The sequence below is a fragment of the Herbaspirillum camelliae genome, assembly GCF_001929405.1.
GTDB classification, from domain to species: domain Bacteria; phylum Pseudomonadota; class Gammaproteobacteria; order Burkholderiales; family Burkholderiaceae_D; genus Herbaspirillum; species Herbaspirillum seropedicae.
This window is the reverse complement of record NZ_KV880769.1, coordinates 2,380,778-2,438,448: the sequence shown is the minus strand read 5'-3', so window position 1 is coordinate 2,438,448 and position 57,671 is coordinate 2,380,778. Positions and strand designations below refer to the sequence as shown.

At 60.6% G+C, this 57,671-nt stretch carries 50 protein-coding genes and 2 pseudogenes (2 of these 52 running past the window's edge); 15 read left to right on the top strand and 37 right to left on the bottom strand.

Annotated elements, in window-relative coordinates; all coding sequences use genetic code 11:
• From BGK68_RS10870 to glpD, 7 genes are all read right to left on the bottom strand, one after another.
• Positions 1 to 1,645 carry the 5' portion of an ABC transporter substrate-binding protein gene (locus tag BGK68_RS10870; RefSeq protein ID WP_013233003.1) on the bottom strand. The gene continues 104 nt to the left of window position 1, outside the view, so only the first 1,645 of its 1,749 coding nucleotides appear in the window; it begins with the start codon at positions 1,643 to 1,645; the stop codon falls past the left edge of the window.
• Positions 1,646 to 1,901: 256 nt separating this feature from the next.
• Complete coding sequence (locus tag BGK68_RS10865) at positions 1,902 to 2,186, bottom strand: DUF2160 domain-containing protein (protein WP_075257112.1); 285 nt, start codon at positions 2,184 to 2,186, stop codon at positions 1,902 to 1,904.
• Positions 2,187 to 2,188: 2 nt separating this feature from the next.
• Positions 2,189 to 3,007 (bottom strand): carbohydrate ABC transporter permease, encoded by an 819-nt coding sequence (locus tag BGK68_RS10860; protein ID WP_075259781.1) that lies wholly within the window; start codon positions 3,005 to 3,007, stop codon positions 2,189 to 2,191.
• Positions 3,000 to 3,890, bottom strand: coding sequence for a carbohydrate ABC transporter permease (locus BGK68_RS10855; protein ID WP_075257111.1), 891 nt, complete (start codon positions 3,888 to 3,890; stop codon positions 3,000 to 3,002). Before BGK68_RS10855 ends, BGK68_RS10860 begins: the two co-directional genes overlap by 8 nt.
• A 3-nt stretch (positions 3,891 to 3,893) precedes the next feature.
• Entirely contained in the window at positions 3,894 to 4,982 is a 1,089-nt protein-coding gene (locus BGK68_RS10850) for an ABC transporter ATP-binding protein (RefSeq protein WP_075257110.1), read from the bottom strand.
• 1 nt (position 4,983) lies between these two features.
• A complete protein-coding gene (locus BGK68_RS10845; protein WP_075257109.1) occupies positions 4,984 to 6,084 on the bottom strand; it encodes an ABC transporter ATP-binding protein in 1,101 nt (366 codons plus the stop codon).
• A 49-nt stretch (positions 6,085 to 6,133) separates the two neighbouring features.
• Entirely contained in the window at positions 6,134 to 7,666 is a 1,533-nt protein-coding gene (gene glpD, locus BGK68_RS10840) for a glycerol-3-phosphate dehydrogenase (RefSeq protein ID WP_075257108.1), read from the bottom strand.
• Positions 7,667 to 7,844: 178 nt separating this feature from the next.
• Here glpD and BGK68_RS10835 point away from each other — a divergent pair, with 178 nt between their 5' ends.
• Both BGK68_RS10835 and adhP read left to right on the top strand, forming a co-directional pair.
• Positions 7,845 to 8,603 (top strand): DeoR/GlpR family DNA-binding transcription regulator, encoded by a 759-nt coding sequence (locus tag BGK68_RS10835; protein WP_041311549.1) that lies wholly within the window; start codon positions 7,845 to 7,847, stop codon positions 8,601 to 8,603.
• A gap of 243 nt (positions 8,604 to 8,846) precedes the next feature.
• Entirely contained in the window at positions 8,847 to 9,872 is a 1,026-nt protein-coding gene (gene adhP / locus BGK68_RS10830; protein ID WP_075257107.1) for an alcohol dehydrogenase AdhP, read from the top strand.
• Positions 9,873 to 10,008: 136 nt separating this feature from the next.
• Here adhP and BGK68_RS10825 read toward each other — a convergent pair whose 3' ends face one another.
• The 14 genes from BGK68_RS10825 to msuE all read right to left on the bottom strand — a co-directional run bounded on the left by BGK68_RS10825 (position 10,009) and on the right by msuE (position 26,222).
• Positions 10,009 to 10,641: a LysE family translocator gene (locus BGK68_RS10825; RefSeq protein ID WP_075257106.1), complete on the bottom strand. Its 633-nt coding sequence runs from the start codon at positions 10,639 to 10,641 to the stop codon at positions 10,009 to 10,011.
• A gap of 81 nt (positions 10,642 to 10,722) precedes the next feature.
• On the bottom strand, positions 10,723 to 11,826 hold the full coding sequence (locus BGK68_RS10820) for a hypothetical protein (RefSeq protein ID WP_143433020.1): 1,104 nt from the start codon (positions 11,824 to 11,826) through the stop codon (positions 10,723 to 10,725).
• Between the two features lie 448 nt (positions 11,827 to 12,274).
• Positions 12,275 to 13,378 (bottom strand): hypothetical protein, encoded by a 1,104-nt coding sequence (locus BGK68_RS10815; RefSeq protein WP_075257104.1) that lies wholly within the window; start codon positions 13,376 to 13,378, stop codon positions 12,275 to 12,277.
• A 478-nt stretch (positions 13,379 to 13,856) separates the two neighbouring features.
• Positions 13,857 to 14,924 (bottom strand): hypothetical protein, encoded by a 1,068-nt coding sequence (locus BGK68_RS10810; protein ID WP_075257103.1) that lies wholly within the window; start codon positions 14,922 to 14,924, stop codon positions 13,857 to 13,859.
• Positions 14,921 to 16,024, bottom strand: coding sequence for a hypothetical protein (locus tag BGK68_RS10805; protein WP_075257102.1), 1,104 nt, complete (start codon positions 16,022 to 16,024; stop codon positions 14,921 to 14,923). The genes BGK68_RS10810 and BGK68_RS10805 overlap by 4 nt, the downstream gene beginning before the upstream one ends.
• Positions 16,025 to 16,464: 440 nt before the next feature.
• Positions 16,465 to 17,970 carry a DASS family sodium-coupled anion symporter gene (locus BGK68_RS10800; protein ID WP_069373158.1) on the bottom strand — a complete coding sequence of 502 codons (1,506 nt, stop codon included), beginning with the start codon at positions 17,968 to 17,970 and terminating at the stop codon, positions 16,465 to 16,467.
• Between the two features lie 173 nt (positions 17,971 to 18,143).
• Positions 18,144 to 18,908 (bottom strand): ABC transporter ATP-binding protein, encoded by a 765-nt coding sequence (locus BGK68_RS10795; RefSeq protein ID WP_075257101.1) that lies wholly within the window; start codon positions 18,906 to 18,908, stop codon positions 18,144 to 18,146.
• A 1-nt stretch (position 18,909) separates the two neighbouring features.
• On the bottom strand, positions 18,910 to 20,169 hold the full coding sequence (locus tag BGK68_RS10790; protein ID WP_075259780.1) for an SfnB family sulfur acquisition oxidoreductase: 1,260 nt from the start codon (positions 20,167 to 20,169) through the stop codon (positions 18,910 to 18,912).
• A gap of 47 nt (positions 20,170 to 20,216) precedes the next feature.
• Entirely contained in the window at positions 20,217 to 21,533 is a 1,317-nt protein-coding gene (locus BGK68_RS10785) for an ABC transporter substrate-binding protein (RefSeq protein WP_075257100.1), read from the bottom strand.
• A gap of 77 nt (positions 21,534 to 21,610) precedes the next feature.
• The gene (locus tag BGK68_RS10780; protein WP_075257099.1) at positions 21,611 to 22,654 is read right to left on the bottom strand and encodes a branched-chain amino acid ABC transporter permease; all 1,044 of its coding nucleotides are present in this window, start codon (positions 22,652 to 22,654) and stop codon (positions 21,611 to 21,613) included.
• 1 nt (position 22,655) lies between these two features.
• Positions 22,656 to 23,552 (bottom strand): branched-chain amino acid ABC transporter permease, encoded by an 897-nt coding sequence (locus BGK68_RS10775; protein ID WP_075257098.1) that lies wholly within the window; start codon positions 23,550 to 23,552, stop codon positions 22,656 to 22,658.
• A complete protein-coding gene (locus tag BGK68_RS10770; RefSeq protein ID WP_075257097.1) occupies positions 23,552 to 24,433 on the bottom strand; it encodes an ABC transporter ATP-binding protein in 882 nt (293 codons plus the stop codon). The genes BGK68_RS10775 and BGK68_RS10770 overlap by 1 nt, the downstream gene beginning before the upstream one ends.
• Positions 24,430 to 25,587, bottom strand: a complete 1,158-nt coding sequence (gene sfnG / locus BGK68_RS10765; protein WP_075257096.1) for a dimethylsulfone monooxygenase SfnG — start codon at positions 25,585 to 25,587, stop codon at positions 24,430 to 24,432. The genes BGK68_RS10770 and sfnG overlap by 4 nt, the downstream gene beginning before the upstream one ends.
• 62 nt (positions 25,588 to 25,649) lie before the next feature.
• Positions 25,650 to 26,222 (bottom strand): FMN reductase, encoded by a 573-nt coding sequence (gene msuE, locus BGK68_RS10760; RefSeq protein WP_075257095.1) that lies wholly within the window; start codon positions 26,220 to 26,222, stop codon positions 25,650 to 25,652.
• Positions 26,223 to 26,642: 420 nt separating this feature from the next.
• Between msuE and BGK68_RS10755 the strand changes: the two genes are divergently transcribed.
• Both BGK68_RS10755 and BGK68_RS10750 read left to right on the top strand, forming a co-directional pair.
• Entirely contained in the window at positions 26,643 to 27,785 is a 1,143-nt protein-coding gene (locus BGK68_RS10755; RefSeq protein ID WP_075257094.1) for a sigma-54 interaction domain-containing protein, read from the top strand.
• A 126-nt stretch (positions 27,786 to 27,911) separates the two neighbouring features.
• Positions 27,912 to 30,059, top strand: a complete 2,148-nt coding sequence (locus BGK68_RS10750; RefSeq protein WP_075257093.1) for a TonB-dependent siderophore receptor — start codon at positions 27,912 to 27,914, stop codon at positions 30,057 to 30,059.
• 83 nt (positions 30,060 to 30,142) lie between these two features.
• On the opposite strand, the gene BGK68_RS10745 is transcribed toward BGK68_RS10750, so the two are convergent.
• Positions 30,143 to 31,063, bottom strand: a complete 921-nt coding sequence (locus tag BGK68_RS10745) for a dienelactone hydrolase family protein (protein ID WP_075257092.1) — start codon at positions 31,061 to 31,063, stop codon at positions 30,143 to 30,145.
• 560 nt (positions 31,064 to 31,623) lie between these two features.
• Between BGK68_RS10745 and BGK68_RS10740 the strand changes: the two genes are divergently transcribed.
• Positions 31,624 to 32,850, top strand: a complete 1,227-nt coding sequence (locus tag BGK68_RS10740) for an HD-GYP domain-containing protein (protein WP_075257091.1) — start codon at positions 31,624 to 31,626, stop codon at positions 32,848 to 32,850.
• 41 nt (positions 32,851 to 32,891) lie between these two features.
• Here BGK68_RS10740 and BGK68_RS10735 read toward each other — a convergent pair whose 3' ends face one another.
• The 5 genes from BGK68_RS10735 to BGK68_RS10715 all read right to left on the bottom strand — a co-directional run bounded on the left by BGK68_RS10735 (position 32,892) and on the right by BGK68_RS10715 (position 39,405).
• A complete protein-coding gene (locus BGK68_RS10735; protein WP_198937187.1) occupies positions 32,892 to 33,827 on the bottom strand; it encodes a LysR family transcriptional regulator in 936 nt (311 codons plus the stop codon).
• A gap of 197 nt (positions 33,828 to 34,024) precedes the next feature.
• A complete protein-coding gene (locus tag BGK68_RS10730) occupies positions 34,025 to 34,291 on the bottom strand; it encodes a PAAR domain-containing protein (protein ID WP_075257089.1) in 267 nt (88 codons plus the stop codon).
• Positions 34,292 to 34,331: 40 nt separating this feature from the next.
• Positions 34,332 to 34,940: a hypothetical protein gene (locus BGK68_RS10725; protein WP_075257088.1), complete on the bottom strand. Its 609-nt coding sequence runs from the start codon at positions 34,938 to 34,940 to the stop codon at positions 34,332 to 34,334.
• Complete coding sequence (locus BGK68_RS10720; protein WP_075257087.1) at positions 34,937 to 36,658, bottom strand: hypothetical protein; 1,722 nt, start codon at positions 36,656 to 36,658, stop codon at positions 34,937 to 34,939. Before BGK68_RS10720 ends, BGK68_RS10725 begins: the two co-directional genes overlap by 4 nt.
• Entirely contained in the window at positions 36,655 to 39,405 is a 2,751-nt protein-coding gene (locus BGK68_RS10715) for a type VI secretion system Vgr family protein (protein ID WP_075257086.1), read from the bottom strand. Before BGK68_RS10715 ends, BGK68_RS10720 begins: the two co-directional genes overlap by 4 nt.
• Positions 39,406 to 39,986: 581 nt before the next feature.
• On the opposite strand from BGK68_RS10715, the gene BGK68_RS10710 reads away from it, so the two are divergent.
• Entirely contained in the window at positions 39,987 to 40,469 is a 483-nt protein-coding gene (locus BGK68_RS10710) for a group I truncated hemoglobin (protein WP_075259779.1), read from the top strand.
• Between the two features lie 77 nt (positions 40,470 to 40,546).
• On the opposite strand, the gene BGK68_RS27810 is transcribed toward BGK68_RS10710, so the two are convergent.
• From BGK68_RS27810 to BGK68_RS28295, 3 genes are all read right to left on the bottom strand, one after another.
• Positions 40,547 to 40,699 (bottom strand): hypothetical protein, encoded by a 153-nt coding sequence (locus BGK68_RS27810; RefSeq protein ID WP_158035440.1) that lies wholly within the window; start codon positions 40,697 to 40,699, stop codon positions 40,547 to 40,549.
• Between the two features lie 113 nt (positions 40,700 to 40,812).
• The gene (locus tag BGK68_RS28300; RefSeq protein WP_233149291.1) at positions 40,813 to 41,328 is read right to left on the bottom strand and encodes a transporter; all 516 of its coding nucleotides are present in this window, start codon (positions 41,326 to 41,328) and stop codon (positions 40,813 to 40,815) included.
• Between the two features lie 14 nt (positions 41,329 to 41,342).
• Entirely contained in the window at positions 41,343 to 41,717 is a 375-nt protein-coding gene (locus tag BGK68_RS28295) for a transporter family protein (RefSeq protein WP_233149290.1), read from the bottom strand.
• Between the two features lie 458 nt (positions 41,718 to 42,175).
• On the opposite strand from BGK68_RS28295, the gene BGK68_RS10695 reads away from it, so the two are divergent.
• The 6 genes from BGK68_RS10695 to BGK68_RS10670 all read left to right on the top strand — a co-directional run bounded on the left by BGK68_RS10695 (position 42,176) and on the right by BGK68_RS10670 (position 48,784).
• A complete protein-coding gene (locus BGK68_RS10695) occupies positions 42,176 to 43,690 on the top strand; it encodes an amidase (protein WP_075257084.1) in 1,515 nt (504 codons plus the stop codon).
• A 70-nt stretch (positions 43,691 to 43,760) separates the two neighbouring features.
• The gene (gene nthA / locus BGK68_RS10690; RefSeq protein ID WP_075257083.1) at positions 43,761 to 44,360 is read left to right on the top strand and encodes a nitrile hydratase subunit alpha; all 600 of its coding nucleotides are present in this window, start codon (positions 43,761 to 43,763) and stop codon (positions 44,358 to 44,360) included.
• A 61-nt stretch (positions 44,361 to 44,421) separates the two neighbouring features.
• Positions 44,422 to 45,081 carry a nitrile hydratase subunit beta gene (nthB, locus tag BGK68_RS10685; RefSeq protein ID WP_075257082.1) on the top strand — a complete coding sequence of 220 codons (660 nt, stop codon included), beginning with the start codon at positions 44,422 to 44,424 and terminating at the stop codon, positions 45,079 to 45,081.
• Positions 45,078 to 46,319, top strand: a complete 1,242-nt coding sequence (locus BGK68_RS10680; RefSeq protein WP_075257081.1) for a GTP-binding protein — start codon at positions 45,078 to 45,080, stop codon at positions 46,317 to 46,319. The genes nthB and BGK68_RS10680 overlap by 4 nt, the downstream gene beginning before the upstream one ends.
• Before the next feature lie 25 nt (positions 46,320 to 46,344).
• Positions 46,345 to 47,394, top strand: a complete 1,050-nt coding sequence (gene oxdA / locus BGK68_RS10675; protein WP_075257080.1) for an aliphatic aldoxime dehydratase — start codon at positions 46,345 to 46,347, stop codon at positions 47,392 to 47,394.
• Between the two features lie 466 nt (positions 47,395 to 47,860).
• Positions 47,861 to 48,784, top strand: coding sequence for a helix-turn-helix domain-containing protein (locus tag BGK68_RS10670; RefSeq protein WP_075257079.1), 924 nt, complete (start codon positions 47,861 to 47,863; stop codon positions 48,782 to 48,784).
• Positions 48,785 to 48,869: 85 nt separating this feature from the next.
• On the opposite strand, the gene BGK68_RS10665 is transcribed toward BGK68_RS10670, so the two are convergent.
• From BGK68_RS10665 to BGK68_RS10650, 4 genes are all read right to left on the bottom strand, one after another.
• Positions 48,870 to 50,018 (bottom strand): acyl-CoA dehydrogenase, encoded by a 1,149-nt coding sequence (locus BGK68_RS10665; RefSeq protein WP_075257078.1) that lies wholly within the window; start codon positions 50,016 to 50,018, stop codon positions 48,870 to 48,872.
• Positions 50,019 to 50,054: 36 nt separating this feature from the next.
• On the bottom strand, positions 50,055 to 51,257 hold the full coding sequence (locus BGK68_RS10660) for an acetyl-CoA C-acyltransferase (RefSeq protein ID WP_075257077.1): 1,203 nt from the start codon (positions 51,255 to 51,257) through the stop codon (positions 50,055 to 50,057).
• A gap of 69 nt (positions 51,258 to 51,326) precedes the next feature.
• Complete coding sequence (locus tag BGK68_RS10655; protein WP_075257076.1) at positions 51,327 to 52,091, bottom strand: SDR family NAD(P)-dependent oxidoreductase; 765 nt, start codon at positions 52,089 to 52,091, stop codon at positions 51,327 to 51,329.
• Between the two features lie 48 nt (positions 52,092 to 52,139).
• The gene (locus tag BGK68_RS10650) at positions 52,140 to 53,810 is read right to left on the bottom strand and encodes an AMP-binding protein (RefSeq protein ID WP_075257075.1); all 1,671 of its coding nucleotides are present in this window, start codon (positions 53,808 to 53,810) and stop codon (positions 52,140 to 52,142) included.
• Positions 53,811 to 53,938: 128 nt separating this feature from the next.
• Here BGK68_RS10650 and BGK68_RS10645 point away from each other — a divergent pair, with 128 nt between their 5' ends.
• Positions 53,939 to 54,982 carry an AraC family transcriptional regulator gene (locus BGK68_RS10645; RefSeq protein ID WP_075257074.1) on the top strand — a complete coding sequence of 348 codons (1,044 nt, stop codon included), beginning with the start codon at positions 53,939 to 53,941 and terminating at the stop codon, positions 54,980 to 54,982.
• A 325-nt stretch (positions 54,983 to 55,307) separates the two neighbouring features.
• On the opposite strand, the gene BGK68_RS10640 is transcribed toward BGK68_RS10645, so the two are convergent.
• Together BGK68_RS10640 and BGK68_RS27445 are read right to left on the bottom strand one after the other, a co-directional pair.
• Complete coding sequence (locus BGK68_RS10640) at positions 55,308 to 56,027, bottom strand: amino acid permease (RefSeq protein WP_075257073.1); 720 nt, start codon at positions 56,025 to 56,027, stop codon at positions 55,308 to 55,310.
• Positions 55,937 to 56,386 carry a permease gene (locus BGK68_RS27445; protein WP_143433018.1) on the bottom strand — a complete coding sequence of 150 codons (450 nt, stop codon included), beginning with the start codon at positions 56,384 to 56,386 and terminating at the stop codon, positions 55,937 to 55,939. The genes BGK68_RS10640 and BGK68_RS27445 overlap by 91 nt, the downstream gene beginning before the upstream one ends.
• Before the next feature lie 249 nt (positions 56,387 to 56,635).
• On the opposite strand from BGK68_RS27445, the pseudogene BGK68_RS28675 reads away from it, so the two are divergent.
• Positions 56,636 to 56,812, top strand: a pseudogene (locus tag BGK68_RS28675) (IS3 family transposase); the annotation flags it as partial.
• 65 nt (positions 56,813 to 56,877) lie between these two features.
• Positions 56,878 to 57,132: pseudogene (locus BGK68_RS28670) on the top strand (IS3 family transposase); the annotation flags it as partial.
• 380 nt (positions 57,133 to 57,512) lie between these two features.
• On the opposite strand, the gene BGK68_RS27440 reads toward BGK68_RS28670, so the two are convergent.
• Positions 57,513 to 57,671: the 3' portion of a hypothetical protein gene (locus BGK68_RS27440; RefSeq protein WP_143433017.1), read on the bottom strand. Its footprint extends 48 nt past the window's final position; the window shows 159 of its 207 coding nt (coding positions 49–207); its start codon lies off the right edge, out of view; the stop codon is at positions 57,513 to 57,515.

Here is a 57,671-nt window from a genome sequence, read left to right as displayed (position 1 = left end):
CGGACAGCCAGGTGGCCGGATCCTTCTTCGGGTTCAGCTTGGGCGCGCACTGCTTCATGCCAGCGCGCTGCAGGCGGGCCATGATACCGTCCATCTCGTCGGCCAGGTTGTCCATCGCGCCTTGCGGGGTCTTCTCGCCGGAGATGGCCGAGGAGATGTTCTTCCACCAGATCTGCGCCATCTTCGGATAGTCAGGCACGTTGGTGCCCGTCGGGGTCCACGCCACCCGCGCCGGGCTGCGGTAGAACTCGATCAGGCCACCGTACTTGGCCGCATTCTTGGTGAAGTAGTCGGAACGGATGTCGGAGTCACGGATGAAGGTCACGCCGACGATGGACTTCTTCAGCGAGACGGTCTTGGAGGTCGTGAACTGCGCATACAGCCAGGCCGCCGCCATCTGGTCCGGCGGCGTGCTCTTCAGGAAAGTCCACGAACCAACGTCCTGGTAGCCGTTCTGCATGCCATCCTTCCAGTACGGGCCGTGCGGGCCAGGGGCCATGCGCCACTTGGGCGAGCCGTCGGCGTTGACCACCGGCAGGCCTTGCTTGGTCATGCTGGCAGTGAAGGCGCTGTACCAGAAGATCTGTTGCGCGATGTGGCCTTGTGCAGGCACCGGGCCGGCTTCGGAGAAGGTCATGCCCAGCGCCTCAGGCGGCGCGTACTTCTTCATCCAGTCCAGGTACTTGGTCAGCGCATAGACCGCCGCCGGCGAGTTGGTGGCGCCGCCACGGGCGACCGAAGCGCCCACCGGGGTGCACTTGTCATCGGCGACGCGGATACCCCACTCGTCCACCGGCAAGCCATTGGGCAAGCCCTTGTCGGCCGCGCCGGCCATCGACAGCCAGGCATCGGTGAAGCGCCAGCCCAGCGACGGGTCCTTCTTGCCGTAGTCCATGTGGCCGTAGATCTTCTTGCCATCGAGTTCCTTCACGTCATTGGTGAAGAAGGCCGCGATGTCTTCGTAGGCCGACCAGTTCTGCGGCACGCCCAGTTCATAGCCATACTTGGCCTTGAACTTCTCTTGCAGGTCCTTGCGCGCGAACCAGTCGGCGCGGAACCAGTACAGGTTGGCGAACTGCTGGTCGGGCAGTTGGTAGAGCTTGCCATCGGGCGCGGTGGTGAAGCTGGTGCCGATGAAGTCCTTCAGGTCCAGGCCGGGGTTGGTGTATTCCTTGCCGGGGCCGGCCATGTAGTCGGTCAGCACCACGGTCTGGCCGTTGCGGTAGTGGGTGCCGATCAGGTCGGAGTCGTTGACCCAGCCGTCATAGATGGACTTGCCCGATTGCAGCGAGGTCTGCATCTTCTCGACCACGTCGCCTTCCTGGATCACATCGTGGATGACCTTGATGCCGGTGATTTCCTCAAAGGCCTTGGCCAGGGTCTTGGATTCATAGGCGTGGGTGTCCAGGGTCTCCGAGACCACGTGGATTTCCTTGACGCCCTTGGCCTTGAGCTTGGCGGCCGCGTCGATGAACCATTGCATCTCGCTGACCTGCTGTGGACGCGACAGCGTGCTGGGCTGGAATTCGGAATCCACCCACTTTTCGGCCGCCTTGATATCGGCCCAGGCATTGCCGGCCACGCCTGCCATCACCATGGCGGCGGCCAGCACGGTCAGTTTGATTTTCCGCATGTTCTGCATCATGTCTCCTCGTCACCTTCCCCTGAATTGGCGTGCCGGGTAGGGAAGGAGAATCCCCGGACGTCCATTGTGATTACAGATCTCTTGCCTGCTGCCATAAACCGCATTCCAACTCACCACGAACCGTTCGGACTGAGTAGGCCCGTAAGGGCCGTATCGAAGGCGCTCAGGCGCAGGTGAGCCCCTTCGACAGGCTCAGGACAGGCTTCGATACGCGGCTACGCCGCTACTCAGGACGAACGGTAGTCATGCCATCCAATCAGCCCTTGCGCATGATCAGCACCAGCGCCACAAACCCCAGCGCTGCTGCGTACCACTGATCCATATCGGTCAATCCGACCCAGGCCAGGTTGATATAGGCCGCGGTCAGAAGACCGATGAACAAGCGGTCGCCCCGGGTCGTGCGCATGGGCAGGAAGCCCTTGCGCTCGATGGTCGGCGAGCGGATTTCCCACACCGTCATGCCCACCAGCATCAATACCACGCACACGAAGAAGATCGCAACAGGCGGCGTCCACGACATCCACGACAATGCATTTCCCATGATCACACTCTCCCCATTGCGAAGCCCTTGGCGATGTGGTTGCGCACGAACCAGATCACCAGGGCGCCCGGAACAATCGTCAGCACACCGGCAGCAGCCAGGATGCCCCAGTCCATCCCCGCCGCCGAAGCGGTGCGGGTCATGATGGCGCTGATGGGCTTGGCGTTGACCGAGGTGAGCGTGCGCGCCAGCAGCAATTCCACCCAGCTGAACATGAAGCAGAAGAAGGCCGTCACGCCCACGCCCGACTTGATCAGCGGCAAGAAGATGCGCAGGAAGAAGCGCGGGAAGGAGAAGCCATCGATATAGGCCGTCTCATCGATCTCGCGCGGCACGCCCGACATGAAGCCTTCCAGGATCCACACCGCCAGCGGCACGTTGAAGAGCATGTGCGCCAGCGCCACCGCGATGTGCGTATCCGACAGCCCGATGGTGGAATAGAGCTGGAAGAACGGCAGCAGGAACACCGCCGGCGGCGTCATGCGGTTGGTCAGCAGCCAGAAGAACATGTGCTTGTCGCCCAGGAAGCGATAGCGCGAGAAGGCATAGGCCGCCGGCAGGGCCACCAGCAGCGACATGACCGTGTTCATGGCCACGTAGATGATGGAGTTGATATAACCCGAATACCACGAGGGATCGGTGAAGATCGTCTTGTAGTTGTTCAGCGTCGGTGCGTTCGGCCAGAGCGTGAAGACCGACAGGGTTTCCTCGTTGGTCTTGAGCGACGTGTTCAGCAGCCAGTACAGCGGCACCAGCGTGAAGGCGATGTAGACCAGCATCACCAGCAGGCGGGTGAGGGTCTTGTCTTGAGTCTTATTCATGTTGGCCACCCGAAGCATTGGCGTTGTTACCGGCGCTCTGCATCCAGTTGTAGAGCACGAAGGACAACAGCAGGATGATGAGGAAGTAGATCAGCGAGAAGGCTGCAGCCGGCCCGAGGTCGAACTGGCCCACGGCTTTCTGCGTGAGGTACTGGCTCAGGAAGGTGGTCGAGTTGCCGGGACCGCCACCGGTGAGCACGAAGGGCTCGGTGTAGATCATGAAGCTGTCCATGAAGCGCAGCAGCACGGCAATCACCAGCACGCCGCGCATCTTGGGCAGCTGGATGAAACGGAATACCGCCCAGCGGCTGGCGCCATCGATCTGTGCCGCCTGGTAGTAGGCGTCGGGAATGGAGCGCAAGCCAGCGAAGGCCAGCAGCGCCACCAGCGGAGTCCAGTGCCACACGTCCATCACCAGCACAGTCAGCCAGGCGTCCAGTGGATTGGAGGCATAGTTGTAGTCGATGCCCAGCAGATTGAGCACATAGCCGCCCAGGCCGATGTCAGCACGCCCGAAGATCTGCCAGATGGTGCCCACCACGTTCCAGGGAATCAGCAGCGGCATGGCCAGGATCACCAGCGTGGCCGAGGACTTCCAGCCCTTGTGCGGCATCGCCAGCGCCAGGCCGATGCCCAGCGGGATCTGCACCAGCAGCACGCAGAAGGAAAAGATCAGCTGGCGCAGCAGCGCCGCATGCAGCTCGCCATCGCGCATGACCTCGCGGAACCAGTCCAGGCCCACGAAGACCTTCTGCTCGGGGCTGATGATGTCCTGCACCGAATAGTTGACCACCGTCATCAGCGGAATGATGGCCGAGAAGGCCACCGTCAGGAAGACCGGGAGGATGAAGAACCAGGCCTTGTTGTTGTAGGGCTTGTTCATGGCTTAGCGTCCTATTCTCTCGTCGTTGCTGAAGTAGATCGTCTCGGGCTTGGCCAGTCGCAGCCATTGACTACCGGTGGCGATCTTCATCTCCGGCGACAGGCGCGCCTTCACGCTCATGCCCTCCAACTGCGCCGTCACCAGCTGGCTGGTGCCCAGGTGCTGGACCTGGGTGATCTCGGCGCTGACGGCGCCCGCCGTGCCCGGCGCGGCCAGTTCAACGAATTCGGGACGGATGCCCAGCTTCAGTTCACCGCTGCTGTTCTTCAGTGCCTGCAATTGCGCAGCCTCGATCTGCAGGCGCTGCTGGCCCAGCAGGACGGCGTCGCCTTCCAGGCGCACCGGGCAGAAGTTCATGCCGGGGCTGCCGATGAAATAACCGACGAAGGTGTGGTCGGGACGCAGGAACAAGGCCTCCGGCTTGCCCTGCTGCACTACCTTGCCCTCGGTCATCACCACCACTTCGTCAGCGAAGGTCAGGGCTTCGACCTGGTCGTGGGTGACGTAGATGAGGGTGAGCTTGAGTTGATGATGGATTTCCTTGAGCTTCTGGCGCAGCTCCCACTTCATGTGCGGATCGATCACCGTCAGCGGTTCATCGAAGAGGATCGCCGCCACGTCCTTGCGCACCAGGCCGCGACCCAGCGAGATCTTTTGCTTGGCGTCGGCCGACAGACCGGCCGCGCGCTGCTTGAGATCGCGGGTGAGGTCGAGCATCTCGGCGATCTCGCGCACGCGGGCCTGCACTTCGCGCTCGGCGATCTTGCGGTTGCGCAGGGGGAAAGCCAGGTTGTCGAACACGCTCATGGTGTCGTAGAGCACCGGGAACTGGAATACCTGCGCGATGTTGCGATCGCGGGTGGCCATGCGGGTCATGTCGCGGCCATCGAAGAGCACCTGCCCTTCCGACGGCTGCAGCAGGCCGGAAATGATGTTGAGCAGCGTGGACTTGCCGCAGCCCGAGGGGCCCAGCAGCGCATAGGCGCCGCCGTCTTCCCACACCATGTTCATGGGCTGCAGGGCGTAGTCCTTGAGGCTGGCCGGATTGCCACTGTAGGCGTGGCCCAGGTTCTTGAATTCGATGCGGGCCATGTCAGCGAGTCTCCATCGGGGCGCTCAACAGGCGACCCTGTGTATCGAACAGGAAAGCCTTGGCAGCGGCGATGCTCACCTGCACCGTGCTGCCGATGGCCACCTCATGCACGCCCGACAGCTGCGCCACCAGCGGGACATCGCCATGGCGCAGATGCAGGTAGGTTTCGGAGCCGGACAGTTCGGCCAGCGTCACACTGCAGCCCAGGCTCACGCCAGGCCCGGTGAGCGCTTCCAGGCGCACGTCATTGCTGCGGATGCCCAGCTTGCAGCTCTGCCCTTCGGAGAGAGCCAGATTGCGGCCGGCGATCTCGAGCACGCTGCCGTCGCTCATGCGGATCGCCGCCACGCCAGGGGCCGAGGCAATGGCCGTGGCTTCCAGCAGGTTCATGGGCGGATCATTGAAGATCGCCGCCACCTGCGTGGAGGCCGGGCTGTTGAACAGTTCCAGGGTCGGCGCGAACTGCAGCAGGCGGCCCTGGTGCATCACTGCAGTGTGTCCGCCCAGCAGCAGCGCTTCCTGCGGCTCGGTGGTGGCGTAGACCACGGTGGTGTCGCCGGTGGCGAAGAGCGAGATCAGTTCGCTGCGCAATTCCTCGCGCAGTTTGTAATCGAGGTTGACCAACGGTTCATCCAGAAGTACCAACGGCGCGCGCTTGATCAGCGCACGCGCCAGCGCGCAACGCTGCTGCTGGCCGCCGGAGAGCTCGCCCGGCAGGCGTTGCAAGAGATGCGCGATGTGCAGCTTGTCGGCGATCTCGTTGACGCGCTTGCTGATTTCTTGCTCGGGCTGCTTCTGCAGGCGCAGGGGCGCGGCGATGTTCTCGAACACCGTCAGGCCCGGATAGTTGATGAATTGCTGGTAGACCATCGCCAGGTTGCGCTCGCGCACGCCCACGCCGGTCACGTCCCGGCCATCGACCAGCACGCGGCCTGCGGTAGGCTTGTCGAGCCCGGCGATGATGCGCATCAGCGAAGTCTTGCCGGCCTGGGTCGGCCCCAGCAAGACATTGATGCCGCCTTTGGCAAGGTTCAGGTCAAGCGGGTACAGGTGCGTTTCGGCACCGACCGTCTTGGCCACTTGTTTCAGTTCCAGGGTCACGCTGTCTCCTCGCTACTTTTTTTAATTGATGGCTTGCGGCGACCTGGGATCAGAGGGAGGCATGATCAGGCAGACTCGCCAACCATGCCTCCAGCCGTCCTCTGTGCTGGGGTCCGCAATGCAGGCCCAGCTTGCTCCTGCGCCACAGGATATCGTCGGCGCTACGCGCCCATTCATGTTGCACCAGGTACCGCGCCTCGGCTTCGTAGAGGCCCGGGCTCAGTTCTTCACCGAGCGCGGCCAGGCTGTCGGCCTGGCCGATGATCTGCTCCACGCGCGAACCATAGCTGCGCGCATAGCGATGGGCAAGCTCGGCAGGCAGCCAGGGATGGCGCGCCTGGAACTTGCGCAGGTAGGCGTCGAAGTCATAGCGCGCCACCATCTTGCCGGGCTGCTCCAGGTCCCCGCCCGGCAGCGGCGCGCCCGCGGTCCACGACTGCGAGGATGCGCCCAGGTGCGGCGCCAGCATGGCCAGCGCTTCCTCGGCCAGCTTGCGGTAGGTGGTGATCTTGCCGCCCCAGACGTTCAACATGGGGGCACCGGCGTCATCGCATTCGAGCAGGTAGTCGCGGGTGATCGCCGAGGCATTCTCGGCGCTGTCGTCCAGCAGCGGACGCACGCCCGAGTAGGTCCAGACCACGTCTTCCTTGCCGATCTGGCGCTTGAAATAGCGGTTGGCCATGTCGCAGAGGTAGTCGATTTCCGCCGCATCGATCTCGACCTTGCCGGCGTCGCCGTGGTATTCGAGGTCAGTGGTGCCGATGAGGGTGAACTCTTCCTGATAGGGGATGGCGAAGATGATGCGCTTGTCCGGGTTCTGGAAGATGTAGGCGTAGGGATGGTCGAACATGCGCTTGACCACGATGTGGCTGCCCTTGATCAGGCGCAGGCTGCGCCCGCTCTTGGCCTGCGGCACGGCTTGCGCAAAGCGCGCGGCCCAGGGACCGGCGGCATTGACGATGGCGCGGGCGCGCACTTCTTCCTGCTGCACGCCGCCCTCGCGCTGGTGTTCCAGCACGGCATGCCAGATATCGCCTTCGCGGCGCGCACTGATGCACTTGGTGCGGGTGAGGATGCGGGCGCCGCGCTCTTGCGCGTCCATCGCATTCAACACCACCAGGCGCGCATCATCGACCCAGCCGTCGGAATAGACAAAGCCCTTGCGGTAATCGCCCTTGAGCGGCTGGCCGGCGTCATGGCGGGCCAGGTTGGCGCCCTCGGAGGGAGGCAGGATTTCGCGCTTGGCGAGGTGATCGTACATGAACAGGCCGGCGCGGATCATCCACGCCGGGCGCTGATTGGCATCATGCGGCATGACAAAGCGCAGCGGCCAGATGATGTGCGGCGCCGAGCGCAGCAGCACTTCACGCTCCTGCAGCGCCTTGCGCACCAGCTTGAATTCATAGTATTCCAGGTAGCGCAAGCCGCCATGGATGAGCTTGGTGCTGGCCGAGGACGTATGCTGGGCCAGGTCGTGCTGTTCACACAGCAGCACGCGCAGGCCACGGCCCGCCGCATCGCGTGCGATGCCGGCGCCATTGATGCCACCGCCTACTACCAAGAGATCGTATTCGAGCGTCATTCGCCTCTTCTCCACTTCGTTCACTGCGCGCAAGCCGGTTTCCCGGAGTTGCCGATGCACCGTAAGATAAGCGACATCCCGAAAGTAAATCAACAATTATTTGTTGTTTTAAGTTCGTTTATGTTTTTTAATGTTCATATTCGATCAGAATAATTATTCATCTATCAACTACCACACCATGCTCAACCCCAGGCAACAAACCCTGCTGGAATGTGTGCGCAAGCACGGCACGATCTCCGTGGAAGAGCTGGCCCAGCAGCTCAACGTCACCACCCAGACGGTACGGCGCGACGTCAAGGCCATGGTCGACGCCAGCCTGCTGGCGCGCTACCACGGCGGCGTGGGGCTGCTGTCCTCGACGGAAAACATTGCCTATCCGCAACGCCAGGTCATGCATGCCGAGGCCAAGCGCCGCATCGGCCGCACCGTGGCCGCGCGCGTGCCGGATGGCTGTTCGCTGATCCTCAACCTGGGCACCACCACCGAAGAGGTGGCGCTGGCCCTGCAGCAGCACAAGAATCTGCATGTGGTGACCAACAACCTGAACGTGGCCAATTCGCTGGCCAGCAACCCGGCGCTGGAGGTGATCATCGCCGGCGGCGTAGTGCGTGCGCGGGACCGTGGCATCGTGGGCGAAGCCACCATCGATTTCATCCGCCAGTTCAAGGTGGACATCGGCATCATCGGCATTTCCAGTATCGAAATGGATGGCGTCCTGCGTGACTTCGATGCACGCGAAGTCAAGGTCGCCCAGACCATCATCGAACAATCCCGCCAGGTCTGGCTGGTGGCCGACGCCAGCAAGTTTGGCCGGCAGGCGCTGGTAAAGATGGCGCACCTGTCCCAGATCGACGTGCTCTTCACCGATGCCCCGCCCCCGCCGGAACTGGCCAAGCTGCTGGCCGAGACGGATGTGGAAGTGGTGATCGCCAAGTGATCCGCCGCAAGTGATCTGCAACCGGAGCAAGATTCTTGTTGCGTTCCAGTTAAGCGGTATGGACAGAGGAAAATCAAGTTTTTGAACAATGGGCGACATGGATCAATCCATGCGCATTCATCGATTGTCGTCATGCCGGGCGCGGAGGATAGTGACATCTGCAGGCAGGCACAACAGGTCGCCAGTGCAGCACAAGGCCGCCGCCCTGCCCTTGCATCCCGTTGATCCCCCCGAGGAGTGCATATGACGCAAATGATGAAAGCGGCCGTCGTCCGCGAATTCGGCAAGCCCCTGTCCATCGAGCAAGTTCCCGTCCCCACGCCTGCGCCGGGACAGATCCTGGTCAAGTTCGAAGCCAGCGGCGTGTGCCATACCGACCTGCACGCAGCGCACGGCGACTGGCCCGTCAAGCCCACGCCCCCCTTCATTCCCGGCCACGAAGGCACCGGCTACGTCGCCGCCCTGGGTGCGGGCGTCAAGCATGTCAAGGAAGGCGACCGCGTCGGCGTGCCCTGGCTGCACACCGCCTGCGGCTGCTGCTCGCCCTGCCGCACCGGCTGGGAAACCCTGTGCGCCGAACAACAGAACACCGGCTATTCCGTCAACGGCAGCTTTGCCGAATACGGCCTGGCCGATCCCAAGTTCGTCGGCCACCTGCCCGCCAGCCTGGACTTCGGCCCCGCCGCCCCGGTGCTGTGCGCCGGCGTGACCGTCTACAAGGGCTTGAAGGAAACCGAGGTGCGTCCCGGTGAATGGGTCGTCATCTCCGGCATTGGCGGCCTGGGCCACATGGCCGTGCAATACGCCAAGGCCATGGGCATGCACGTAGTCGCCGCCGACATCCACGAAGACAAGCTGGCCCTGGCCAAGAAGCTGGGCGCCGACCTCACCGTCGATGGCCGCGACCACAATGCCGTGGCCGAGGTCCAGCGCATCATCGGCGGCGCGCATGGCGCGCTGGTCACAGCAGTCTCGCCCAAGGCGATGGAACAGGCCTTCGGCTTCCTGCGCGCACGCGGCACCATGGCCCTGGTCGGATTGCCGCCGGGCGACATCAGCCTGCCGGTGTTCAACACGGTCTTGAAGCGCATCACCGTGCGCGGCTCCATCGTCGGCACCCGCCAGGATCTGGAAGAATCGCTGGTCTTCGCCGCCGAAGGCAAGGTCGCGGCGCACTTCACCTGGGACAAGCTGGACAACATCAACGCCATCTTTGCGCGGATGGAAGAGGGCAAGATTGATGGGCGGATTGTGCTGGATCTGAAGTAAAACAGCGTCAGGATGTCATGCTTGGATGGCAGTTCATTTTCATGAACTGCCATTCAGTACGCCTACAGCAGCTATCGGCAGTTCGAACCGAATCTGCGCATCAAGCCATGGCACTCAGTACGCATCATCAATTCGCTCAGTGAAGCTCACTTCGCCGATAGAAGCTAAGTGCTATACCGATTCCTCCAAGCGCGCCAGCACATATACGATTGAGCCATAGAAGAGCTCGAGCGGATAAATATCGCATCGAGTGATATCCGCTCGCGGCATAGATATACATGAAGACGATGTCGATTAAAGCCGTTATCACTGCCAGAGCCGTATATTGAGCCAATACAGGACTCTTGGCATCAATGAACTGAGGTAGAAATGCGGAAAAAAACAATAGCCCCTTGGGATTGGACAGCGCTACAAATAACGAGCGTTTGAAAGCCGTTTTTCCGTCTAGAGGGATGGACGTTGAGGCGCGGACATCGATGGCCTGGTCTGTCGACCTCCACAATTTCCAAGCCAAATACAACAGGTAGATTGCCCCGCCCCATTTAACAACCGAGAATAGTTTTTCGGATGCCAGTAATATCCCTCCGAGACCCAAGGCTACGGTACCAATCAACAGCAAATCGGATAGTGCTGCTCCAGCAATACCGAATAGCGCAATTCTCATCCCCCCTTGGGCGCCATTGCTCAAGGCAAGCAGCATAGTCGGTCCTGGAATAATGGTGACCGCCGAAACGGAGATCGCATACAAAACAATAGTTGCCAATTCCATTGGTTACTGCCCTCACTGATCAGCTACACCAGATGGATAGGGATCCGGAATCTCTGCCGAACTTTTCCGATTTTTCCTTAGTCATTTCCTCTCATTCTTTCTGAAATTGAAGATGCAGCTATAGGCATAGCCATCTTCCAAAGATTGCAAGTCAATAGGCTGACCATATCCACCGAAGGTCTCTCCAGCGCTCATCACGGCCCAGTATCTCGAAAACTCCTTTTCCACCTCTTTCACAAGGACATATCCTTCCCCCGCGCGTCCGTTTAAGGACGAAACATCGCCAATAGACTTATGAGCGTACATATCGCGGAAGCCCGGAAATCTCTCCCCGCTATAGGTGCCAAACTCCAACGCGACAATGCGTCCCGCAACACGGGCTAAAAGAACTCTCTGCAGCGCAGATCTGTCAGCTGGATAACCTAGCGCGTGGAATCGATCAGCGGCATAGCATCCCTGGTCGGGTAAGTTCTCGGTAGCAGGATCTCGCCCATCATCCTTTTCCTGATATATCGAAAAACCATGCACCATGATCTTGGATTCAGGAACCGGCCCATCGAAGGCGTTCACATCGACGCGTCCAGTAGCATTCGGATTCAGCATTTCAACGTAGATATTCGCCCGATCCCGCATGCGCTCCGAATAAGCTCGAAAGGTGTAGCCCTCCCAACCCTTGGCATCTATGTTGGTACCAATAACATCATCCGGTTTGGAAGGCGTAAAACTGAAGGCGGCAGAAGACACCAGATCACTACAACGCCGGGGCGCCGCCGCAGCGTCAAGAATCTCCTTCAATTGCCGCGTGGTTCCACGCGTACTTCTGAAGATCGGCTCAGGGAAGGTAATGTCTTTCTTAACAAAAATCTCTGTGGACAACTTGCGACAGTATTTTTGCTGCGCAGGCCAATTGATGTCCCAATTAAATGCAGTCGCACTTTTTGCCACTCTGATATTGCGCACGCCGGCGATGTGTTCGAAGAACTCTTTTCGCCTGTTCAGTATCAGCGCTTCATCAGCGTTCTCACGGGACTCATCCACAGCGTACTTGTTTGTCCCGAATTTTTCTGCATCCTTGGATTGAACCTCAGGTGCCCGCCTTCCTTCTTCGTCTGCCGAACTTGATATGGCTTGGACAGGAATAATCATGCCCACTAGCACAAGAATGTTTACCAAACGTTTTCTCATTTCCCCTCCATATAACGAACCAATTCGAGAAGCCATTTGATGGCACCAGATCGCACCGTGCGTCATCCCACTGACGATCAAACAGGCTCCAATGGGGAGAAGGGATAATCACGCATTTCACAGAGACGGTGAGCACATCCCATCCCTAAATTCAATTTCGATGGATCTTTTAAAAATCATTTGAAGACGCCATCGTCGTAGTTCTAGGCGCGAATATGGCTCGATCTCCCAGCTCTCTATATGCGGCGAAGGAGGCTTCCGTTATTGCGACCAAAGCACGTCATCACTGAGAAATGAGAACACAGGATGAAGTTAGGAAAGCGAAGCAATGTGCCAATCCCGATCGTCTTATTTTCTTTCCTATCAAGATAGACCATTGGACGGCTCCCCTCGCTCTTCTCCAAAAATTGGGTAAGGTCAACGGAGCACCTTTCCGATTTTTCCTTAGTCATTTTCTCTCGCTCTTTCTAAAATTGAAGATGCAGCTATAGGCATAACCATCTTCCATAGATTGCAAATCAATTGGCTGCTCATACCCACCGAAGGTCTCCCCGGCACTAATCACAGACCAGTATCTCGAGAACTCTTTCTCCACCTCCTTTACCAATACGTACCCTTCCCCCGCTCGCCCGTTCAAGGACGAAACGTCGCCGATACTCTTATGGATATTCATGTCATGGAAGCCCGGAAATCTCTCACGGCTATAGGTGCCAAACTCCAATGCCATCATCCTCCCTCCGACCCGAGCCAGAAGGACTTTCTGCAATACAGATCTATCCGATGGATAACCTAGCGCTTCGAAAGGATCATCGCCATAACATCCTCGTGCAGGTGATCTCTCGGAAGCCGGATTCCCTCCATCATTCTTGTCCTGATATATCGAAAAGCCATTCACCCTGATCTTCGAATCCGGAACTGGACCATCGACACCATGTGGATCAATCTGATCTGTGGCATCAGGCTTCAAGAGTTCAACATAGATATTTGCGCGATCCCGCATCCTCTCGGAATAAACACGGAAGGTATAGCCATCCCAGCCCCTGGTGTTTATATTGGTTCCAATCACCACGTCAGGAGCCGATGGTGAAAAACTATAGGCGGCCCATGACACCAGATTGCCGCAACGCCGAGGCGCCACCGCAGCGTCAAGAATCTCCTTCAATTGTCGCGTGGTTCCACGCGTGCTTCTGAAGATCGGCTCAGGGAAGGTAATGTCTTTCTTCGCAAAAATCTCTGCGGACAACTTGCGACAGTATTTTTGCTGCGCAGGCCAATTGATGTCCCAATTAAATGCAGTCGCACTTTTTGCCACCCTGATATTCCTCGCGCCGGCGATGTGTTCGAAGAACTCTTTTCGCCTGTTCAATATCAGCGCTTCATCAGCGTTCTCCCGGGACTCATCCACCGCGTACTTGTTGGTCCCGATTTTTTCTTCATCCTCGGATTGAACCTCTGGTGTCCGCATTCCTTCTTCGTCTGCCGAACTTGATATGGCTTGGACAGGAATAATCATGCCCACTAGCACAAGAATGTTTACCAAACGTTTTCTCATTTCCTCTCCACGTAGCAAGCCAATTCACAAAGCCATTTGATGGCACCAGACTGCACCGTCTGTCATCCCACCGATGATCTGTCAGGCTTCAAGGCGGGAGGGAAGATGATCCGACATTTCAAAGACGCGTTGGACACCTTCCGTCTCTGAAATCAAATTCCAAAGGATTTTTTAAAAACATTTGAAGGCGCCATCGTCGCAGTTCGAGGCGCGCGAATAAGCGGCGATTTTCAACTTCTCTTTATGCGACGAAGCAGACTCCGCCATTGCGACTAAAGCACGTAGTCACTGAGGAATGAGAACACCGGATGAAGTTGGGGAAGCGAACAGAGATTCTCGCTGAAAGAGACCTGCTGCTTGTGCGCCATGCCATAACGCACTGGTTACTAGTGGCAATGAAAATCCTGCGCTGAAAACTGACTCGCAAATGCCGCAAGTTTGAAGTGCTCCCATACGCCAAGACCGGAACCGATGCATGCTATCGTTTCAGCTTTGCTTTGGGTGGAGAGATGTGGTGCGATTCACCCTCATCCGCTGGCATTGGTGAGTTCGCTGACACATCATTACGGGCGCTACCTCGTTCGGAATCGTCCGACATCTTCAACGAATCGTGCTGACTTTTCTTGCGCTGAGAATCAAGTACCGCGTTGTAGTCAACCGTCTGTTGATCGACAAAATCGGTTGCGCGTCTCATCTTTTTGGGCAGATCAATCTTAATTTGCGCTTGAATTCGTGTTCCGTCGCTGTTCTCCTTAATGGAGAAAGCAACTATCTCAGCAGCGTCTTGGTGAGCAGGCACCTTTCCTAAACTCCGGAATCCCACGAACATCTGATTTCCCTCGGAATCTGCGCCCAAGATGCCAGTGGCGTCGCCTCGTTTTACCAGAGGCTTACCGGTGAACATCGCCATTTCTTCGATAGTTCGTTTATAGTGCCCGGTATTGCCTTCACCACCACGACCCGCACTGAAGAATTCAGCGATCCTATCAAGGTCAGCACTCTTTAGCGCGGTCCAGAAATCATCTTTAGGCGTAGCATTGTAGATTCTCGAAAAGACAGCAATTCTCTGCCTGTCTGGGAACGAGAATTCCTTCTCCGGAGCAGAAAGGAATTTCTCTATTTTCTTAACCCTATCCTCATATTGGGGTGAAGCCACTTCCATCACCCTCAATGCCGCCGACTTTGGCAAGAGCTTTGAAACATCGGTTTCCACAACTTCGCCCTGGCTGTCCTGCTGCCTTAATTTCAGTAGGGTCCGGTTCCCTCCTTCTTTTCCCATCAAAAACAGCTTTTCCAGCTCTTTTTCATCTCCCTTCGTTTTGACAATCGCAGTCATTACCTTCTTGAACAGCTCCGGATCAGAAGATTCCTTTGCAACAATATCGACCGCTTTCTCCTGAACAAGCCCTTTCTTATAAAGCAATGTGCCGATCCCGATCGTCGGATGTCCATTCCTATCAAGATAGACCATTGGACGATTCCCCTCGCTCTTCTCCAAAAATTTAGTGAGGTCAGCGGAGTAATTCTCCGATTTATCCTTAGTCATTTCTTCTCATCCTTTCTGAAATTGAAGATGCAGCTATAGGCATAGCCATCTTCCATCGATTGCAAATCAATTGGCTGTGCGTACCCACCGAAGGTCTCTCCAGCACTGGTCACGGACCAGTATCTCGAGAACTCTTTCTCCACCTCCTTTACCAATACGTACCCTTCCCCCGCTCGCCCGTTCAAGGACGAAACGTCGCCGATACTCTTGTGGATATTCATGTCGTGGAAGCCCGAAAATCTCTCACGGCTATAGGTGCCAAACTCCAATGCCATCATCCTCCCTCCGACCCGAGCCAGAAGGACTTTCTGCAATACAGATCTATCCGATGGATAACCTAGCGCTTCGAAAGGATCCTCGTCGTAACACGGTCCTGCGGGCGAACTTTCGGAAGCCAGTCTTCCGGCCTCATTCTTTTCTGGATATATGGAAAATCCATTCACCCTGATCTTCGAATCCGGAACTGGACCATCGACACCATGGGGATCAATCTGATCTGTAGCACCGGGCTTCAGCAGTTCAACATAGATATTTGTACGATTCCGGATGCGCTCCGAATACACACGGAAGGTATAGCCATCCCAACCCTTGGTATCTATGTTGGTACCAATCACATCATCCGGTTTGGAAGGCGTAAAACTGAAGGCGGCAGAAGACACCAGATCACGACAACGCCGGGGCGCCACCGCAGCGTCAAGAATTTCCTTCAATTGCCGCGTGGTTCCACGCGTGCTCCTGAAGATCGGCTCAGGGAAGGTAATGTCTTTCTTCACAAAAATCTCTGCGGACAACTTGCGACAGTATTTTTGCTGCGCAGGCCAATTGATGTCCCAATTAAATGCAGTCGCACTTTTGGCCACCCTGATATTGCGCACGCCAGCGATGTGTTCAAAGAATTCTTTTCGCCTGTTCAGTATCAGCGCTTCATCAGCGTTCTCCCGGGACTCATCCACCGCGTACTTGTTGGTCCCGATTTTTTCTGCATCCTTGGATTGAACCTCTGGTATCCGTCTTCCGTCTTCGTGTACCGCACTTGATATGGCTTGGACAGGAATAGCCATACCCGCTAGCACAAGAATTTTTATCAAACGTTTTCTCATTTCCTCTCCGCATAACGAACCAATTCACGAACCACTTGATGGCACCAGATTGCACCGTCTGTCATCCCAGCGATGATCTGTCAGGCTTCGAGGCGGGAGGGAAGATGATCTGACATTTCAAAGACGTGTTGGACACCGTCCGTCTCTGAAATCAAATTCCAATGGATTTGTTAAAGAAATTTGAAGGCGCCATCGTCACACTTCTAGGCGCGCGAATATGGTTCGATTTCCCGCCCCGCTATATGCGACGCGGCAGGCTTGCGCCATTGCGGCTAAAGCACGTGCTCGTGGATGAATCAGGAAACCGGATGAATTGGGAGAAACGAGGGAGCGAACGGAGATTTCTGCTGGAAATCCGAAGCAACGGATATCTGAAATCTGAAGACGAAAAAAAATGGCGGCCCTTGATAGGACCGCCATTTTCATTTGCTACCTCATGCCTACCAATACCCCAACCCCTTCCACCACACCATCCCCACCGTCGCAAACACCAGCAGTTCCACCACCGCCATCACAAAGCCCACGCCCCACCACTTGCCCATGGAGACATAGCCGCTGCCGAAGATGATGGGCGAGGTGCCGGTGGCGTAATGGGTCAGCGTCATCATCACACCCGAACCCGCGGTCATCATCAGCATGAAGGGGACCACGTACTGCGGCGGCAGCAATTGCGCACCGACGGTCAGGAAGGCCAGCATCATCGCGCTGATGTGCGCGGTGGTGCTGGCAAAGAAGTAGTGCGACAGCACGAACACCAGCAGCAGCACGGCGGCCACGGCGATCCAGCCCATGCCGCTGGCGACGATGGCGGCCTTCATGCCCTCCGAGAACCAGGCCACCACGCCGGTCTTGTTCAACTGCTCGGCCAGCATCACCAGCGCGCCAAACCAGACCAGGGTGTCCCACGCGCTCTTCTCGGAGAGCACGTCATCCCAGTCGATGGTGCCGGTAATGATGAGCACGAACAAGCCCACGAACGCTACCACCGTGGGATCAAGCGTAAAGGCCGCACCCAGCAGCATGGCCGGGACGTTGGCCCACAACAGCAGCAACAGGGCGAAGGTGCCCAGCATGACCTTTTCGCTGGCGCCGAGCTTGCCCATCTTGTCCAGCTCGCTGCGGGCGTAATCGACGGCGTTGGGCGTGGACTTCAATTCCGGCGGCGAGAGCAGGTAGATCACCATCGGCATGATCAGCAGGCACACCAGGCCGGGCAACAGCATGCACAGCGCCCAGGTGGTCCAGGTCAGCTGCAGCGCATGGCCGGTGGCCTTGGCGACGTAGTTGACCACCAGCGGATTGGGCGCGGTGGCGGTGAGGAACATGGCCGAGGTGATCGGATTGGCGTGGTAGTTGACCAGCGCCAGATAGCTGCCGACCTTGTTCTGCGTCCCCTTGGCGGGATCGGAATCGAAGGCGTTGGCGATCGACTTCATGATGGGGTGGACGATGCCGCCGCCGCGCGCGGTATTGCTGGGCGTGAAGGGCGCCAGCACCAGTTCGCAGATGGCCAGCCCGTAACCGATGCCGATGGTGCGCTTGCCCAGCAGCGCAATGAACATCAGTCCCACGCGACGGCCCAGCCCGGTCTTCTTCAATCCGCGCGAAATCAGGATGGCCACCACGATGAGCCAGATCAGCGGATTGGAAAAACTGGCCAGTGCATCGGTGATCGCTCCCTTGGAAGAAGTCGAGGTGACCTGCGACAGCGAGACGATGACGATGGCCATCATCGCCATCACGCCGATGGGCATGACCTTGAGGATGATGGCGACGATGGTGGTGAGGAAGATCGCCACCAGCGCCCAGGCCTTGGGCTCCAGGCCGGTCGGACAGGGCGTGAGCAAGAGCACGATCAGGACCGCGGTGGCGATCAGCGCCGGGACCAGCTTGAAGGGAACGGCATCGTTGAAATACTTGAAGGCGGCTTTGAGTTGGGCAAGCATGAGGGCATCCTGGATGACTAAACACAAGATGGCCGCACAACCTGTTGCCGTACGGCCATCTTTCGCCAGTATAGTCAGGGCCCCGCTCGTGCTGGCGGACAGACTTAGGATGATTTGATCTGCGCCAGTGTTTGGCCAACTTAAAGCGCCAAGGCGGCGTCACGCCACCACTCTTACGCAGCGGCTTGCAACACCCTGCCCTCGCCAAAATAGAAGGACTGGATATCGGCGCGCTCGCGCAACGCCGGCGCCTGGTCGCTCAGCACACTGCGTCCATGCTCCAGCACCGTGGCGCGATGCGCATATTGCAGCGCCACCGCCGAGTTCTGCTCGGCCACCAGCAGGGCCACGCCTTCTTCGCGGTTGAGTCGGCTCAGTTGCGCAAAGATGTCCGCCACTACCTTCGGCGCCAAGCCCATCGAGGGTTCATCGAGCACCAGCAGGCGCGGCCGCGAGATCAGCGCCCGTCCAATGGCCAGCATCTGCTGCTCGCCGCCGGAGCACAGCCCGGCCAGGCTGCGGCGCCGTTGATGCAGTTGGGGGAAGAAGGCATAGATGCGCTCCAGCGCCGCGCGCAGCACGGCGCGCCGGGTGAAGTGCGCGGGCCAGCCGGTCAGCAGGTTCTCTTCCACCGTCAGCGAGGCAAAGCAATGCCGCCCCTCCAGCACCTGCGCCAATCCCTGCCGTACCAGCTCGGCGGGACTGCTGCGGGCCACCTCGCGGCCCTCGTAGAGGATGCGGCCGGCGCGCACCTGTCCGCGCTGCGCCGCCAGCAGATTGGAGACTGCCTTGAGCGTGGTCGACTTGCCCGCGCCATTGGCGCCCAGCAGCGCGTGGATCTCGCCGGCCTGCACCTCCAGGCTGACTTCCTCCAAGGCCAGCAGCGCGCCCTGGTAGCGCACCTCGATGGCTTCGATCTGCAACAGCGGCGCGCTCATCTCAGCTCCATGCGTGGAAGGGAGGCTTGACGCCATTGAGGTAGTAATTGCCGACGATGGCGTATTTCCAGCGCACCGGATCATGCAGGGTATGGGTGCGCGCATTGCGCCAATGACGGTCCAGGTTGTACTGGCCCAGGGTGGAGCGCGTCCCGGCCAATTCAAAGAGCTTGTTGGTGGCATGGATGGCGATCTCGGTGGAAAGCACCTTGGCTTCGGCCGTCAGGATCTGCGCACGCGCCACGCTGTCGGCGTCAGTCGCGGCGACTGCCGCATCGATGGCCCGGCCCGCACGCTCCAGCAGCGCTTCGCTGGCGTGCAGGCGGATCTGCAGGTCACCCACGGCCTGGATGGAATAGGGATCTTCCCAGGCATGGTCACGCTGGCTGTCGATCCACGGGCGCGACTTGGTGCGCACGAAGTCCTGGGTATCGGCAATGGCGGCGCGGGCGATGCCCACGTCCACCGCCGCTTGGATGATCTGGAAGATGGCCCCGTCGGCGGAGGGTTCCAGATACCCCTTGTAGGCCGGGATCAGATGCGTCTTGGGCACCTTCACCTGGTCGATGATGACGGTGCCGCTGAGGGTGGTGCGCTGGCCGAAGGCTGACCAGTCGTCGATCACGGTCAGGCCCGGCGCATTGCGCTCGGCCACCACGTACCAGGTGCGGTTCTCTTCATCGTTGGCGACGATGGGCACGTAATGCGCCAGCAGCGCGCCGGTGGAATAGAACTTCTTGCCGGTCACGATGACGTGGTCGCCGGCATCGACGAAGCGCGTCTCGAAGTCCGCTGCACGCTTGGAGCCTGACTCGGAAAACGCATTGCCCCAGCGCACGCCACGCAGGAAATCGGCAAAGAAACGTCGCTGCTGCTGCGGATCGGACACGGTGCGCACCGCCGCCACGAAGCCCAGGTGGTTCTGCGTGATCTGGCCCAGCGACGGATCGGCAGCGGAAATGATGGCGATCACCTCGGCCAGCGTGGCATAGGAGACTTCGGCCCCGCCGAAGGCACGCGGCACGTTGATGGCCCACAGGCCGCTTTGCGAATAGGCTTCGATCTCTTCCACCGGCCAGCGGCGCAGTTGGTCGCGTTCAGACGCGCCCTGCGCCAGGCGCTTGGCCAGCGCATGGGCCACGGCGATGGCTTCGGCGTCGTCACGGATCACGTGGGCCGGCTGGGAGGCGCGCGGCAGGCCGGGGACCGGGCCGGTGGCGGGAGAAGTGGAATGCAGGGAAGGAGCGAGCACAGCGGACATGATCAAGCCTTTCGAAAAAGTGGAGGGTTGTTGAAGCGGCAAAGGCATCAGTCATCGATGCTCTTGCGCACCTTGATGTTCTTTTCCTTGGCATAGGCCAGGGCGGACTTTTCGATGATGGGACGCAGCAGCTTCCAGTCCGGGGCGATCCAGTCCGAGACCACGTTCCACTGCTTGCCGTCCCATTGCTGGAAGGCCACCAGGCCATCGCCTTCGTGGTTGTCCCAGGTCACGTGGATGGAATGGAACAGGCCCTTGGCGCCCAGCGCTGCGGTGCGCGCCTGATCGATATTGAGGTTTTCCAGGCCCCAGCGGATTTCATCACCGGTCAACGTGCGCTTGCCGAATTTGGCCTGGGCGATGCGGATCGCTTCCACATTGAGAATGCCGTTGAGCACGCCCAGGTTGTGATAGACGCTGCCGATACGCTTGGGGTCCTGCAGATTGCCCTTGCCGGCGCCATAGACGGTCTTCTGGATCTCCTGCAGCACCGGATACTGCGCGCCCGCCGCCACGGTGGTGATGGCCACATAGCCCTTGGCGGCGTCCCCTGCCGGAATCACGTCTTCTTCCGAATTGGACCAGACGTTGCCGATGATGCGATCGGCCGGGAAGCCCGACTTCTGCGCCGTCTTCAAGGCCACCGGATTCATCACGCCCCAGCCACGCAGCACCACGTAATCCGGCTTGGTGCGGCGGATGGCCAGCCATTGCGCCTGCTGGTCATTGCCGGGATGCGGCACTTCGATCTGTTGCAGCGAGAAGCCGTATTTCTCCGACAGCAGCTTGTAGATGGGGATGGTTTCCTTGCCATAGGGCGAACCGTGATAGAGCACCACGATCTTCTTGCCCTTGAGCTTGTCGGTCCCGCCTTCCTTGCTGGCGATGTAGTTGACGATGCCCGAGGTCTCGCTGTAGGGATTGAGCAGCAGCGGGAAGATGTACTTGAACACGCGGCCATCGGTGGTATCGGTGCGGCCATGGTTGATGGTCAGCAGCGGCACCTTGTCGGCGGTCACGCGGTCCAGCAGGGCGTAGGCGATGCCCACCGAGAGCGGATTCCAGGTGGCGATGTTGGGACGCTGCTTGAGGCGCTCGTAGACTTCCACGCCGCGCTCCACTTCGTACTGGGTCTCGCCCTCTTCCCAGGTCAGCTTGACGCCGCCCACGCCGCCATCGCGCAGGTTGACCAGGTTCAGGTAATCGATGAAGCCGCCGAAGAAGCCGGTCCCGCCGGCGGCATAGGGGCCGACGCGGTAGCTCTGCAGGGGAAAGAACTGTTCATCGGCGCGCGCCTGTTGCAGGCCAGCCGTCAGAAGGACTGTGGTGAGGGTAATCGCTTTTAGTATTTTTGAGTGCAGCATGGTGACGTAACTTCTCCGTGGTGAGAGTAAAGAGTGAAGAGTGAGGTGGAAGCAAGAGCAAACGATATAAATAATTATCAAGAAATCCAAATACGCCGGCGCGCACGCTGCCATAGCGCAGCCAGTCCCTGCGGTTCGACGATGAGGAAGAAGATGATCAGTGCGCCCAGCACGATGCGCTGGCTCATCTCCAGCACGCCCGAATCAAACCACTGCCCCAGCAGCAGGCTGCCCAGGCGCGACAGCAGCAGCGGAAACACCACGATCAGCGCCGCGCCGAAGAAGGCCCCGCGTATCGTGGCCAGGCCGCCGATGATGACGATGAAGAGGATCTGCAGAGAGCGGTCCAGATTGAAGCCCGCCGGCTCCACCGTGCGCAGGTAGACGAAGCCCCACAGCACCCCGGCCACGCCGATGACGAAGGATGAGATGGCAAAGGCCAGCAGCTTGGTGCGCAGCACCGGCACGCCGATCACGCGGGCGGCCTGCTCGTTGTCGCGCACGGCGATGAAGTGATGGCCGGTCTGGCTCTGCACCAGCCGCCAGCACAGCAAGGTCAGCACAGTGACGATGGCCAGCGCGAACAGGTAGCGCCCGGCCGGCGTATCGAAAGCGAGGCCGCCCACCACCAGCGGCGGGGCATCGATCACGCCGGAGGGATTGTCATTGCTGAACCAGCTGAACTTGACCAGCACCCACTGCACGAAGAACTGCGCCGCCAGCGTCGAGACGGCCAGGTAGAAGCCGCGCAGGCGCAAGCTGGGCAAGCCGAACACCAGTCCGATGGTGGTGGCAGCCAGTCCTGCCAGGACGATGGAGACCAGCAGCGGCAGGCCGTCCACGCGCAGGTTGAGGTTGTAGGCGGCGAAGGCGCCCACGGCCATGAAGGCGGCGCTGCCCAGCGAGAGCTGGCCGGCATAACCGGTCAACAGGTTCAGCCCGACCGCCGCCAGCGAGAGCGCCAGGAAGGGAATCAACAAGGCGTCGATGAGGTAGGCCGATGCCGCCCACGGCACCACACCGTAGGCCGCCACCAGCAACAATAGCCAGGGCCATGCATCGCGCAGCAATGCGCCACGCACGCTGAACCTGCGGGAAGAGAAAGCAAGAGAGATCGTCATGTCAGGCCCTTTGCCATGCCCGCTGGCCAAACAGGCCACTGGGCCTGACCAGCAGGAAGGCCAGCGCCGCCACATAGGCGAACCAGCCTTCGATGCCGCCGCCCACCAGCGGGCCGAGATAGACTTCCGCCAGTTTTTCCAGCGCACCGATCAACAGGCCGCCGACGATGGCGCCCAGCACCGAATCGAAACCGCCCAGCACCAGCACCGGCAGCGCCTTGAGCACCACCAGCGAGAGCGAGAACTGCACACCCAGACGCGCGCCCCACAGCAGTCCTGCGATCAAGGCAATCAGGCCGGCGGTGGCCCACACTGCCGCCAGGATGCGCGGCAGGCGCAATCCCACGGCCAGCGCCGCAAAGCCATCATCGGCCAGGGCCCTGAATTCCAGCCCCAGCCGGGTGTAGCGGAAGAACAGCGAGAGCAGCGTCACCATCAATGCTGCGGTAGCGGCGGCAAAGAGGTCGAAGGAAGAGATCATCATCCCGCCCAGTTGCAGTGGCGTATCGGCAATGCCCAGCTCCAGCGCATGCACCTGCGTGCCCCACAGCAATTGGGCTGCGCCCTCGATCACGTAGGACAGGCCCAGCGTGGCCATGAACAAGCTCATCGGCGATTGATTCTGCAGCGGCCGCAAGACCACCCGCTCGATCGCCAGGCCCAGCAGGATCATCGCCGCCAGCGTCAGCAGCAAGGCCAGCACGAAGGCAATGCCACGCTCCACCAGGCTCACGAAGGTCAATGCGGCAAACAGCAGCTGTGCGCCCTGGGCAAAATTGAGCACGCCCGAGGTCTTGTAGATCAGCACGAAACCGATGGCCACCAGCGCATACATCACCCCGGAGAGCAGGCCGCCGGTCAGCACTTCGGCAAAGAACACCCAATCGAAGTCGGACATCACGCGGCCTCCTGCTGGGTCACGCCCAGGTAGGCCTCGATCACGGCGGCATCCTGGCGCACGGCGGCTGGCGCGCCGTCGGCGATCTTGCTGCCGTGATGGAGCACCACCACGCGGTCGGACAATCCGAAGACCAGGCCGATGTCATGTTCGATCAGCAGGATGGCGGTAGCGAACTGATCCCGTGCGGCGCGCACGAAATCGGCCATCTCGCTCTTTTCGGTAACGGTCATGCCGGCCATCGGTTCATCCAGCAACAGCAGCCGGGGTCGCGCCACCAGCGCGCGCGCCAGCTCCACGCGCTTCTGCAGGCCATAGGGCAAGCCGCCGACCTGGCGCTCGGCATAGGCGCGCAGGTCGAGGAAATCCATCATCTGCTCGGCCTGTGCGCGGGCGTCGATCCGCTCGCGGCGAGCGCGCCCGAGACCGATGATCTGTTCCACGAAGCTGGCCCGCATGGCGTTGACGCGGCCCAGCACGATGTTGTCGCGCACGCTCAGGCTCTTGAACAAGGCCAGGTTCTGGAAGGTGCGCGCCACGCCCAGTCGTCCCAGACGCGCCGTCGGCACCTGCCGCAAGCGCCGCCCGCCCAAGCTGACCGCGCCTTGCGTGGGCCGATACAGCCCAGTCATGACATTGACCAGCGAACTCTTGCCCGCGCCATTGGGACCGATCACGGCCAGGATTTCGCGTTCGTGCAAGGCCAGGTCAACGTGGCGCAGCGCCTGCACGCCGCCGAAGGACAGGCTGACGCCCTCCAGCTGCAGGACGGGCGCAGCACTGGCCCGCACCAGCGGCGCCGCTGCCGGGCTGCTGTGCGCAGAGGGTGCTGCCTCGGCCAGGCCGGGCAGCGTCGCGCCGAGCGTGCCGCCCATGCTCACGCCACCGCTTCCAGGGCGGGAGCAGCGGCCGGGCTGGCCGCTGTGGCTACCTGGCGTGCTTCCAGCTCGCGCACCAGCGGCAGCACCTTCTGGCCGAAGTATTCGACTTCCTCGATGAAGTGCAGGAAGCCGGTCAGCACCAGATCCACGCCGATGGCCTTGAGCGCGACAATGCGCTCGGCGATCTGTTGCGGGGTGCCGATCAGGTTGGTCTTGAATCCATCGTTGTATTGCACCAGATCCTCGAAGGTGGACTTGGCCCAGTTGCCCTCGCCTTCCGGCGAGGCCTTGCCGGCTTGCTTGACGGCGTCGCCAAAGGCATGCACGGCTTCCACGTGGGCGTGGTCGATGATGTCTTGCAGCACGGCCTGCGCTTCTTCTTCGGTATCGCGGGCGATCACGAAGGCATTCACGCCAATGCGCACCTTGTGGCCGTTCTGGGCGGCCTTGGCCTGGATGTCATCGATCTGCGCCTTGAGGCCCTCGAGCGTATTGCCGTTGGTGAAGTACCAGTCCGAGACGCTGGCCGCGTTGTCGCGCGCGGCACGGGAGCTGCCGCCCTGGAAGATTTCCGGATGGGGCTTCTGCACGGGCTTGGGACTGAGGGTGTAATTGTTGAACCGATAGAAATCGCCCTTGAAGGTGAAATCATCCTGGGTCCAGATACCCTTGAGCGCGCGGATGAATTCATTGGAGCGGCGATAGCGTTCATCATGTTCCAGCCAGGGTTCGCCGATGGCCTGGAACTCGCCCTTGAACCAGCCGCTGACCACGTTGATGGCGATGCGGCCATTGGAGATGTGATCGATGGTGGCGATCTGCTTGGCCACCACGGCCGGATGCCACGGCCCCGGCAAGATGGCGGCCAGCACCTTGAGCTTGGTGGTGGCGTGCAACAGGGCCTGGCTGAAGGAAACCGACTCGTGCTGGTATTCAGCGCCATAGCCGGCGGTGAAACGGATCTGGCTCAGGGCGTATTCGAAACCGGCTTTCTCGGCGGTCACGGCCAGGCGCTGGTTGTAGTCCAGGCTCCAGTCGGTGCGCTGCGGGATCGTGCTCACGACCAGGCCGCCACTGACATTGGGAACCCAGTAGGCGAACTTGACGGCGTCGGTGCGGGTGGCGGCTGCGGTAGTGGATGGTGCTTGGCTCATGGAAAATCTCCTGGGGGAAGGGCGTTCATCGGGGATGGAAAGACGGCAATGGACACCGGCCGTTACGCGTGGACGTGTGCCTGGCTCGGCGTAGCAGCGACCGCCTGCAACACCGGCAATGCCCGCTGCACGGTCAGCGCAATGCGCTCCTGCAGGGCCGGGCTGATGATGGTTTCGTTATCGAATTCCAGGGCATTGGCGTACACGCCCAAGGGCAGGGTCAGCGCCTGGAAGAAGGCGAACAGCGGGCGCAGCTGGTGATCGATGGCCAGCGCATGGCGGTCGCTGCCACCGGTGGCGGCCAGCAGCACGGGCTTGCCGATCAGCGACTCTTGCGGCACCAGGTCGAACAGATGCTTGAACAAACCCGAATAGGAGCCGCGATAGACAGGACTGCCGGCGATGAGCACATCGGCCGATTCGATGGCGGCGATCTTCTGGCGTACGGGGTCGGGCAACTGCGCCAGTTCGGTGGCGCTGAGCAACTGACCGCCCAGATCGGACAGCGCCACGACCTCAGTGTGGATGGCAAGGTGCTGGCCCAGTTGCGCGGCGATGGCATTGAGCAGGCCCAGGGTGCGGGAGGGACGGCGGCCGCTTCCGGCGACGATGACGACTTGCAGGGGACGGCTCATGAAGAAGGCTCTCCTTGGATGGCTAGAGGGAACGCGGTCGTTTGCGTCCTGTTCCTTCAGCGAAGAACGTGCCAGCCCGCGAAGCCTTGCAAATCAAGGACTTGCGAAAAACGGTGCTACTGCCACAGCAGCAATGTGCTCGTGGACTGCTGCTGGAGCAGCACTCGCTGTTTTCCTTGAACACTTAGTTTTCAGCACGCCAACAGGCACGCGGCGGTCTGCTTCTGTCTATCGGTACAGCACGACGGAAGATCACCAGCACCCTGTCAGTCAAGCGTTTGCGCCCGGTGATCCAACGTATACCGAGCATGCTTATGCTGAATCGGTCGTTAATCGGCATCGTGCATATTGTTAGAATCGATTGGCGTCTTCTTCCTGCGCCCTCCCCGCGCTGCAGGAACCCTCAGTCCGGAGCCTGACATGCACGCCAGCCATCGCTCTGCCCATCTGTATGCGCTGCCCTCCTCGCCGGAGGGTCACGGCGATCTTGCAGCGCGCACGTCGCCGCCGCTGCTGACCTTGCCCCATGCGCGCAAGCTGGGCACGTCCATCCGCGCCACCGCGCAGGTATTCCATGATCCGGTGTCGCTGGCCTTGCTCGAACGCGTGCAGCGCGTGGCGCCAAGCGACGCCAACGTGGTCATCATCGGCGCTACCGGCACCGGCAAGGAATTGATTGCGCGCCACGTGCACGAGCTGAGCCAGCGGCGGGATGCGCCTTTCGTGGCGGTGAACTGCGGCGCGTTTTCGGAGAGCCTGGTCGAGAGTGAGTTGTTCGGCCATGAGAAAGGCGCTTTCACCGGCGCCATCGCCCACAAGCCGGGCTGGTTCGAGGCCGCCAATGGCGGCACCCTGTTCCTCGATGAAATCGGCGACCTGCCGCTGGCCATCCAGGTCAAGTTGTTGCGGGTGCTGCAGGAACGCGAAGTGGTGCGCCTGGGCTCACGGCGCAGCATTCCCATCGATGTGCGCATCATCGCGGCCACCAATGTGCGCCTGCAGGATGCGGTGGCGGCCGGGCATTTCCGCCAGGACCTGTACTATCGGCTGCAGGTGGTGCAGCTGGCCATTCCGCGCTTGCGAGAGCGGCCTCTGGACATCCTGCCGCTGGCCTATCACTTCCTGCATGAATATCGCCAGCGCCTGGGCTATGGCGCGGCCCGCATCGATGTCGAGGGCGAACGCAAGCTGCGCCAGCATGACTGGCCGGGCAATATCCGCGAACTGGAAAACGCCATCCACCATGCGCTGCTGATCTGCCAGGATGACTGCCTGCGCGCCGAACACTTCCATCTCTCGCATGTGGAGCGGCGGCTGGACTACGCAGTTGCCGCCGCCGACGAGCGCGGCAATGATCCCCTGCACGCCCTGGAACAAGCCTTGCAAAGTCTGTTCAACCAGTCGCAGGAGGGCCTGTTCGAGAAGATCGAGGACACCGTCTTTCGCACCGCCTTCGAATTCTGCGAACGCAACCAGGTGCAGGCCGCGCGCCTGCTCGACATCAGCCGCAACGTGCTGCGGGCGCGGCTGATCCGTAACGGTCAGATCTCGGCGCTGAAATAGGCCGCATTGCAAGATGACAAGTTTTCCTGACGTTTTTTCACAAAAAACTTACAACTAGCCAACAATTAGTAACGATTATCATTTATATTCTGACTCCCGATTATTTGCATGGCAGCTTGAATACTGATGATGATGTCCCGAGGATTCCCCGCCCCCAGCGCCGCCGGCTGGCTGCTGGCGGGTCTGTTCGCCGTAACGCCGCTGGCCTGGGCCGACACCGCCGCCGCCACCGCCACGACCAATGCCCAGGAAGGCGGCACTGCAGCGGCCCTGCCCGAGATCAGCGTATCGGCTGGCCGCGAAAAGAACAGCTACAACGCGCCCTCCACCAGTGGCGCCACCCGCACCGATACGCCGCTGCTGGAGCTGCCGCAATCCGTACGGGTCATGACCACGCAGCAGATCGACGACCTGGGCGCCGTGCGTCTGGCCGACACGGTCGACTACGTCAGCGGCATCAGCCGTCTCAATGACTTCGGCGGCACCTGGGACAACTTCGCCATCCGTGGCTTCAGCAGCACCGACATGGGTTTCCTGGTCAATGGCTTCCCTGGTTCGCGCGGCTACAATCCGCGCCGCGACACCGCCACCATCGAGCGCATCGAATTCCTCAAGGGGCCGGCCTCGGCGCTGTATGGCAGCAGCGAGCCCGGCGGCACCATCAACATCGTCACCAAGAAACCGCAGTTCAGCGCCAAGAACAGCGCCGAAGTCAGCGCCGGCACCGGCGGTCTGCGCCGCGCCACGGTGGACAGCACCGGCCCGCTGAGCCAGAACCTGGCCTATCGCCTCATCGCCATGACCGAAGAGGGCGATAGCCGCTCCAGCCTGCTCAGCAACCGCCGCTCGCTGGTGGCGCCCTCGCTGGCCTGGGTCATCGACAAGAACACCCTGCTGAACTACGAGGGTGAATTCCTCCAGGCCAGCACACCGCTGGATCGCGGCATCATCAATGTGAGAGGCGTGCTGGGCGGCCTGCCGCGTGACCGCGTCCTGAGCGAACCCTCGGACGGCAACATGACCATGCGCAGCAATACCCACCAGCTCACGCTGGAACACAGCCTGTCGGAGCAATGGCGTATGCGCCTGGGCGCCAGCTACAAGGAAAGCAGCTTCGATGGGTTCTACACCGAAGCACAGCTGGGCAACGGCGCATTGCAGGCTGACCAGCGCACCCTGAACCGCACCCGCACCTGGCGTCAGCTGCCCTCGCGCGACATGTCCTTCCAGGGCGAGCTGCATGGCCAATTCAAGACCGGCGACATCGCGCACACCTTCCTCATTGGCGCGGAAGCCTCCAAGCTATGGATGAACACCGAGATCCTGCGCTCGGCCAACACGCCCATCGATATCTACAATCCAGTCTATGGCAGCCCCCTGCTGCCGTTGACCAACCGCACCAGCAGCTCGGACGAGAACCAGCGCGTCAAGGCCCTGTTCGTGCAGGACCAGCTGTCGCTGTCGCCGCAATGGAAGCTGCTGGGCGGCCTGCGCTGGGACCAGTACAACCAGAGCGTGGTCAGCCGCGTCGCTCCCGTCGGGACCACTTCGCAACGCCAGAGCGCCGTCTCGCCGCGCGCCGGCGTCAGCTACCTGCCCAATGCCTGGAGTTCGGTCTACCTGAGCGCGGGCAAGTCCTTCCGTGGCAACAGCGGCGTGGACGTCAACGGCCGCCCCTTCGATCCGCAGCGCTCGACCTCGTATGAAGCCGGCCTGAAACTGCAAAGCACCGACGAACGCCTGGGCGCGAACTTCGCGGTCTATGACATCACCAAGACCAATGTCCTGACCGCCAGCGACAATCCCAACTTCATGGTCGCGGCAGGCGAAGTCAAGAGCACCGGTTTCGAAGCCGATGCCTATGGCCAGCTCAACGCCAACTGGCGTCTCTCGGCCAACTTCTCCTGGGACGACGCCCGCGTGAGCAAGGACCGCACCCTGCCCACCGGCACGCGCCTGGCCAACATCCCGGCCTATAGCGCGGGCCTCTTGGTCATGCGTGAAGACGCCATGGCCAATGGGACGCGCTATGGCGTGGGCGGCGGTGTCAACTATGTGGGCAACCGCTCCGGCAATGCCGCCGACACCTATTCGCTGCCGGCCTATACGCTGGTGAAGCTGCTCAGCTATTGGCAGGTCAGCAAGAACGTGCGCCTGTCGCTGGACGTGCATAACCTGTTCAACCGCAACTACTATCCAGGTTCGTGGAACAACCTCTACGTCATGCCGGGTGCAGAACGTACGGTGGTGGCGCGCATGAAGATCGATCTCTGATCTTTCCGCGCCCAAATTGACATGCCCCCTGCCGCGAGGTCGGGGGCATTTTCTTTGGCGCGTGCGTCAGTACTGCGTCGGCATCAGTGGTGCGCGGTAAAGCCCTGCTGTTCGAGGAACTCGGCCACGCGAGGCTGCCACGATTGCGGGAAGCGCGCAAAGAGCAGGTGCCCATCCTCGCCGTGCGGCGGGAACAGCACGAACTCGCCCTTGCCGCCAGCGGCCTGGAAGGCATTGAACCATTGGCGCGGATAGGTCGGTCCCATCCACTGGTCATTCTCGGTATAGATCCACAGGGTCGGTACCTGGGAGGTCTTGCCGTAGTCGCCGAACATCTGCTCCAGCTTCTGCGGGCCGCAGGGTTGCTGCGGATGGGTCTTGGGATTGCCGCCACCGCCGCCGGCGAAATTGATCGCCGCCTTCAGGCCAGGCACCTGGTGCGAGGCCACCGTGATGGCCGTGGTACCGCCGAACGACTGGCCGACCACCACCACCCGCGCGCCATCGGTCCCCGGCAGCGCCTTGACGGCGTTGATGGTGGCGATGGTCTGCTGGGCGGCGGCCTCGTAGACCGGCGGATAGAAGCGGCTGTTGCAACCGCCGGCATCCTCCAGGTCATCGCCACCGGTCACGCCATAGCCCACGCGGGTAGGGACGGCGACCACGAAACCATAGCGGACGAAAAAGCGCGATGCCACCGTGAAGCGCGCCCGGCCCAGATTGGCCCGTCCGGCGGCCTCGGCTGCGCGGCCGTGGTTGAGCACCAGGATGGGGGCAGGGGCCGGATTGGCGTCATCGCGCCAGATCGTCACGCGCATATTCTGTTCGACCGGTTTGCCGTACATGTTCTTGAGGCTGACCGGCACGTCGATCTGTTGTTCGATCAGTGCCGCATACGCGCCGTTGGCGGCGCCAAGCCCTGCCCCGAGCGTGGCGGCCAGCAAGAGCGGCAGCGGCATGCGCCATGGGCGGCGTAGGCCGGGTCGATGTTCTCTGGTGTGCATGGAAGGCATTTCCTGTGCGGGTGATGCGCATGCAGGTGCACCCCCTGTGGCCCTGCATCGCTGCGATATTCTAAGAGTTTTGTCTTGCAACACCCTGACGGACATGTGCAGCATCGGAGCAAGAGAGAAAGGAAATCCTGGCCTGCGCCGGGCCCCGGGGAATGCCAATGTCGATCACGATGCCGAACGATGCCTGACCAGCCATTGACGCCTGCCGAATGTCAGAGTCCCGGTGCATCCAGCCGATGTCGGCATCGTTCCTTGACCCTGACATGCACGACACGCAAGAGAAACTCCCCCTCCGCTCCGGCGTGCCGCCTGCACGGCAGGCTAACGTGCCCCCCGACACGTTGCCGATCTGCATCGGCACGGCTACTCTATTACAGCCTTGCCAGTTTGATTAGCCCCCGTTTTGCGAATGCATTCATTAACGTTGATTAACAATCATCGTAAAGTCAACGCAGCGGAGAGATTGATCGCCATTCATCCAAATCATTTATTACACTTGTTAAGCCAAAACGACTAATCAATCCCAGCCAGATGTAATACATTCCGGATCTATGACGCGTCTAAAGAAAATCGAGGTTGGCCAGCTCAGCGTAGGGATGTATTTTTCCGGCTTCGATGGGCCGTGGATAGACACGCCCTTCTGGCGCACCAGCTTCCTGGTGCGCAAGGCTTCCGAAATCGCCCGCGCCCAGGCCGCCGGCTATACCTATTGCTGGATCGATACCGACCAGGGCATCGACCTGGCCAGTGCCGAGGCGGATCGCCTGCCAGAAACCGAAGAACCCAACGGCGCCAGCGGCACCTCCAGCCGCTCCGAGCTGGACGACGCCCTGCGGCTCTATGAAAACGCCAAGCAGACCACCCAGCAGATGTTCAAGCAGGCGCGCCTGGGCAAGACGCTGGATGTGGAGAACTGCAAGAACCTGGTCGAGGAAATCGCCACCTCGGTGGCGCGCGACTCCAATGCCTTGCTCAGCATCATCCGTCTCAAACGGGTGGACGAATACACCTATCTGCATTCCATCGCCGTCTGCACCCTGATGGTGGCGCTGGCGCGCACGCTGGGCATGGACGATATCGCCTGCAAGGAAGCCGGCCTGGCCGGTTATCTGCATGACGTGGGCAAAGCCTTCATTCCGCTGGAGATCCTCAACAAACCTGATCGCCTGAGCGAACAGGAATACAAGATCATCCAGCGCCACCCCGCCCTCGGCTACGACTACCTCAAGGGATTCTCGGGTGTGCCCGACTATGTGCTGGACGTCTGCCTGCATCACCACGAGAAGATCGACGGCTCGGGCTACCCCTCGCGTCACCAGGGCAACCAGATCAGCATGTATTCGCGCATGGCCGCGGTCTGTGACGTCTATGATGCCGTGACCTCGGAACGTTCCTACAAGAGCGGTTGGGATCCAGCCGAATCGCTCTCGCGCATGGCCTCCTGGCAGGGGCATTTCGACCGTCCCATTTTCCTGGCCTTCGTCAAGGCGCTGGGCATCTATCCGATCGGCTCCATCGTGAAGCTGCAGTCGGGGCGCACGGCGCTGGTGATCCGGCAAAACCATGTCGACCTCACCAAGCCGGTGGTCAAGGCCTTCGTCACTACGCCCTCCATCGAGGTGGTGGAAAGCGAGATCATCGATCTCTCCGCGCCCGGGCAGACCGATGCCATCGCCGAGCGCAGCGGTCAGGATTGGCTCAAGAGCAACGGGCTGGTGATCGATTCGCTCAAGGCCATGATGGAAGCGTCCGACCTTCCCATGCGCATTTCCGGTTGATCGTGGCGCTGGATCCTGCGGCTTGAGCCAGCGCCTGCCGCTCAGACCGGCGCATCGGGAGGACTGGCAGGCGCAGGATGGCGTCGGCGGAAATAGTCCTCCAGATGCTCGATGCATTTGACGATCTTCTGCGGTGGGCTCTCGCGGTACTTGGTCGTCAGGAACGCGCAATAGACATCCAGCTCCCAATCCGGGAGCACCACCTCGAGCCGGCCGGCATCCAGATCCTCCTGTACCTTGCACGCCAGCAGGCGCGCCACGCCGTGCCCCTGCAAGGCCAGCCGCCGTAGCGAGCGGGCGTGGTTGGCAGTGACGCGCGGCGTGAGGCGCAACTGGGCGCACTGGCCGCCACGGTTTTTCAAGCTCACCTCGACGCTGCTGCCGTGCGGGGTGAAGAACAGGAAATCGTGCTGCGGCAGATCTTCAGGCTGACGGATCGGCGCGTGCGCCCGCAAGTAGGCTGGCGAGGCGCACAGCACCGCCGGCAGCGACGCCAGGTAGACATCGTCCTCGCCGGGCATCTTGCCCACGCGCAGCGCCAGGTCCACGCTCTTGTCCATGAGGTCGATGTTGTGGTCGTTGACATCGATGCTGATGCGCAGCCTGGGATTGGCGCGGATGAAATCGTCCAGCGCCGGCACCAGGTATTCGGAGGCCATGAAGCTGGACGCGGCAATGCGCAGTTCTCCCAGCAACTCCTTGTGCAGGCTTTCGGTGAGCTGGCGCGCCTCGCTGGCCAGGTCCACGATGCGGCTGCAATTAGCGTAGAAACTATGCCCTGCCTCGGTCAGGCTGAGCTTGCGGGTGGTCCGGTGCAACAGGGTGGTGCCGAGCATGGCCTCCAGGGCGCTGATATGCTGGCTCACCGAAGAGGAGGTCAGCCCCAGTTCGCGGGCCGCCTTGGAAAAGGCGCCCAGCTCTACCACCCGGGAAAAGATCACCATGCGCGGCAGGTAATCCATCGCGTTGTTCTTCATCGTCGTGCGCTTTGGGATAGTCGATCACATGAGGCTCGACTATAACGGCATCGTCACGTAATAAAGCGACCAAGCTGCGCGTGAATTACGGTTTATTTTCTCTTAAGTCAGGAAGACGATCCCATTCTGCAAGAGCATCTGTGAGTTTTCTGCACTGCGCACACCGACGCCGGCCAGTCGCAGCAAGCGGCCTGGCTTCAGCCGTGGGTAGCCGTGGCCAGGGTGGAAACGAGAGTGCAGCCGCAGGCGGCGCGCTGCCCATGCAAGGCCACGCTGCGACCATCGATCTGGAAGCTCGGAGCGCCCTCGATAATGGCATTGACGCCATGCCCAGGCAGTGGACACATCACCTTGTCGCCCACCCGCGCCACACCCAGCCCACCGATGAGATGGGTGGTGGAGGCGGTGATGACCCGGCCGCCGTGGGAGGTCGGGTCGCCCAGTCGAATGACGGCTGCAGCCATGGCTTGATCTTTCGCTATGTTGGAAACGACGTCAGTACGCTCACGCATCCAGGCCGAAGAGGCGATCCAGATCCTTGAAGGTGGCTTCCTTGGTCTTGAGGTCGTCGCTGCGCAGTCCCCGATAGAGGCGCAGGTATTGCGCCTCCGGCAGGGACTCCTCGGTGATGCCGTAGCATTCCAGCAGCTTGTTGGTGGCATTGACCAGCGGCAAGGTCTCGGTCTCGGTGCGGATCATGCCGCGCAAGGCTTCCAGCAGCGCCTCGTTGGATTCATCGGCCGGCACGTAGAAGGCGGCGCGCGCGCGCAACGTGCGGTCGGTGCTGGACATGAGCCGCAGGAAGACGTCGATGAGCGCCGGATCGGGCTGGCGGCGATACAGCTCCCAGGCGGCGGCCAGGGCCGCGTCGTCATTGAGCACGCCTTGGTCCAGCAGCTCCCGCACCACCGGCACGGCGCGCTCGGCATCGGCCAGGAACAAGCCCTTGACGCTCTCGTCGGAACCGCCCGGTCTGGTCATCTCCAGCAGATGGTCGAAGGCCTTGCTGCGCTCCTCCGCCGTCATCGGCGCAAAGTAGGTTTCGTTCAGGCCGTCCAGACGCTCCCGGTTGTACATCGTGAAGAAGTCGAGGAAGTGTTGATATGCGCTCATGGTTTTCGTTGGTCAAACTTGAGTAGATCGCCGATGTAATTATCGGACAGAGGATGAGACTGGCCGCCCAAGTCTACGACATGCATCTTGATGTCGGTGATCTGGCCGGTGGTTTTCTTCAAGTCCATCAGCAGGGGCTTTTCACTGTTATGCCAGACGGTGCCGGCATCCCACAGCTTTTCCGGTGTTTGTACCACATTGACGACGCCGGAGGCGCCGTTGGCGTATTTTTCCGAAACGCTGCCCCACAGGCCGCTGGCGTAGGGGCCTGGCTGTCCGCCCGAGGCATTCCAGGGATAGGCCTTGTTGACATCATCCCAGCCATCGATGATGCGCCCGCCTGGCGTGGTTTCCAGCGTCACCCCGCCCATTTTCTCGGCGTAGGCGCGCGCGGCGTCAACCTGACCCAGCTTGGACGCCTGCCCCGAAGTGCCGGACCAGAACACGGCGCCATCCTTGGGCGAGGACACATCGAGCCGCTTGACCACCTCGTCCCAGCTATCGCCCGGATTCTTGGGCAGATACGGGCGCAGGATGCTGCGCGCCTCTTCCAGCTTGGCCGCGGCCAGCGCCTGGTCGCCCGCCTTGGCGGCGGCGTCGGCCTCGTTGGAAAGCTGCGTGATGCGGGCGCGATCGGCTGCCGCAGCCGCATCGACCACGGCCTGCTTCTTGCCGTTCGGGCCGGGCTTGGCCGGATCGACGGGATCGGGCTTGTCCTTGAGCGGCGGTTTGCCGGCGGCGCCGTCGGCAGGCTTGGCTGCGGTCTTGGCGGCAGGTTTGGCGGCGGGCTTGCCAGCTGGCTTGGCCCCAGGTTTGGCCGGCAAGGCCTCCGACTTGGCAGCGGGTGCGGCGTGGGGCGCGGCAGCCGGGGGCTCCTTGGGCAGCACCTGGCCCGGTGTATCCCGCACGCGCTGGGTGGGCGGCTTGGCCGGCGCGGCCTTGCTGGCCTGCACGCCCGCCGATGCGGTATGGGCTTCCTGGGGGGCAGCCTCGGCCAGCACCTTGGCCAGACGCGCATCAAGCTCGGCCAGCGCCTTGGGGATCTTGTTAAGCGCTTCCTGCTGGACGGCGTAGAACTTGCGTTCCCACTCGGCCAGGATGGCGATGCGATGCTTGACGACGTTGAAGTAGCTCAGGCTTTCCAGGTGTACGCGCAGCGACTTGACCATGCTCAGCAGCTTGCCGCTGAACTTGCGCAACGCCGCCATCAAGGCCTTTTCATAGGGCGCGAACTTGACGGCGCGCAGGAACTTCATGACGTCGCCCTTGATGAATTTCTGCAGGAAACGCACCAGTTCCACCAGCTTGGAAGCTTCCTTGATGAGCAGCAGCATCACCGAGCGCAGCGCGGCCCCCAGCTCGGAACCCGCCAGCCCGCCGACGATGGCGCCCACGCCTGCCGCCGCAGCGCCGCCGGCGGCCATGGCCAGGGGCAGTGCGATGACGATCAGGCAGGCGCTCAGCAGCACCCATTCCATGATGTCTTCGCGCTTCTCGGGATGGCTGGCCATGCGCAGGATCACCGCCACGGCGTCGCGCGCACTGGTGACGATGACCACGCCGGGCACGAAGCTCACCAGCATATCGGCCACCACCGCCGAGAGCGGCCTGTTGTCGGCGAACTCGCCGAAGAGTACCGACTTCAACCAATCCATGCCGCCGACCACGCTGCTCCAGGCGTCGTCGAGGATGCTGTGTTCGTCCTTGTCCTGGCTCACGACTTGCCTCCCTTGCCCAGCGCGCCGAGCACCTTGGGCGCCCAGTTGAGCAATTCATGCACGTCCTCGTGCAGTTCGGTGTTGACCATGGAAGATGCTTGCAGCGGTTGATAGTTGTATTCCACCTTGGCGCTGGCGCCCGCCGGCACGCCGCTCAGGCGCGCGATGCCCTGCGCGTCCAGCGTCCCCTTGCGCACGCTGCCATCGCTGAGGATGGCCTTGTAGGCGGCCCCGGCCAGCGGTTCGCCCCAGTCGGTGAGATGGCGGAATTCCATGTCCGAGGGCTGCAGCTCGCTCTTCTGCACATGCGGCATGACGAAGTTCTGGCTAGCCGGCCCCGGCATGGAATGCAACGAGGCCTTGGCCTCCCACTTGCCGGGTGTGCCCTGAGTGATGCCTGCGCTATTGATCTGGATGAAGGAGCCGCCGGCCGAGATTATCACCTCGTCCTTGGCGTGGATCTCGACCCTGCCGCTGGTGGAGAGCAGGCGCGCCACCTTTTCGGCGATGAGGTCCAGATCATCGCTCTGGGCCTGGATTTCCACCTTGCCCTTGGCGGCGAACAATTTCATGCCGGCGTTCTGGGCAAACAGGCTGATCTTTTCCTTGACCGTGGCCAGGAGGCTCTTGCCGGTGGCGATGCTGGTGTCCTTGCCGGAGGTCAGGGTAGTCTCCTGCGCCGAGTGCACCTGCGTGCCCTGGTCGGTGGCCAGGCCGATGCCGGCGGGTGCGGCCATCATCAGCAGCGGCTTCTTGAAGCGATTGGCGCTGCCCTGCCCCTGGCCGCTGTACTTGTCTTCGGTGGCGTCGACGAAGTCCTTGAGGCTGTCCTGCGCGAGCGCTTCCGCACCGGCCTTGGAGGCACTGTCGGAGAGCCCGCGCACCAGGTCCGCGCTGGCCTTCATGAGGCTAGTGGCCTCGCTGGCGTCGAGCTGCGTGCCTTGCGGACCGGGACGTCCATAGCTGCTCAGGTAGAGGCCTTTTTGCGTGACCACCGCGCCGTAGTCATCAGTGCTCAGGGCAAAGCCGGAGCCATAGAAATTCCTGCGTTCATTGTCGGCCTGGCTAACCAGGTAACCGAGATTGAGCTGGGCGTTGGACTGGCTGCTGTAGAGGTGGACGCGGTTCTGGCTGGTGGTGTCATCCATCACCAGCTGGTTGAAGCCATTGCCGCCGAACTCCTTGGACTTCAGTCCTGACAGTCGGCCATCGGTGTGCCATTGCGGCGGCTGCTCCTGGTTGAACAGGCGGCCGGTCGCCACGGGCCGGTCGGGGTCGCCGTTGAGGAAGGAGATGATCAGTTCCTGTCCCACCCGGGGCACCTTGACCTCGCCCCAGTTCTCGCCGGCATTGGGATAGCTCACGCGCACCCAGCACGACGCCTTTTCATCGCCAGGATTGATGCGGTCCCAGCGGAACTGCACCTTGACGCGATTGAGCTTGTCGGTAAACACCTCTTCGCCCTGCGGCCCGACCACCACCGCCGTCTGCGGATGCATCACCGGCTTGGTGTGGTCGAAGGGACTGCGGTAGGGCAGCTTGCGCCGCTGCACTTCAAAGCGATTGAAGCAATGACCGGTGCGGGCATTGCCGCCCTCATCGTCGTTGCTGCGCCCCATCGAGGCCTTGAAGGCATCCAGCTGCGACTTCAGGCTGCCCGGGAAATCCCTGGCCGTGCCGGACAGGGGCAGGTTGTTTTCGATGAACCACTCCACGGCGATGAGCATGAACTGGCTGTCCTGCTTGCTATCGCCGCGATGGGCCGGGTGCTCGGTGAGCGTAAACCAGCGACCGGCCGCCAGGGTGCGCGCCCCGGACACCCCGGTGAAACGCTTCATCGAAGATTCCCACTGTTCCACCCGCAGACGCGCCTGGCGGTCGCCGTCGTCCTGCTTGGCGTAACTGTAGGGGCCGCTGTATTCATAGACTTCCAGCTCGCCCGGCAAGGCCCCATGCTCGGGCAGCACACGCTCCTGGGTCTGCTTCTGGTCGCCCGGCGACTTGTAGTCATCGGTGCGCGTGGCCAGCCGGGTCGAGGCCAGTCCACGGCTGGCGCTCCAGTGCAGGATGCGGTTGACTTCCTCCTGCGTACCCGCACCGTGGAAGGCCAACTGTTCCGGTGACAAGGGCTTGGCCTGGTCGGTGTTGTCGGTGATCACCAGCACATGCCCCAAGCCATCCGGCTTCTGCTCGTGGTAGGCATACCAGCCCTCTTCTTCCATCAGGCGCTGCACGAAGTGCCAGTCGGTCTCGTACTGGGTGCAGTAGGAGCGCGGCAAGGCTGGCGTGGCGATCTCGAAGCGGTAGTTGCCGCGGGCATAGGCGTGCTGGTCGAACACGTCAGCCAGGATGTCGTCGGCCTTGCTGTCCTGCCAGATGCGCGCGTCCTTGCGGTATTTGAGGAAGTGCAGCCACGGCGCCATGCCGATCTGGAAAGAGGCTAACTGGCCATCGCTGCCCAGGCGCCTGGCCGTATGCACATAGCCATGCACAGGCGCGTAATCGCTGCCGTCCTGCTGTAACCAAAGCGTAACCGGCTGGGCGATGAGCTTCTTGAGTTCGATATCGTCGCGGGTGGAGACCAGGTCGATGGTGTAATCGTAACCCCGCCCCAGACGCTCGCTGCCCACCATCCGTTGCGGCAGCAGCACGTCGGGGCCCAGCACGGAATCGAGCTTGAGGATACGTTTTTCCTGGCCGACGAAGGTGTCGGCCAGCGCAGAGAGCGTTGTCAGTACATTGTCCATAGCGCTAGAGGGCAGTAAGCAGACTGGAAAACGGCATTGCCCCCCCCCAGCGCCATGATCAGCATGGGCTGACCACAGTGACACGAACTTGCTCAGGCGAGGACGAACAGGAATGCACTGGCGAGACCATCGCAAGCCCCCGTTTGCATTTTGGTTACGCACGCAGTACCAGCGGCGCCTTGAACAGACGCCCGCAGAAATCGAACCAGGGAGATTGGATGCTAATTATTATTCATTCGCCAACACGTTCCCGTTTTGGGATCAGGCAACGTAAGCCGCTTTGAGCCAAAGCCTGTCGATGAGTTCCCGACACGCCGTCAGCAACAGACGCTTTTCTGCCGATCTTATTGTTGAGCTTGAAGGCCGGAGGCCGCCTCAGCACGCGCGGTGCTGTCTATTTTCGTCAAGCCGATTGACCCTCTGAAACAAGCTTCGATGAACAATCCTCGCTACCTTGATCACAGCAAGCTTGTTCATCGGATTCCACCGCAATGTCCTCGCTTGCGCCTGCCCTATACGGTATGGAGGCGACTTCCTGTCAAACGAAATACCAGAACCACATCAAAATGGAGAACCATCACATGACTGATATCCAAGCATCCGAGCCGCAACAGCCGTCCCTCTACGAACGTCTGGGAGGCTATGACGCCATCTACAAGTTTGCAGGAGAAGTGCTGCGGACCTGTATGAAGCACCCCGCCATTGGCCATATCTGGAGCCACATGTCCGAATCCACCTTTCAGAAGGAGCACATCAATTTTGTCGATTTCCTGTCGGTTCACTGGGGTGGGAATGCGCAATACAGAGGACGCGACATGGTGACCGCACACCGTGGAATGGGCCTCACCGAGGTCCACTGGCAAGCGGTGATGGAATGCATGGACGAGTGCTACGACAACTTTGCAGTTCCCCAGGATATCCGTGAAGAAGTCACGGCCTTTCTGACCAAGTTCAAACCCGCCGTCATCGGCAGCCCATCCTACCGTGACGTCGTGCTGGCCCATCCGGAAATGGACGTGGCCAAGGGAATGAAAAGCGTAGGCATCACTTGGCCCAGACCTTGAGTTTCGTGATCGAACCAAACTTGCTCACCTGGTGATCCATCACCGATGGCTCGCCAGATGATCGTCCGGCGATTTGTTCAACCAGCAAGGTGACTTCCTCCAAAGAGGAATTTCCTTGCCAGCATTCCCTGTTCTTTTTTCATGTCCCATGCGGGGTAAGCAAGTGGGGCTTCGATCTCGCCTTGAGGTTCTCTGCGCAGGTTCAGATGGGACACGATACGCAGCTTCATGGTGAATCCTTCAAGGTAAAACTCAAACAACATGACCTTCCCCCCGCTGCCTGGTACTCAAGCCACCAGCCATCGGCGCGGATCAAGCTTGCACACGATGGCTGCCCGCCTTGTCAAAATATCTGCAGCAACCGCAGGTTCAGACGGAAGTTTTCCTTGAATCCATTGTCCACCGACAAGTCGCGACCGATACTTCCCATGATCTGCGTCTTGGCCGCCACGAAGGTGCTGCCGCCGAAGGAAATCTTCAACTGATTGGGTTGGTCGTGGTTGTCCACGCCATTGACACGGGTCTCACCGCCCCAGGTACGCGACAGCCCGGCGCTTGCATTAGTGGTGGCGGAAAACTGGTAGCGCAGATAGGACTGCAACTGATAAAGCGGCGCCTGACTCATGCTGCCTCGGCCACTTCCATAATCGTTGTTCTTGCCAAAGACCATGACGTCGCCGGTCAGGTCGAGATACAAGGGACCGGATATCTGCTGGACCAGACCGGCTTGCAGGTCGAACTTCCAGCGATTCTCGCCAACGTTGAGGGCGCGGCTGTCGGAATACGATCCGGTGGGCAGGTAGAGATACGGGGCCACCGCAAAGAAGGTCGATTTTGCAGGATCGTTGACGAGCCACACAGGCGCGGCCAGGATCAGGTCGCCCAGGGCGTTCTCACTGCCCAGGCCCTGATGTCGCGGCCACTGCGCAGACTGGCGAAGGGCAGCAGCACCTGGGGACCCACGATATAGCCGCCGATGTTCATGTAATGCACCAGGCGCAGGATGGTCACGTCGGAGGTCAGCAAAGGATTGCCAGGATTGCGGTTACCTCCACTGTAGCTGGCGTCGCGTTCGGCATGCTGCTGATACAGCAGACCGGCGGTGGTCCCCGCAGGGGCCGGCACATAATCTGCCGGATCGACATCGATGGCGCAAGCGTCGGCCATCACGCCCATCGCCAGGGCAACGGCAATGGAGAATAAGACCGTTCGCAACGAGGCGAAACGGCGTCCTGCTTTCAATTGCATGTTCATCTTGTCCTCTCTTTTCATGTGGATGGAATCGCCGTGTTCCGGACAGGCTTCGTCGCATGCCTGCACCGATCCGACGGTGATGAAAAGATAAAGAGGCAAGGCCCGCCTGACTCGTCAAATCAAGCCAAGGTACTTGCCATAACAAGACATTCTGAAAACCGATACTTGCCACGCCCGCCTTGACGTGGATTGCATGCCTGTCGCGCCCTTCCTGGTCTGCAGAGCACTAAGACGGAAATACGTAAACGATTTCCCATTTTTCCTCACGACACCGGCTGGCTTGTCCGCAAATGACAAACGAATGACCTGCACGGACAAGCATCGACAGTGATGCTCGCCAATGATAGCGATGCGCGGTGGCCGCCACGAGCTTGCGGACTGCCGCTGCTGACCTTCCCATTGCAGTGCAATGCCCCCTCGCGGTGCATTCGAAATACAGGAGCGCGAATTTCATGCCTATCGTCCGACCCACCCCAGAGCAGCTCAAGGAGCTCGCCAGTTCCCTGCACATCCAGCTCACCACGGAGCAGGCCAGTCAATATCTGGAATTGATGCAGGCAAGCTTCGATGCCTACGATGTCATCGATGGCTTGCCCGATGAAATTCCCGCCGTCAAGTATCCGCGCTCGGCGGCCGCCCGGCCGGCAGCCAAGGACAATCCCCTCAACGCCTGGGCCTGCAAAAGCACCGTCAAGGGCGCCGCCGAGGGCAAGCTGGCGGGCCGCACCGTGGTGCTCAAAGACAATGTGGCCCTGGCAGGCGTGCCGATGATGAACGGCTCTTCCACGCTGGAAGGTTTCGTGCCGAGCTACGACGCTACCATCGTGACCCGCCTGCTCGATGCCGGCGCCACCATTCTGGGCAAGGCCACCTGCGAGCATTTCTGCCTGTCGGGCGGCAGCCATACCTCCGACCCGGCTCCGGTGCACAATCCCCGCCGCCACGGCTATGGTTCCGGCGGCTCCTCGTCGGGCAGTGCCGCGCTGGTGGCGGCGGGGGAAGCGGAGATGGCCATCGGCGGCGACCAGGGCGGATCGATCCGCATTCCCTCGGCCTTCTGTGGCACCTATGGCATGAAGGCCACGCATGGCCTGGTTCCTTATACCGGCGTCATGCCCATTGAAGCGACGGTCGATCATGTCGGACCGATCACCGCCAACGTGCGCGACAACGCGCTGATGCTGGAAGTCATTGCCGGCGCAGATGGACTCGATCCGCGCCAATATGCACCCGTGGTGCAGCCGTATACCGCAGCGCTCGATCGTGGCGTGCGTGGTTTGAAGATCGGCATCCTCACCGAAGGTTTTGCACTGGGCAATATGGATAGGCGGGTGGCAGACAAGGTGCAGGACGCAATTGCCCAACTGGAAAAACTGGGAGCGTCCGTGGCCACCGTATCGGTCGAGGAACATGCGCTGGCCGGTGCGCTCTGGCAGCCCATCGGCTGCGAAGGCCTGACCATGCAGATGATGCATGGCAACGGCATGGGCTTCAACTGGAAGGGTCTCTACGACCTAGGTCTGCTGGATCGCCACTCCCATTGGCGTGAGCATGCCGATGATCTGTCGGCCACGCTCAAGCTGTGCATGTTCGTCGGCCAATACGGATTGACCCAGTACCAGGGACGCTTCTATGCCAAGGCCCAGAACATCGCCCGGCGCGCACGCGCCGGCTACGACAAGGCGCTGGCCGATGTCGATCTGCTGGTCATGCCCACCGTCCCCATCATCGCGCAGCCATTGCCGCGCCCGGGCTGCCCCTTGGCCGAGTACGTCGCGCGCGCCTTCGAGATGATTGGCAATACCGCACCGCTGGACATCACCGGCCACCCGGCGATGTCCATCCCCTGTGGCACGGTCGAAGGCCTACCGGTGGGATTGATGCTAGTCGGCAAACACTATGCCGAAGCCACGCTCTACCAAGCGGCAGCGGCCTTCGAAGCCAGCATGGATTGGCAGCAGCATTGATGTTTCTTTCGTGACGTTCCTAAAAGCATTTTTTCCCACCCCGCATTTTCAAGCCAGGAGTCAACAAATCATGAGCAATCCATCCTCTTCCGCACAGACATCCACCCCCGGTGAACGGGCCTGGGCGCTGTTCAAGGTTCTCAACGACAAGAAGCTGATCCCGGCAGGCTACATCGAAGGCCTGACCGATCTGCTGGCCAACAAGTTCGACCCGGCCAATGGCGCCCGCGTGGTAGCCAAGGCCTGGAGCGATCCGCAATACCGCGAACTGCTGCTGCGTGACGGCACGGCCGCCTGCGAAGAGTTCGGCTACACCGGCCCGCAGGGCGAATACATCGTGGCGCTGGAAGACACGCCCACACTCAAGAACGTCATCGTCTGCAGCCTCTGCTCCTGCACCAACTGGCCGGTACTGGGCCTGCCGCCGGAGTGGTACAAGGGCTTCGAATTCCGCGCCCGCCTGGTGCGCGAGGGACGCACGGTGCTCGCCGAGCTCGGCACCGAACTGCCCAAGGACATGACGGTGAAAGTCTGGGACACCAGCGCCGAGACCCGCTACCTGGTGCTGCCGATGCGTCCGGCCGGAACCGAAGGATGGAGCGAAGAGGCGCTCAGCAAGCTCATCACCAAGGACGTGCTCATCGGCGTGGCCCTTCCCAAGGTAGGTTGAGCACCGGTCCGGTGCACAGCAGCTTGATTTTTATTTCTCATCAATCAACGGAGATTCAAACATGGATGGCTTTCACGACCTCGGCGGTGTTCAAGGCTTCGGCCGGATTCCGCACACCATCAACAGCCTCGATTACAAGAAGGTCTTCAAGCAGGACTGGGAGCACCTGGCCTATACCCTGATGTTCCTGGGCGCCGATCACATGAAGCTCTACAGCGTGGACGAAGTGCGTCACGCGGTGGAACGCATCGAGTTCCGCCAGCAGGCCAACACCCAGTACTACGAACGCTATGTGATCGCCACCGCATCGCTGCTGGTGGAGCTAGGCGTGCTCACCCAGGAGGAGCTCGACGAGGCACTGGGTTCCCACTTCCAGCTGGCCCGCCCCGCACAATCCCAGGGCCGCCCCGCCATCACCGGTCGCCCGCCCTTCGAAGTGGGCGACCGCGTCCTGGTGCGCGACGAGCGTGTCACCGGCCACATCCGCTGCCCAGGCTATGTACGCGGCAAAGAGGGCGTGGTGCTGCACCGTACCACCGAACAATGGCCCTTCCCCGACACCATCGGCCACGGCGACAAGAGCGCTGCCATGCAGCCGACCTATCATGTCCAGTTCAGCAACCGCGATGTGTGGGGCGATGCCTGCGACGACGGCTTCGTGGTGGTCGACCTGTTCGAAGGCTATCTGGACAAAGTACCGCAACAAGGTGGACGCGCATGAACAAACCCGCGCCCGAGGTATTGCTCAATGCTCAGGCGCAGAGGATCCCGGTGACGGTGTTATCGGGATTTCTCGGATCTGGCAAGACTACCTTGCTCAACCATATCCTGCGCAACCGGGCGGGGATGAAAGTGGCAGTCATCGTCAATGACATGAGCGAAGTCAACATGGATGGCGACGATGTACGGCGCAATACCGAACTCTACCGCGGCAATGATGAGCTGGTGGAGATGAGCAATGGCTGTATCTGCTGCACCTTGCGCGCTGATTTGCTGGAGCAGGTCAGCGCGCTGGCAAGGTCGCGGCGATTCGATTATCTGCTGATCGAATCGACCGGCATTTCCGAGCCCATTCCGGTGGCGGAGACCTTTGCATTTCTCGATAGCAATGGCTTCAGCCTGAGCGAGCTGGCGCGACTGGACACGCTGGTCACCGTGGTCAACGGCGAAACCTTCGAACAGCAACTGGCTGACCACGTCGCCATTGCCCAGGCCGATGGCGCCAGCACGCGCCGACTTTCCGACCTGCTCATCGAGCAAGTCGAGTATGCCAACGTGATCCTGGTCAGCCGCATCGACCTGATCGACGCCAGCGCCTTCGCCGCGCTCAAGGCAATGCTGCAGAAGCTCAATCCGACTGCACGGATTCTGCCGATGGCGCACGGCGAGGTCGATCTGGATCAGGTACTCGATACCAGACTGTTCGATCTGCCCAGCTTGGCCCGTATGCCAGGATGGATGCAGACCATGGATGGCACCCACCCGCCTTCCGAGGCCGACACCTACGGCATCTCTTCCAGCGTCTATCGCGCGAGACTGCCCTTTCATCCCGGCCGCCTGCTGGATTGGCTCGGACGTCCTTGGCGCAATGGTCGCCTGCTGCGCTGCAAAGGCTATCTCTGGATGGCCAGCAGATATTCCGACATTGCCATGCTGGTCCAGACCGGCGGCCAGTTCCAGTGGGGCTTCGTGGGCCGCTGGTGGCGTTTCATCGAGCAGACCCAATGGCCGCAGGACAGCTATCGCCGGCAAGGCATCCAGGAAAAGTGGGACGCACTGGCGGGCGACTGCCGACAGGAACTGGTCTTCATCGGCCAACGCATCGATTGGGAGGTGCTGACCGAGGAGCTCGACGCCTGCCTGCTTACCACCACCGAAATCGAGGCCGGTCCGGACGCCTGGGCACAGCTATACGGTGCCGCCGCGTTCGACGAGCGCGCCAGTAGCACTTTGCATTGATATTTTTTCCAGAAGGAGATCCCGCATGGAATCCGCAATCGACCAGCATCTCAAATGTCCTCGCACGCTCTCACGCCGGGTGGGCGATGATTACCAGCCTCCCTTCCCGATGTGGGTCGGCCGCGCTGACGCAACCCTGACGCAAGTGACGATGGCCTACCTGGGCATCCAGTTCAAGGAAGAAAAGCGAGCGGAGGCACTGCAGGCCATGCGCCACATCGTCTCCAGCTTCGCTCTGTCCGATGGCCCAGGCAACCATGACATGAGCTATCACCTCGACAACCAAGGCTATGGCAACTTCATCGTCGTCGGCTACTGGCGTGATGCGGGCCGCTATTGCCGCTGGATGCGCTCCCCCGACGTCGCCGGATGGTGGGACAGCGATGCCCGGCTCGCCGATGGCGTCGGCTACTTCAGGGAAGTCTTCTCGCCACGCGCCGAGCAGTTCGAGACCCTGTATGCCTTCAAGGAAGATCTGCCAGGGGTGGGCGCTGTCATGGACCGCATCAGCGACGACATAGAAGAGCACGGGTATTGGGGATCGATGCGTGACCGTATTCCCGCGTCGCAAGTGGACCGGATGCGCCCGTCAGGCCAGCTGGAAGTGATCTCCGGCGAGCCCGCCAAAGGCGGCCGGGTGCTGCTCAAGGGACATGACAACATCGCGCTGATTCGCTCCGGCCAGGATTGGGTCGATGCCGACGCGCAGGAGCGCGCGCTCTATTTCAACGAGATGCTGCCACCTCTGCAGGATGGCATGGACTTCCTGCGGGATCAGGGAAAGGAGATCGGCTGCTACAGCAACCGCTTCGTGCGCAATGTGGACCTGGAGGGCAATCTGCTCGACATTGCCTACGACATCGGCCACTGGCGCTCGCTGGATCTGCTGGAACGCTGGGCCGAATCACATCCCACCCACCTGCGCATCTTCACCACCTTCTTCAAGGTCGTCACCGGCCTGAAAAAACTCAGGCTTTATCACGAGGTATCGGTCTCCGATGGTGCTACGCAATGGCTGGAATACATCAACTGCCATCCGCAAACCGGCATGTTGCGCGACGCCAAAACTTCCTGAGCAGAAACGCCCGAGCCAGTCACCCGACAGGTCATCGGCAGGACCACTGGGCAATCCACCCAGTGGTTTTTTTTCGCCCTGAACCACATCCTGAGCACTGCCTTGAACGACGCTGCCCTCACCTGACTGCATTTGCTGCGCTGCACTGAAACGCTTTCCCCTGGCCGCTTTCCGGCCAATCGAGGGTCGTGAACTGCACGCAATTCATCGATCAAATTCCTCCTTCAGCGCAGCTTGTCCAGATATCCGAAGGCAGGCATAAATTTTGCACAAAATATGTAGCGCCATTGGCAGCGATGCATGAAATTCTATTGCCCTTGTGCGTTCATCTGGCGGATACTTTGCTACCGGGGATCGGTCCTCCAGCAGCCACCACGCTGCACGAAACCAGCCAGCCAAGCCCATTCGCCAGCCCGGTCATCAGCCAGCATGTCTGCATCGACTCGATAGATCAGGAGTGCCCCTTATGAAGGCTCAATACACCACTGAGATCGTCGAAGCGCCACGGCGCTTCGAGTATTGGAATGATGTCGTTTGTCGTCATTGCCTTCAGGCTGACAGCAAGCTATTGGGCACGCCAGTCTTCGACGGCGCCATGTCAGTGAGTTCCATCGGGATGCTCGATATGGCCATCATGAGCTCGCCCTTGCACCATTGGCGACGTGATGCGCACCATATTCGTTCAAATCCCGACGATGACCTGTGGCTTGCCTTTATGGTCAGCGGCGAAGCCTATCTGGCACAGGACGGTCGCCAGACCCGCCTGCAATCGGGTGACATGGCCTTGTACGATGGCGCCCGCCCTTTCGAGTTCGCACTGGGCCCCGAGAAGATCTATCTGACCCGCTTGCCCCGCAAGTCATTGTTGAGCCGCTGTCCCGAAGCCGAACACCTGACCGCGCAGTTGATCGACGCGCGTCGGCCCGGTGTGATGGCGTTGCGGTCGATGCTGGAAGAGGCAGGCACTTGCGAATTCAACGATGCCGAGTCGGCGGTACGCTACAGCGCCGCCTTGCTGGACGTGCTCGCCTTGAGCCTGGCCGCGCCCGGTTCCAGGGCAACTGCGGCAGAAAAGAATGATCTCTACAAACGTGTTCTCGCCTATCTGCGCGAGAACTATACCGACCCGCAACTCAATCTCCACGTCCTGGCCGCCGCTCACCACGTCTCTGAAAGAACGCTGACACGCGCCTTTGCCCAGCACAACCAGACTCCCATGGACGTGCTGCGCCGGGTGCGGCTGCAAGCCAGCTATCGCGCGCTCACCGAAGGCAATGTCGGCAATGTCACCACGGCGGCGCTGGACGCCGGGTTCTCCGATCTGTCCCACTTCAGCCGGGTATTCCGGGCCGCCTTTGGCTGTACCCCGCAGAGCCTGTTGTCGCACTAGGTCCCTGCTCCATAAAGAACAAAGAACAAAGAATAAAGGCTGCCGATTGGCAGCCTTTATTCGTTTGTCCGACCTACGTCACGTTTCACGAATGCGCCTGATCGCTGGCGATGGTCCGACCGATGACCAGGCGCTGGATATCATTGGCCCCTTCATAGATCTGGCAGATGCGCACGTCACGGTAAATGCGCTCGACCGGAAAGTCGCTGGTATAGCCGACGCCCCCATGGATCTGGATCGCATCGGAGGCAATTTTCTCGGCGGCCTCGGAGGCGAACATCTTGGCCATCGATGCCTCCTTGAGGCAAGGACGTCCCTGATCCTTCAACTGGGCGGCGCGCCACACCATGAGCCTGGCGGCGTCCAGCAGGGTGTTCATGTCGGCCAGGCGGAAATTGACGGCCTGGTGCTCGATGATGGGGACTCCGAACGATTCCCGCTGCCGGGCATAGCTGACGGCGGCCTCGAAGGCGGCGCGCGCCATGCCCACACTCTGCGCGGCAATGCCGATCCGTCCGGCTTCGAGATTGGACAAGGCGATGCGGTAGCCCTCCCCTTCCTTGCCGAGCAAGGCTGTAACCGGAACGCGGCAGTTATCGAGCGTGATCTGGACCGTATCGGAAGCATGCTGTCCCATCTTTTCTTCGCTACGTCCGACCACGAAGCCCGGGGTATCACACGGCACCAGGAAGCAGGAGATGCCCTTCTTGCCTGCTGACCTGTCGGTGACGGCAAATACGATAGCCACCCCGGCGTGCTTGCCGCTGGTGATGAATTGCTTGGTCCCGTTGAGGATGAAATCGTCACCATCGCGCTCGGCCCTGGTCCTGATGGCTGCGGCGTCCGAGCCAGTGTGCGGCTCGGTCAGGCAAAAGCAGCCCAACATCTCGCCGCGTGCCAACGGCTTGAGCCATTGCTCTTTCTGGGCCGGGCTACCGTATTTCTCGGTAATGCCACAGGCCAGGGAATTCTGGACCGAGACGATGGTTGAGGTCGCCCCGTCGCCTGCGGCAATCTCTTCCAGGGCCAGCACCAGGCTCATGTAATCCATGCCGGCGCCGCCCCACTGCTCCGGCACGCACATACCCATGGCGCCCAACTCGGCCAGTTCCTTCAGGGCCTCGGCGGGAAAGGTATGATTTCTGTCCCAGTCCGCTGCAAAGGGCAACAGGCGTTCCTGGGCAAAGTGACGCATGGCGTCACGAATCATCTCGTGTTCAGGACTGAGCAACATTTCCAGACCTCTCTTCATGCGAGCAGCGCTCGACCGTCATGACAGCTCCAGGGCGATGGCGGTCGCTTCGCCGCCGCCGATGCACAGACTGGCGATGCCTGTCTTGAGACCGCGCGCTTTGAGCGCTCCCAGCAAGCTCACGATGATGCGCGCCCCGGAAGCACCGATGGGGTGCCCTAGCGCACAGGCGCCCCCGTGGACATTGATCTTCTCCATGTCGATGTCCAGTTCCCGGCTGGCCGCCATGGGCACCACCGCAAACGCCTCGTTGATTTCAAACAGGTCCGTGCTGGCGGCATCCAGCCCGGTCTTGGCGAATATCTTGCGCAGCACGCCAATGGGAGCTGTGGGGAATTTCTCGGGCGCGCCAGCGTACGAGGCGTGACCCAGGATTCTGGCCAAGGGCGTCAAGCCCTGCTTGAGCGCCGCCGATTCGCGCATGAGGACCAAGGCCGCGGCACCGTCAGAGATGGAAGAGGAATTGGCGGCCGTAACCGTGCCATCGACACTGAAGGCCGGCTTGAGCGTGGCAATGCGCTCCAGGTTCACCGCCATCGGTCCCTCATCCTGGCTGATCACGACGCTGCCCTTCTTTCCCGCCACGTCGACAGGAACCACTTCCCAGTCGAAGCCACCGCTGGTGATCGCCTGGCGCGCGCGCAAGGTGGACTGGACCGCATAGGTATCCTGCTGGGCTCGGGTGAAACCGAACTCGCGGGCGCAATCCTCAGCGAAGGTTCCCATCAGGCGACCGCGATGCTGGTCCGAATAGGCGTCTTCCAGTCCATCGAGGAACATGTGATCCAGCAACCTGTCGTGCCCCAGCCGGTAACCCCGTCTGGCCTTGGGGAGCAGATACGGGGCATTGGACATCGACTCCATGCCGCCGGCCACCACCATCGACGCCGAACCGGCCAGGATGCTGTCATGACCCAGCATGACGGCTTGCATGGCCGAACCGCAGACCTTGTTCAAGGTCGCGCAGGCTACCGTCTGCGGCAAACCTGCACGCAAGGCGGCCTGCCGTGCGGGGGCCTGGCCCAGGCCTGCCTGCAGCACGCAACCCATCCACACCTGCTCGACCTGCGCGATCTGGTCAGCAGATAGCTGGGCACGTTGCAGGGCGGCCGATATCGCCACGGCGCCCAGGTGTGGCGCCGGCAGATCCGCCAGTGCTCCCTGGAAGCTACCCATGGCGGTACGGGCGGCCGACACAATCACAACCGGGTCTTCGGACATGTTTTTCCTCTTTGCAGCTTCATTGATCTTTCATGCATCTTGTTCATTCACACATCTGCCGGGGCACCGCTATTTGGCGCTCATGCGCAGCGCACCATCCATGCGGATGACCTCGCCGTTGAGGTAGCGGTTTTCCAGGATATGCATGACCAGGCCGGCGAATTCGGATGGCTTTCCGAGCCGGGGTGGGAAGGGTACGTTGCGGCTCAAGGACTCCAGCACTTCCTCCGGCATCCCCAGCATCATGGGAGTTTCGATGATGCCGGGCGCGATGGTCACAACGCGTATGCCATGACGCGCCAGCTCGCGCGCCATCGGCAAGGTCATCGACACCACCCCGCCCTTGGAAGCGGCATAGGCCACCTGCCCCATCTGCCCGTCAAAGGCCGCAATCGAGGCCGTGTTGATGATGACGCCACGCTCGCCCGACTCGTCGGCCGGGCCAGCGCTTATGTGCTGCGCCGCCAGCCGCGCCATGTTGAACGAGCCCACCAGGTTGATGTTGAGTGCACGCATGAAACTGTCCAACCGATGCACGCCGCCCTTGCCCAGCAGCTTCTCCCCCGGGGCAATGCCCGCGCAGTTGACCAGTCCGACCACCGTCCCCATGGCGCTGGCAACCCCAAAGACCTCCTGCGCGCTGGTCTCGCTGGTGACGTCAGTCAGTACGAACCGGGCATTGGCGCCGAGCGTGGCCTGCATCTTTTCGCCGGCCACCGGATTGACATCGGCCAGCACCACCTTGGCGCCGGCCCTGATGAGCTGCTCGGCGGTGGCCGCCCCCAGTCCGGAAGCCGCGCCGGTGACGACGTAGACACCTTGTTTTACAGCCATTGTCTCTCCTCGCTTATTCTCGATTGAATCAAACGCAACCCGCGCGTGTCAGGGATGGCCAGCGCGCCGGTCCGCTTCCATCTTGCGCAGCACGAAACGCTGCAGCTTGCCGCTGGGTGTCTTGGGCAGGGCGTCGAGAAACTCGATGGCGCGTGGATAGGCATGGGCGGACAGACGCCGTTTGACGTGTTGCGCCAATTCCTCCCTCAAGGCATCGCTGGCCTTGAACTGGTCCGAGAGGACCACGAAGGCTTTGACGATCTCGGTACGCTCCGGGTCCGGCAGGCCGATGACGGCCACGTCAGCCACCGCAGGATGCTCCAGCAATGCGCTTTCGACATCGAACGGCCCGATACGATAGCCCGCCGAGGTAATGACATCGTCGGAACGCCCAATGAAGCTGATGCTGCCGTTGTTCTCCAGCTCGACGTTGTCGCCGGTGGAGTAATAGCCGTGGGCAATGGCCGGCGTATCCTGCTTCCAGTAGCCGGAAAACCAGAACAGTGGCGATCTTGCGATGTCGATGGCCAGCTCGCCTGGCTGGTTGGCACCGAGTTCCTGGTGGTTCTCGTCGAGCACCACGACGCGATACCCTGGCATGGCAAAGCCGGCCGATCCTGGCACGACCTCGTGTCGCAAGGCGTGATGGTTGTTGACCACCATGCCCAGCTCGGTCTGCCCGTAATGGTCATGGATGGGGACCTCCAGGGCGCTGGCGAACCAGCGCACCACCTCGGCGTTCAATGGTTCACCAGCACTGCTGACCGCGCGCAGCCGGCCTTTGACACTGGCGGCAGCCTCCTCGCCAGCGGCCATCATCATGCGATAGGCAGTGGGCGCGCCGGCCAGGCTGGTAATGCCCAGGCGGCGGATGGTCTCGTAAGTCCCGCTGACGGTAAATGCGGCTTCGTTGAAGGTGATGCCCTGGCCGATGGCCAACGGGCCGATGATCGCGTAATAGAGGCCATAGGCCCAGCCCGGATCAGCCATGTTCCAGAATTTGTCCTGCGGCAGCAAGCCGACTGCCTCGCGCATGTAGACCGAGAACGCCTGCAACGCCGACAGCGGCACCGGCACGCCCTTGGCCGCACCGGTGGTGCCGGAGGTGGACATCATGAGCATCAGGTCGGCGCCGCTGCGCAGGACCGGCGCGAAGTCATCCGACTGGGCGTCCAGGGCGGCGCGGAAATCGATGTCGCCGGCACGCAAGGGGTCGTTGCTTTCCCTGACCGTGCAGACCTTGGGACAATTGGCAATCTCATCCAGCTTGTCCCGGTTGGCCACATTGGTAACGATCAGGCTGGCGCCGCTCAGTGCCAGCCGATGTTCTATCGCCTTCGGACCGAAGGCCGTAAAGAGGGGCTGGTAGACCGCGCCGGCGCGCAACGTGCCCAGCACCGTGGCCAGCAGCTCCGGGGTGCGCGGCAGCATCCCGGCCACGATCTGGCCCGGCTGGATGCCTTGCTGCTTGAGCAGATTGGCCACCCGTGCCGCCATCGAGCGTACCTGCGCAAAACTGTATTGCTGATGCTCGCCATGCAGGGAGACAAAATCCAGGGCGATGTTATCTCCCTCGACATGCCGGTCACAGCACTCGACACAGGCATTGATGCCCGTCTCGAAGTCTCCTTGAAACTGCTCTCGCAGCGTCTCGATGCGAAATCCTGCATAGACGTCTGCATAGTCCGGCTTGCGCGGCGCGGGGATAAGGTCAGGCATGGTGTCGTCTCCACTTTGTATTTTTTGCGCTTACACTCGTGACTTCAATGTGTATGGCAATAGATACTAGGCCGGCAAAACATTGCAATCAATGACAAATAGCTGCTGATTCCTTGATCGGATTTACCATGTTGAAAAAGACCAGCGATACGGCTTCCATCCCTTTCTCATTTGTGGAAGACGCCTTGGGCTGCCTGGTCAGGCAAGGATATGACACCGAGCCAGTGCTGCAGGAGGCGGGGCTGACCACGGATGAGGTCGGGCCGGTCAGCGCGGAGCAATATGGGGCGTTGTGGCTGGCTATCGCGCGCACCACGGACGATGAGTTCTTCGGCCTGTCGGCGCGTCCCATGCGCCAGGGAAGCTTCACCTTGCTGTGCCATGCCGTGCTGCATGCAGAGTCGCTGGGACAGGCATTGCGGCGGGCCTTGCGCTTCCTGCGCATCGTGCTGGATGAACCGTATGGCGAATTGCGGATCGATGGCGGCAAGGCCCACATCATCCTGATCAAGAACAGATCGCCCTATCCTGCCTTTGCCTACCGGACTTTCTTGCTACTGCTGCTCGGACTGGCCTGTTGGCTGGTAGGCCGGCGCATTCCCTTGCAGTGCATCGACTTTTCCTGCGCGCTGCCGGAAGGAAGACCTGATTATCTGGAATTCTTCGGAGTGCCCGTCAACTTCAACAAGCCTCGATGCTGCCTGAGCTTCGAGTCCATCTATCTTGATCTTCCGGTGATCCGCTCTGACGCCGCGCTCAAGCCCTTCCTGCGGGATGTGCCGGCCAACCTCCTGGTGCGATATCGTCATGACACCGGGTGGGTCACCAGGCTGCGCGCCTGTCTGAAGCAATCGCCCCCCACCGACTGGACGGACTTCGAAGCCATTGCCGAACGGCTCGGCGTATCGCCAGCGACCCTGCGGCGTCGCCTGCGTGACGAAGGACAGAGCTATGCATCACTCAAAGATGAGATACGTAGTGGCATCGCCCAGACGCTGCTCGGAGCAAACGAGCTCAGCGTGGCTGCAATAGCTGCGCAGCTTGGTTTTACGGAAGCCAGTGCATTCCATCGGGCCTTTCGCAAGTGGACAGGAAAAAGTCCGGGGGCTTTTCGGCGCGACTTGTTGCGTGCCAGGGTGATCGACTCAAAGCAATCTGTGTTGACTTGCTGAGGTGGACTCGATAACGCACAAAGGATCAAACAAGGGCTTCATCCAATTTAAGGGTGGCGGGGCGGCATCAATATCGGCATTCTCGAATTGACTTGGGCATAGGAGACTTAGTGTGTATTGAAGCTGAAATGGCATTCCATATCGGTGCCTGGCCGATTGCAGATCTGCGGATAGCATTTCCTGGCCTTTTCAAACACGGAACGCTTTGAAGAGTCTGGATCTATTGCTGATCTTGGCGTGCAGTTGGTAATCTGAAATCTGATATGGCGGGAGAAATTGCCTCTTATTCACTCGTGAGAAGCGCTAATCCATCGTATTGGATTCACTAGCTGCTTCTGGCGAACATGACGCCCCGCCTCCCCTTTCGGCGAATCCAATTCACCAGTCTCGTCTCTACAAAAGTGAGGATCGCATTGAGCAGCAAACCGCCCAAGGCTAAGGAGAAGATTTGCCTCGACGATGCATAAATCAGCGAGAAAACCGTCGAAAGAAGCGCAATAATCGAACCGATTCCAATAGCACTCGTCAGCCATGGATGGTGCTCTCCTGCGCCGATTTTCGTAATCGCAACATAGAGCGGATTGCCGTCTGCGGCAGCAACTGCCGTGATATCGCCTGCAGATGAAAACAGCAGTACCGAAAGTCCGATAAGCAAGACTGTCCCTACGGCCAAAAAGAGAGCCTTGGGAAGGTTTTTCATTGGCGCGTGCATATCGCCTGCGGCATTGGCCGCTTGTTCAACGCCAAGAAACATGAACAATGCGTAGGGGATCGCTTGAGCAGCGCCAGCTAATCCTTGGGGAAGAAAAGGGTTAGCTGGATTGCTTATCGCCGGAAGTGACGACCAGGAAAGGTGTGTGACCATTACGCCGCAGAAGAGGGTGAGGACGAGAAAGGAGATGACACCGCCCAAGGTGGTGAGAGAAGTCGCCCCTTTGCGCCTCGTAATTGAGCTCAGATGAGAGCGACAAGCAATGTAGCTTTTGCTGCAAATCCGCCAAAGCCGAACACAGATTGGCAGTAAGCAGCGATGAATGAGGTACATGCGCCGACAGCAAATCCCACAGAAACTGCGATAGATGCACCGGAGAAGAAGCGTCTAGCAATACCCAGCCCGATGCCGGCGTAAGAATCCATTCCCGTTGCGTCGCTAGGATGTGCTGCAGCAAGTTCAGCAACGCATTGAGTCAAACAAACATAGAAGGTGGCCATGGTGAGGGACGCGATAAACATCCCTCCCCACCCACCAACAGCTAGACCGGTATTCCATCCTGAGAAGCTGCCAGATATCGCAAACGCAATCCCTAGTCCTGCGACCGATAGCCAATTGAGCTTTGGGGCCGATGCTGCGTTTTCACTGTGGGCTGCCAGCGTTGCTTTAGTGAAATCCCCTGTTTTCTTCACGAATTCTCTCCACGGCAGGGGTACTGAGATGCGGCAGAGGATAGTAATTACTTGGCCAGGTCCGTGAGCCAAAATTGGCAATTTGGCAGACGCCAACAGTCTTTGCGCTCCGTTAGAAGACAGCAGCATTGACTGTTAACAGGCGTCCATGCGGTAGCGGTGGGTCGAAAAATGGATGGGGATTGGGAATGTTGGCTGACCTGCGTCGTTAATTTGTAGCCGGTTAGCGACAGCTACCGGGATACCCACGGGGCCGAGCCGATCTGCAAGGTATTGCAGGTTGCCCCGTCAGCATATCGGCGTCATGCAGCACGGCAGCACAACCCTCAATTGTGCTGTGCTCGCAGCCAGCGTGATGCGGTACTGCGCGCTGAAATCAGCCGGGTGTGGCACGCCAACATGCGTGTGTACGGTGCCGACAAGGTCGTGGTCGTGGCGATAGCTGAACCGCGAAGGCATCTCTAGCGCACGTAGTACGGTAAAGAGATTGATCGGTTGGCAGCCGTGGCGGCAGCTAAGATATCGCCTTGGCCAAAACCATCAACGGCTTGTACAAAGCTGACCTGATTCATCGTCGTCCTCCCTGGAAAACCCGGGAATCTGTCGAATTGGCCACGCTCGAATGGGTGGCTTGATTCAACCATCATCGACTGCTGGAGTCTATCGGCTATATCCCTCCGGCAGAAGCTGAGGCAAACTACTACAGCCGGTGCTGTCAGCAATACTGCGATGCCGGCATAACGTAAACCCAATAGCCTCCGCGAAAGTCGAGGTGGTTCAAACTAGAGATGACTGGGCACTTGCTGTAGGGATGCTCTGTGGCCTTTCGGACATAAGTCCTCGATATATTGTTTCTTACTTTGGGTGCCCCCAAGATCCCACCATTTACTAAAATCAAGCTAGTATCAGCACCAGCAAAAACGATAATAAATCTTATTCACAATGCAATCTGTATCGGAACTGATCATGCGCACAGGTGTTGATAGAGCGGACGGCAATGTATTTTTAACCAAGCCGTCGCCAGTTACCCAGGAGAAAATAATTGGTTCCGCAGCAGAGTTGGATCAACGTCAACAAAGCAAAGATATGCATGCACTGCAAGCCTTAGCTCACAACGGTAATCGAGCTAAGCAGTTAAAAGATATGCATCACTTAGTTGGTGGCGGATTAAGCTTAAAACCCAAAGAAGTGGTTTCGCCGTTGCAACTGCAGACCACTGATGTTGGTAAGGCAGTGCGTAACGCAGGGATAGTTCAAAAGGTTGGGCCTGCAGGACAAGTTTACG

Bases quoted from the DNA above. Each gene is read 5' to 3' on its own strand.
- BGK68_RS10800 (WP_069373158.1), bottom strand. From the start codon at position 17,970: ATGCTTGCCCAACTCAAAGCCGCCTTCAAGTATTTCAACGATGCCGTT.
- BGK68_RS10860 (WP_075259781.1), bottom strand. From the start codon at position 3,007: ATGAATAAGACTCAAGACAAGACCCTCACCCGCCTGCTGGTGATGCTG.
- BGK68_RS10725 (WP_075257088.1), bottom strand. From the start codon at position 34,940: ATGAGCGCATATCAACACTTCCTCGACTTCTTCACGATGTACAACCGG.
- oxdA (WP_075257080.1), top strand. From the start codon at position 46,345: ATGGAATCCGCAATCGACCAGCATCTCAAATGTCCTCGCACGCTCTCA.
- nthA (WP_075257083.1), top strand. From the start codon at position 43,761: ATGAGCAATCCATCCTCTTCCGCACAGACATCCACCCCCGGTGAACGG.
- BGK68_RS10815 (WP_075257104.1), bottom strand. From the start codon at position 13,378: ATGAGAAAACGTTTGGTAAACATTCTTGTGCTAGTGGGCATGATTATT.
- BGK68_RS10735 (WP_198937187.1), bottom strand. From the start codon at position 33,827: ATGAAGAACAACGCGATGGATTACCTGCCGCGCATGGTGATCTTTTCC.
- BGK68_RS10855 (WP_075257111.1), bottom strand. From the start codon at position 3,890: ATGAACAAGCCCTACAACAACAAGGCCTGGTTCTTCATCCTCCCGGTC.
- BGK68_RS10695 (WP_075257084.1), top strand. From the start codon at position 42,176: ATGCCTATCGTCCGACCCACCCCAGAGCAGCTCAAGGAGCTCGCCAGT.
- BGK68_RS10820 (WP_143433020.1), bottom strand. From the start codon at position 11,826: ATGAGAAAACGTTTGGTAAACATTCTTGTGCTAGTGGGCATGATTATT.
- BGK68_RS27810 (WP_158035440.1), bottom strand. From the start codon at position 40,699: ATGAAGCTGCGTATCGTGTCCCATCTGAACCTGCGCAGAGAACCTCAA.
- BGK68_RS10750 (WP_075257093.1), top strand. From the start codon at position 27,912: ATGATGATGTCCCGAGGATTCCCCGCCCCCAGCGCCGCCGGCTGGCTG.
- BGK68_RS10640 (WP_075257073.1), bottom strand. From the start codon at position 56,027: ATGTACCTCATTCATCGCTGCTTACTGCCAATCTGTGTTCGGCTTTGG.
- msuE (WP_075257095.1), bottom strand. From the start codon at position 26,222: ATGAGCCGTCCCCTGCAAGTCGTCATCGTCGCCGGAAGCGGCCGCCGT.
- adhP (WP_075257107.1), top strand. From the start codon at position 8,847: ATGACGCAAATGATGAAAGCGGCCGTCGTCCGCGAATTCGGCAAGCCC.
- BGK68_RS10680 (WP_075257081.1), top strand. From the start codon at position 45,078: ATGAACAAACCCGCGCCCGAGGTATTGCTCAATGCTCAGGCGCAGAGG.
- BGK68_RS10655 (WP_075257076.1), bottom strand. From the start codon at position 52,091: ATGGCTGTAAAACAAGGTGTCTACGTCGTCACCGGCGCGGCTTCCGGA.
- BGK68_RS10715 (WP_075257086.1), bottom strand. From the start codon at position 39,405: ATGGACAATGTACTGACAACGCTCTCTGCGCTGGCCGACACCTTCGTC.
- BGK68_RS10670 (WP_075257079.1), top strand. From the start codon at position 47,861: ATGAAGGCTCAATACACCACTGAGATCGTCGAAGCGCCACGGCGCTTC.
- BGK68_RS10650 (WP_075257075.1), bottom strand. From the start codon at position 53,810: ATGCCTGACCTTATCCCCGCGCCGCGCAAGCCGGACTATGCAGACGTC.
- BGK68_RS10835 (WP_041311549.1), top strand. From the start codon at position 7,845: ATGCTCAACCCCAGGCAACAAACCCTGCTGGAATGTGTGCGCAAGCAC.
- BGK68_RS10755 (WP_075257094.1), top strand. From the start codon at position 26,643: ATGCACGCCAGCCATCGCTCTGCCCATCTGTATGCGCTGCCCTCCTCG.
- BGK68_RS10795 (WP_075257101.1), bottom strand. From the start codon at position 18,908: ATGAGCGCGCCGCTGTTGCAGATCGAAGCCATCGAGGTGCGCTACCAG.
- BGK68_RS10850 (WP_075257110.1), bottom strand. From the start codon at position 4,982: ATGGCCCGCATCGAATTCAAGAACCTGGGCCACGCCTACAGTGGCAAT.
- glpD (WP_075257108.1), bottom strand. From the start codon at position 7,666: ATGACGCTCGAATACGATCTCTTGGTAGTAGGCGGTGGCATCAATGGC.
- BGK68_RS10665 (WP_075257078.1), bottom strand. From the start codon at position 50,018: ATGTTGCTCAGTCCTGAACACGAGATGATTCGTGACGCCATGCGTCAC.
- nthB (WP_075257082.1), top strand. From the start codon at position 44,422: ATGGATGGCTTTCACGACCTCGGCGGTGTTCAAGGCTTCGGCCGGATT.
- BGK68_RS10865 (WP_075257112.1), bottom strand. From the start codon at position 2,186: ATGGGAAATGCATTGTCGTGGATGTCGTGGACGCCGCCTGTTGCGATC.
- BGK68_RS10825 (WP_075257106.1), bottom strand. From the start codon at position 10,641: ATGGAATTGGCAACTATTGTTTTGTATGCGATCTCCGTTTCGGCGGTC.
- BGK68_RS10785 (WP_075257100.1), bottom strand. From the start codon at position 21,533: ATGCTGCACTCAAAAATACTAAAAGCGATTACCCTCACCACAGTCCTT.
- BGK68_RS10810 (WP_075257103.1), bottom strand. From the start codon at position 14,924: ATGACTAAGGATAAATCGGAGAATTACTCCGCTGACCTCACTAAATTT.
- BGK68_RS10710 (WP_075259779.1), top strand. From the start codon at position 39,987: ATGACTGATATCCAAGCATCCGAGCCGCAACAGCCGTCCCTCTACGAA.
- BGK68_RS10745 (WP_075257092.1), bottom strand. From the start codon at position 31,063: ATGCACACCAGAGAACATCGACCCGGCCTACGCCGCCCATGGCGCATG.
- BGK68_RS10775 (WP_075257098.1), bottom strand. From the start codon at position 23,552: ATGTCCGACTTCGATTGGGTGTTCTTTGCCGAAGTGCTGACCGGCGGC.
- BGK68_RS10780 (WP_075257099.1), bottom strand. From the start codon at position 22,654: ATGACGATCTCTCTTGCTTTCTCTTCCCGCAGGTTCAGCGTGCGTGGC.
- BGK68_RS10660 (WP_075257077.1), bottom strand. From the start codon at position 51,257: ATGTCCGAAGACCCGGTTGTGATTGTGTCGGCCGCCCGTACCGCCATG.
- BGK68_RS28295 (WP_233149290.1), bottom strand. From the start codon at position 41,717: ATGCAATTGAAAGCAGGACGCCGTTTCGCCTCGTTGCGAACGGTCTTA.
- BGK68_RS10740 (WP_075257091.1), top strand. From the start codon at position 31,624: ATGACGCGTCTAAAGAAAATCGAGGTTGGCCAGCTCAGCGTAGGGATG.
- sfnG (WP_075257096.1), bottom strand. From the start codon at position 25,587: ATGAGCCAAGCACCATCCACTACCGCAGCCGCCACCCGCACCGACGCC.
- BGK68_RS10645 (WP_075257074.1), top strand. From the start codon at position 53,939: ATGTTGAAAAAGACCAGCGATACGGCTTCCATCCCTTTCTCATTTGTG.
- BGK68_RS10730 (WP_075257089.1), bottom strand. From the start codon at position 34,291: ATGGCTGCAGCCGTCATTCGACTGGGCGACCCGACCTCCCACGGCGGC.
- BGK68_RS10805 (WP_075257102.1), bottom strand. From the start codon at position 16,024: ATGAGAAAACGTTTGATAAAAATTCTTGTGCTAGCGGGTATGGCTATT.
- BGK68_RS10790 (WP_075259780.1), bottom strand. From the start codon at position 20,169: ATGTCCGCTGTGCTCGCTCCTTCCCTGCATTCCACTTCTCCCGCCACC.